A 57671-nucleotide genomic window follows, 5' to 3' on the forward strand; every position below is an offset into this window, starting at 1 on the left:
CGGGTTCTTTCACATGAGGCCGAAATCGTCCGCCCGCTGGCCAAAACCGATTATGGGGCAAACGAATTCGCCGTACGCGACCCTGAGGGCAACTTGTGGTCATTCGGTGACTACACCGGCGAACCGATGCCCAGCTGATCTCCGCCGCGGACGTGGAACCGCGTTGGGTCAGCGGGCGAACCGTGTCCATCCACAGGCGCCCCAAACAAAACATCGGGCGGACTCGATGAGTCCGCCCGATGTTTCTAGAACGTGCGTGTTACTCGGCGCCTTCGCCGCCGCTCTCACCGCCGGCGGATTCGGTGTCACCGCCACCGATGCCCAGCTTCTTGAGGCCTTCGCCCCAGCCGCGGATGCCGTTGTCGGCGCCGTTGCCCTTGCCGCTACCGAACAGGACGATCGGCTCCGGCTTGAAGCTGCCCGAGTACGACCCGCCACCCTTGGAAGTGCCAGCAGGCTGCTCGGCGGCCGCCTGCTTGGTCTTGGTGCTCGATGTGCTCGTCGACGCCTTGGGCTCCTCCGCAGCGGGAGCCGCCGGTGCCTGGACGTTGGCCTGAGGCAGCGACTGGGTGATCGTCTGCGACAGCTGCTTCAGCGGCGTGGTGGTCTGAGGCTCTTCCTCGGTGGCCGTGGTCTCCGGAGCGGCAACCTTGGCTGCCAACGGCGCCGCATCTGCCTCTTCTTCGGCTTCCTCCTTCGCCGTCGGCAGACCGAGGTATTCGGGGATCGCGCTAATCAGATCCAGGCTCCTGAGCGCGTCAGCGCGCGTCCCCGGACTCTTGCTGCTATCGAATGCCGTCTGGTAGGCCGGGATCGCATTCAGGGAGTCAAGCCCCGACAAATCGCCGTCTCGGATCGAGGGAATCGCGCTAACCAGGTCGAGGCTCTCGAGAGCGTCGTCCTTCTCATCTTGCGTAGCTTCGCTGTCGAGCAGTGTCGCGTAGGCCGGAATTGCACTGAAGGCGTCGATGCCGCCCAGCCCGTCTGCCGACAGGTCGCCGGTTGTCAGGAAGTTCTGCCAAGCTTCGGTTCCATTCAGCGCTGCGTAACCAGCCTGAGTCTCATCTACGTTCGGAGTCGTCGGATCATCCTCGATCGTCGTGAACGAGTGCAAATCACCGCCCGACTGAACGAAATCCACCCATGCAGTGACACCATCGACCGACGAAAGCCCGGAGAAGTCACCTCCGAGCAATGCCAGGTAGCCCGGGATACCGTTCAGCAGATCCAACTCACCCAGCGCCGCGAGCTGCGCTTCGGTATCTCCGGTAATCAAGGCCTCGTACTGAGGAATCGCGCTCAGCCAGTCGAGAGCACCGAAGTTGATAGCGGACAGATTCACCTCAGATGAAATCGTCTTCACGAGACTTTCAGACGATTGCATCACCGGCACTGCGACAGAAGCCGCAGCAATGCATGCCGCGCATGCGATGGACGCCGTGGCGGCAGGAATCTTCGCCCACATCGTTGGTTGCCCCTCTCATGCGGCTCCTTGGCCGCAAGTAACGTTGATCACGCCCGGGCGGGGAATACGCCGCGCCGTTGCGGAGACCGTACCTTAGGAAAGCCTGAGACGCACGACGTAAACCCAAGCTCAACGTGGGATTTTTCGAGACGTTCAACCCCACGATGCTGCATATTGACGCAGCGGCGAGAAATTTCTGTGATCGTGCCGCGCTCCACCCTCATCGCCCAGCCCGCCCGCCGACCGAAAATCGCGCGCCAAGCCGCCGTCCCTTGGCGCACCGCGCACGATCGCTGCGACCAACAAAGCCAGAGCTCAGCAAACACGTGAAGCGTCACACCCGATACAGCCCAGCACTCGGCAGCAAACCCGGCGGCCACCTCCACGGCTACGCGCCGCGGATCTGCTGCCGACCCAACACCACGCTGTTCACAGGGGGTGATGTAGCCACCAATTGACCCCAAAGAGCGACGGAACTCACATTCTCTCCGGATCGCGAACAGCGCTCTCGTCAATTAAGTTCAGCGCATAGTTAGCAAACTTCACCACCTGCGCCGACGGCCTCGTGCGCACAACCCGAAGGATCCAGATGCTTCTCCGCCGCACCGCCATCGGCCCCGCTCTGATCGCGGCGCCATTCGCGTTCGCCGCACCCGCGATGGCCAAGCCCACCACGACCGTGGGTTGCTCGAACCCGTGCAAGCCACCGGAGTCCGGCCAGACCACTGCGGTGGCGTCGTCGCCGTCGACCGCTTCGACGGGCGACTCATCGAGCTCGAGCACACCGCAAGCCCCATGGGAGGCGATCACCTCGGCCGGGCCATGGGAAGCCGCGACCGCCAACGCTCCGTGGGAGAAGGTCTTCGGCGGCAGCGACGGCAAGGGCCCGTGGGAGAAAGCGACGTCGATCGGACCCTGGGAGAAGGTCTGGCCAGGCAGCGACTCGAAGGGCGCTTGGGAGAACGCCGTCGACAGCATCACCAAGGCACTTTCACCGTTTGGATGACTCGACCGGATTTGGCGCCCCGTCACAGCCTCAGGCTTTGGCGGGGCGTCGTTCGTTGTGGCCCACAGTGATACGCCGCCAATCCGAGCGGGCTCACGACGTCGAGCACACGCAAGAAGACTCGGCGAAACTAGCAAAAGGCAAGGGCATCCAGATTCGGCGCCCGACAACAGGGTTGCGCTCCACGCTCGGAATTCCCGCACGAATCGCGTATGGCCCGACGTGGTCAATCACAACAACCATCATTTACTGGATAAATACTTCACCTAGCAACTATCCATCGACATCCTTCCTATCGGAAAAACTTCGGACGAATACTGGTGATCAAGCTCACAATCGCCTACAGTTGACGGCACTGATTAGCAAACTTCTCAGGAGCCCGCGCCGGCCACGGCGCATCGACGCCAAGGACGCAAGATGATTCTTCGATCCACCTTCATCGGCGCCGCGTTGATCGCGGCCCCGCTCACATTCGCCGCCCCCGCGATGGCCGACCCGGGCGGCATGAACTTCGACTGCGCGCCCTGCGTTGGCGGTTCGGACCGGCCCATCTGGAATCAGGTTTTCGATCCCAATGCCAATGGCGTTGGCATCTGGGAAAACGCCTTCCAAGATTCGAACGGGCAAGGCCCGTGGGAGCGGGCATTCGATCCCAACAACGATGGCATCGGCGCCTGGGAGAAGGCGTTCCCGCCAGCCGAGGAGTAGGCCGCTGTTGAACGAACGCCCCGCCGGAGTCAGCGCTCGTGCGGGGCGTTCTTCGTTTCCCCCCCGCCATCGACCCCAGTCGGCCGTAACGTGGCTGTATGGCTCGGACCGTTCTCGTCACCGGAGCAACAGGAACCCTCGGCCACCACGTCGTCCCGGAGGCCACCGCGGCCGGGCACCAGGTCCGGGCGTTGAGTCGCCACGAACGCGTCGGCTACACGGGCGTGCATTGGCATCAGGGCGACCTGCACGCCGGCACTGGCCTCGACGCGGCACTCGACGGCACCGACGTCGTCATCCATTGCGCCACGCAACCGACCGGGGGCAAAGATGTTGTCGCTGCGCGCAATCTGATCGCGTCCGCGCGCCGCACTAGCGTCGGGCATCTGATCTACGTGTCGATCGTCGGAATCGACGCCATCCCGCTGCCGTATTACAAGACCAAGCTGCAGGTTGAGCAAACGTTGGCCGAGTCCGGCCTGGGCCATACTGTGTTGCGCGCCACGCAGTTCCACGAATTGATCGAGGCGATCTTTCGGGGGCAACGGTTCTTCCCGGCGCTACTGGCGTTGCGCGGCGTGCGATTCCAACCGATCGACACTCGTGACGTCGCCACGCGACTGGTCGAGTTGATCGACGCCGAACCGTCGGGCCGGGCTCCCGACATCGGCGGTCCGGAGGTGCACGAGCATGCCGAATTGGGCCGCATGTACCTCGCGGCACGGGGTAGCGGCCGCCGCGTGGTCAGTCTCACCATCCCGGGCAAGATCGTCGCGGGTTACAAAACTGGCGCCAATCTGGTCCCGACGAACGCGGCGGGCACAAAAACTTTCCAGGAATATCTGGCTGCGGCCGCATAAAGTTTGGTGATCGGCCGACCTGACCGACGCGACCGAGAGCACAGTTTGGTCAACCGCCTTGCATGTAGAAATGTTCGTCGTAGGCTGACGACTGATGAGCACTTCAGCGTCGCAGAACAGGTCGATGCGAGCTGCTGACACCGACCGGATTCAGGTGGCGCAGCTGCTCACCGATGCCGCCGCTCAGGGCCGGCTCCCCATGACGGAATACGAAGATCGGCTGGCAAAGGCTTACGCGGCGGAAACCTGTGCCGAGCTCGCGCGCCTCAGCTACGACCTGCCCGGCGCCACCATTCAGGGCAACGGTGTCTGTCGTCCCGCACCTTCGACGTTGCTGCTGGCGATCATGAGCGGCTTCGAACGCCGCGGCCGGTGGAATGTGCCGATGAAGCTGACGACGTTCGCGTTGTTCGGCGGCGGCGTGGTCGACCTGCGATATGCCGACTTCACCGCGCCCGACGTGGAGATCCGCACCTATTCGATCTTCGGGGGGCAAACCATCCTCGTCCCCCCGGAAGTCAACGTCGACGTCAACGGCCACGGCGTGATGGGCAGCTTCGACCACAACGTGACCGGAAAGGGGACGCCCGGCGCCCCCAGGGTGCACATTCGGGGCTTCTCGCTGTGGGGCAGCGTCGGGGTGAAGCGCAAGAAGCGCCGCAAACAATACGAAGATTGAGCTCATATGAAATCGGGCGGACTCAGATGAGTCCGCCCGTTGTTGCGTTGTGAGCCCGCCGGACCGGTCGCCAGGATGACAACGACGGACGTCCGCGTCCGGAACGTGGCCGAGCGGTCACCTGCGCCGCTCGTGATCGCATCACTCGTGAGCGCCTCTGCGGGCACCGCGCGGGACGGAAACGGTTGATGCCGGCGGTTAGCGTCGAGGATATGAATACCTTGTTGGCTGACGGATTTTTCACCGGAACGGGGCAAGGAGCCCGTCAAATCGTCGAGTTGGTGGCCGCTTTCGGGTTGACCGCGCTCATCGGATTGGAACGCGAGATCCGAGGTAAGAGCGCTGGGCTACGCACCCAGACCATCGTCGGAACCTCCGCGGCCCTGATTTTGTTGGTCAGCAAGTACGGGTTCGGAGACGTCGTCGCCGCAGGCTCGGTGGTCCTCGACCCATCCCGCGTCGCGGCTCAAATCGTCTCAGGTATCGGCTTTCTCGGTGCAGGCATCATCATCACTCGCCGCGGCGCAGTCGTCGGCCTGACAACCGCAGCAGCAATCTGGGAATCAGCCGCCATTGGCATGGCAGCTGCCTCGGGACTACTGCTCTTGGCGATCGTTGTGACTGTGCTGCACTTCGTCATCGTCGTCGGCATTGCGCCGCTGGCACGTAGAGCCACTGCCCGGATGCCAGGCTCGGTACATATTCATGTCCTCTATGAGGACGGTCGCGGGATCTTGCGAAAACTTCTGGAGGCCTGCGATCAACATGGCTGGCATCTGACTTCATTGGCCACCGACTCATCCGGCTCCACACAGCATCTCGGAACAACTGCGGACGTCGGCGTGACCATGACCTTGTCGGGATCTCGGGTGTTTCACGCAAACCGCGTCTTGGCAGGCATCGACGGAGTCTCCCGGGTCGACCAGCTCCACGACGACACCAACTGACCCCTACGGTGCACCGGTTTCGCGTCCGGTAGGCCTCCGGCCGGTCTGCCTGGATCACCGCGAGTGAACTGGTCGTCGACGGCGGCGAATCGCAATGATCGGATATCAATGCGGCGGAATGACAAAACCATGCTCGATGTTGCACGACCGAGGACGACTACACCGCACGGAGGCGATGCATGAAGATCGGAATCATCGGCGCTGGACATATCGGCGGCACCCTGACGCGTCGGCTGCGAGAACTCGGCCATGAGGTGGCCGTTGCGAATTCCCGCTCCCCAGAGACACTCTCAGACCTCGCACAAGAGACCGGTGCGACTGCGGTGTGGGCCAAAGATGCAGCGGCTGACGCCGATCTCGTCATCGTGAGCATCCCGCAGAAGAACGTCCCTGACCTCGCCGACGGGATCGTCGATGCGCGCAAGCCCGGTGCCCCGGTGATCGAGACCAACAACTACTACCCGCAGCAGCGCGACGGCAAGATCGCCGCGATCGAGGACGGCCTCACCGAGAGCGAGTGGGTCTCCGAACAGATCGGCGCACCGGTGTTCAAAGTCTTCAACGGGATCTTTTGGAAGCATCTGCTGGAAAAGGGAAAGCCCGCTGGGACACCCAACCGCATCGCGCTTCCAGTCGCCGGCGAGCAGGGACCGGGCCGCGAGCTGGTCCACGACATCGTCGATCAACTCGGATTCGAACCCGTCGACGCCGGTCCGATTTCGGAATCGTGGCGTCAGCAGCCCGGAACTCCGGTGTACGGGAAAGACTTCGACGCGGACAACACCCGCAAGGCACTTACCGAAGCATCCCGCGAGCGCACGGCCGAATGGCGGGCGAACGACGCCTGACGGACCCCGGCCGCTACCGTGATTCGCTGATTGTCAAGAGGTTTCACGGAATCTGTGGATAAAGCGCGTCCTGTGGATAACTACGTCACCGGTCGGTGCGTCGCGCTAATATTCGAACATGCTTGCGAATCAGGCGACTTACCCGGAGGTCGTGGCCGCGGCCTTCGCTGCGTACGACGCCGCGTGCAAGCAACTCGTCGGGCTGGACTTCACACAGTTGACACCGGCTGTCTTGCTCGACGTCCAGTCTCGGCGTGAGCACGCGGCCCGCATCACCGCCAACGTCGATCACCGGATCCTGGCCGCGCTGCAGGCCCAGGCAACGCCCAAAGAGATCGGGGCACGCACCTGGGCCGAAGTTCTGATGATCCGCATGCAGATATCCAAGACTGAGGCGAACCAGCGCATTGCTGAGGCCGCGGACCTCGGGCCCCGCTGCGCCATTGACGGGCAACCGCTTGAACCGGTCCTGCCCAACACCGCGCAAGCGCTGGCCGACGGAGCAATCAATCACTGCCACGTGGACGAAATCCGTTCGACAGTAAGCAAAGCAGCGAAGTACGCCAGCGCAGCCAAGTGCGCAGAACTGGAACAGATCTTGGCTCGAGCGGCGCGCAGCGTCACCCCACTCGCATTGCGCGATATCGGCAATCACGCCCTGCGATTATGGAATCAGGACGGCGACGGCCCGGATCTGCCCGCCCACAAACCCGGCATCCACTTCGGGCCCCAAGATGCCGATGGGCTGGTGGAGTTCCATGGCTATCTGGACTCGGAGCTGGCCGGCTACCTGCTTCTGGCCTTGAAGGTGTGGGCAGCGCCGGGTGTCAACAACCCCGAGGACGCCGAGCCCCTCAACGAACCCGACTTGAGCCCGCTCGACGACATCGATGTCCCTGCACCGCAGCCATCCGAGGTGACGCCGCCGGCCGAGCCTGCCGAATCCCCTGTCGATACGCAGCTCTCGCTGGCCGACGTCATGGCGCAAGATGCTGAGCATGACCCCGCGCCCAGCGACGTCCGCGCGCAGTGGGACACCGCGATGGACGCGCCCCCACCCACACCCGAAGAGCACGAGCGCCGGCAAGCCGACGCCGAACAACGCTGGGACGAATTCAACCAGGCCTCGGCCCGCCCCAACATCGCCCCGGAAGAGCGTGCCCAGCGGCGCGATGCCTACGACCGGGCGATCGGGCTCAAGCCGCAGACGCCGGCGTCGCGGGACACCCGCTGCCGATCACTTCGCAACCATGATGCGCTGAAGGTGATCCTGCGTGATCTGCTGATGTCCAAAAAGCTCGGACAGCACAACGGCCTGCCCGTCACCCTCGTCGTGTCCACCACCCTGGCCGAGCTGTCAGCCAAGGCCGGCCTGGCCCGCACGAATGTGGGCACCACGATGTCGATTCCGGACATGATCCGCCTCGGCGCCCACGCCGAGCACTACCTGCTCGTGTACCGAGAACACACGGCTCAACCCCTCTACTTGGGTAGGGCGAAGCGATTGGCAAGCAAAGCACAGCGCTTGGTGATGATCGCCCGCGATAACGGCTGCACCAAGCCGGGGTGTCCCCTGCCCGCATCCGAATGCCAAGGCATGCACGTGGATCGGGACTGGGTCGCCGACGGGCAGACCGACATCACCGGCCTCGGACTCGGATGCGGGCCGGACAATCTGCTGGCCTTCGAAACCGGCTGGAAAACCAGCATCGGCGCCGACGGCCGCGTCCACTGGCAACCGCCACCGCTACTGGACGTCGGGCAAGACACCCTCAATCACGCCCATCACCCGGAAGAGCTGCTCCGGCCCGAGCAGGACGACGACGATTCGTGATGCGAAGCGGAGCCGGCCCGAACGGGGCACCACAGCGGTCGATAGCTGACCGTTGATCCCCCGTGACATCCTGCCTGCCTTTGGCATTGACCATGCGCACCGAGCGAACGGGCGGACTCATTTGAGTCCGCCCGTTCTTGTCAACGATGAAAGCGATGAATCAGCAGCTGGCCGCCTGAGCGCTGACGCTGGTCTTGCCCACCGTGCACGTCTTGGAGGTCGGCCCGGCGTTCTTGTTGACCGCCGAGGTGTTTCCGCTCAGCGCCTTCGGCAGCACACCCGGCAGATCCTTCTCGTCGGGCAACGGGATCCCGGCGGACTGGGCCTGGTCGTAGTAGTACTTGCCGGCGTTGACGTTGAGCTCACCCTTGACGACACCGTTGGCGCCGCCCGCGGGCGCGGCCTTGCCGGTGCTGGTGTCGATTCCACCGTCCGGAGTGCCGAAGTTGATGTGGTACACCTGCCCCAGAGCACTGTCATCGAGGGCCTTGTTGACCGGGGTCTTCTGGTTGAATACCCGGTCGCCGACGGCCTGGGTGGCACGCACGCCGGGCGCCGGGTTGCCCAGATCGGGACGCTTCACGGCGTTCGCGGACGGGTTCGTCGAGTCCGCGGCGGCCTGGGTGGTGTCGGCCAGGGCTGAGCCGGCCGGCCCGGCCGCCAACAGGGCACCGCCCGCCAGGATGCCACCGACGAACGTCCGCGTCCGGACGGTCTTCTCGGACATCTTCCGATGTTTTGCCATGCCCGTTCCCTCTCATGAGTGGCCTTGCGCCACAGATGGTTTCAGACCCTATGCGGCAGCTGTGCCGCTGTCCGCAGCGAAACGTAAGGCAGGGCAGCCCGGGAGGAAAGATCCGATGAGCGATGTTCACCGGCTGTTCGGCAGCCACTCACGAGACCTCACAGCAGGCCCACAGCCGAGTCGCAGAAGTCGGCAGCCCCTACCCCAAGATGACGCGAACGTCAAATTTCTCAAGGTTGGAGATTAAACAGGCTATGTATTGCTACCGTGTCGGGAACCTGTCAGCGAGCTCACACCCGAAGGCGAAGCGTGCCGATGTCACAGCCCACCCCTCCACGTCTCCGTAATGCCAAGGCAGCAGCCGTCACAGCTGCGGTGATGGCCACGTCCGCAGCACTGACAGTGGGGCTGACAACCCCCGTCCCGGACGCCTTCGCCAACCGCTCGCCGAGCAGTGCCGCTCCGTTGCCAGTTGTGCAGCATGACGTGGACTTGGCGGCGCTCGCCGGTTTCTACGGGGTCGGCCCGATGTTCCAGTTGGCGAGCCTCGCGGGCCTCGGCAGCCCGGACGCCGCGCTCGACACCGCGAAGACCGGGCTGGGGCTCCTCCCCAACACCGAAGGAATGATCCAGACCATCAACACCCTGCAGGGACTGCTGGGTCTTGTGGTCGGGCCGAACGGCCTCGTCGACATGCGGGTGCCGGGCGCCGGACCGCAGGGCACGTACGACGCGGTCAATGGGTTGGAGGGGACTTTCGACTTCGCGGTCGATCGACTCGGGATCCCGGACTGGCTTGTTCCGGATAATCCACCTGCGATCCTCAACCAACGCCGCGCATTCATCCTTGCCGAGAGCTTCGGCGGTACCAACACTTCATTGGCCCTGCGCGACATGATCAAAGCCGTTCAATCCGGCGACGATTCGTGGCCCGATGGCGTCACTGCGATCGTTGCCGTGATGGTGCGCAACCCCTCCCGTCCAGGTGGCGGCCTGTTGGCTCTCATGACGCCATTCACTGAGTTGGCCGGCCTCAATCTGTCGACCCCCGACGGTAAGCAAGAAGGCAACGGCGGGAACAGCTACGCCGACGACACCGACGACCCGTCAAAGATCCTCAACTTCTCGATCATCGACATCACGGCCGCGTACGACTTCCTGTCGGACGCGCCGACGTCGTTGAATCCGGTGTCGTGGGCGAACTCCGCCATGACGCTCGTGATGCCGACGTACCTCATCCCGGACAACAACGCCGCGGCGTGGGCAGGCGCGCTCGGCTCGTTGGGTCCACTCGGCCCGGGAATCCTGAACGCGCTCGGCGTCACGCTTGATCCGACGGGAGGGCAAGGGACATCGGCGATTCCGATCGTCGACGACATCTTCGATTTCCTTCACATCCCGCCGATTCCCGGCATTGTCGGCACCAACACCTACGTCACGTACAACTCCGGCAACCTCCCATTGCTCGAGCCGTTCCAGGCCGCGCCCCGGCTGCTGAGTTACCTGCCGGGGTTCAACATCACCACACCGGTCAGCTCGTCGTTCGAGGATGCGCTGACGCAGCTTGTCGCGCTGGGCTATCAGGACGTGAATCTCGAAGAGAACAACGGGATTCCGACGTTCACCCGTGGTTTCGACATGGGCGGGGTGCAGGCGGAGATCTGGAAGAGCCCGATCACCAACGAGCAGAGCCTGCAGGTTCCGCAGGCTCTGTTCAACGCCACCATCAACGGCCTCAAGGCCAATCTCCTCTCGCCCGAGAAGCAAGAACTCGTCCTCGGCGGTGCAGACATCGGTGACGCCGTCTACCACAACGCCGCCAGCCTCGCGGTCGCGCACGCGCTGCGCGATGTCCTCAGTCAGGTGCAGACGGGCCTGAACCCCGTCTTCGACGGCGGCGAGAACATCCTTCGGCCGTTCGCCAAGGCGATGGACGGCGTCACAGGCCAGGTCAACACCGCCGTCGACGACACGCGCGCAGGAATCAAACAACAGAACGTCGACCTGCCCAGCACGGTGAACGCGCTCAGCACAGGCCAGTCGCCGAAGATCAATTCGCTGCCGTCGCTCGACAAGCCGTTGCGCACGCTCAACGTGGTCAGCGACGCCGACGAGAACGACGACAAGACCGCAACCGGCACCAAGAAGCCGACACCACTCAAGGATGCCGCGAAAGCCCTTGGCCTGGACCAGGAGTCCGTCAAGGATAGCGAGCTGTCCAAGGGTTTGAAGAAGGTCACCGAGTCGCTCAAGGCCACGCCGAAGCAGGGCCGTCACGCTGCCGATCCGAGCAACCCCGTCAAGAAGTCGGTTCAGGCCACCATCGACAAGGTGCAGAACACCGTCAAGGATGCCGCCGGCAAGGTCGAGAAGGCGGTCAAGGATGCCGCCCCGAAGTCGTCACCGAAGAAGGACACAACGGCCAAGAAAGACTCGGCACCCAAGAAGGACAAGGACGCCGCGTAGCGTCGTGAGCCTGGGCCTGTCGGGGTGGCGGGCCAACCGCCACAAGGAGCCCGCGAGTGAGCTACGACTTCACCGTGCTGATCCCCGAACTGATCGGCACCCATGAAGAGGCGCTGTCCCTGCACAACGCGATGTGCGAGCAGCCGGACACGTCGGTCCCGGACTCCGTGCAACGGTTCATCGATGAACTGAACGCAAAGTACGGCTACCAAAACGACGACGAATCAGGGTTTCTCAGCGTGGCACCCCTCGACGGTGACGCCAGGGGCGCGGTGGTACCGACTTCGATCTGGTCGATACCCGAGAACCGGGCCGCGATGCTGGAGCTGACCCGCGATCACGGGTTCGGCCTCTACGATCCGCAAGTCGGCCGGCTCTACGACCCGCGGGGTCACATCAGGATCACCACGCAGCTCGGCGACGGACACGACGTGCCGTACCTCAGCCCTGGGCTGCTGGCGGAACTGTTCGACCATCCCCACCCTGAGAATCCGTGGGTCATCATCGAACGCCGTGACCACCACTACATCCAATCCAGATTCACGCCGGGCGAGCTGGTGGAGGTCGAGCATCGCCGCGGCGGCCCCGACCACCACTACGGCGCGGTGACGGCGGATCGTCAACTGGCCCAACGGGTGTTGTGGGGCTGGGCGACCGGGAGCACCGATTGGGAGTCGGCGCTGCAGTGGACGCCGATGGACTTCACCTGAACAAGCGATCATCAACTTCATAGATGGCTTGGATTACAAACGTTCATTGGACTAGATGATGTGGCGCTGGTCGACTGGCTGCATGACCATCACCGACTACTCGACCGACGCTCGCCCCTCCAGCGTGGGTCAGCGAATGGCCGCCGCACTGAACGGCTGGCGGTTGACGTGGATCCTGATCATCGCGGTCGCGATCATCACCGCCATCGCAGCGACTGCCGTCGGCGGGGCGAACGGCGCCAACCTCGGCATCCGCATCACCGCTCGCACGTCGGCCATCTTGTTCCTGCTTGCGTTCACCGCGTCGTCGCTGTACCAGCTATGGCCGACCGCCACCACCAAGTGGATTCGCCGTAACCGGCGCTACCTCGGTGTGGCCTTCGCCGGATCGCACGTCGTGCACGCGGCCTGCATCGTCGCCACAGTCGTTCTCAACACGCAGCGATTCGAGGCGGGCGTCGAACACACGCCGCGCGGTGTCTACGTCCTCGACACCATCGGATATGTCTTCCTCATCGCCTTGACCATCACGTCGTTCGACCGCGTCGCCAAGCGGATGCGATACGCGACGTGGAAGCGACTGCACCTCACCGGAAGCTACATCATCTGGTTCACGTTCTTCATCGCCTACTGGCGCCGCGGAATCACCTACCCGGAGTATTACGGACCGTTCCTGTTGATCGTCGTGGCGGCTCTCATCATCCGGTTCATCGCGAAGGCGCAACGACCAGGAAAGCGCGGGTAGGCCGAGTGCCACGCGCCGCTACGATCGCGGGCGATGACCGGTGCGTGGACGATCCCTGATCGGGTGTGCGAACTGGCGGCCGCCGACGCCGCCACGGTGCTGATCGACGGCCGTTCGGGGTCAGGCAAGTCGGTGCTGGCCGACGAGCTGCTGCGGCGGTTGCCGTCGGCCACGCTGGTGCGCCTCGACGACATCTACCCCGGCTGGGACGGCCTGGTCTGGACCGTCGACCACGTGCGCAGCGAACTGCTGGAGCCGCGCGCCGCCGGCAGGCCGGGACGGTGGCAACGCTGGAACTGGTCGACCAGCGCCCCGGACGGATGGGGCACGGTGGCCCCCGACCAACGGTTGATCGTCGAGGGCGTCGGGGCCCTGACCGCCGCCAACCGGGCACTGGCCGATCTCGGCATCTGGGTGGACGCGCCCGATGACCTCCGCAAGGAGCGGGCCCTGGCCCGCGACGGCGACACCTACCGGCCCCACTGGGATCGGTGGGCGGCCCAGGAAGTCGAGTACATCGCCCGGTACGCGCCGCGGACCGCGGCCGACTACGTCGTCACCGACACCGCGCAGGGCTGGCAGTGGACCGGTAACCCGGCGTAGCGAGCGTTGACCCGTCTGCTCTAGCTTTGAAGCACAACAAACACACGGGAGTGCACAGCGAGTGCGCTGAGAGGACGGCTAACGGCCGTCGACCGTACGAACCTGTCCGGGTAATGCCGGCGTAGGGAGATGATCATGATGCGTTGGCGAGTTGTCGACATCGTGGTGGCCAGCGTGCTCGCGGTGGCCGCAGGTCTGGTTTTCGTGTTCTGGAACATCGCTTCCAACCCGCTGACAGCTCCGCTCACCGCGCTGCTGCCGGGGCTGCAGGCCCTGGCCGGGGGTGGCTGGCTGTTCGCCGGTGTCCTCACCGCGCTGGTGATCCACAAGCCGGGCGCCGCGCTGTATGGCGAGGTGGTCGCGGCCACGGTCTCTGCGCTCGTCGGCAACCAGTGGGGTGTGTTGACCATCGAGTCGGGCCTCGTGCAGGGCCTGGGCGCCGAGCTGGTCTTCGCGATCTTCTTGTACCGGCGGTGGAACCTTCCGGTGGCCGCTCTTGCGGGCGCGGCAGCGGGCCTGGCGCTCGCGATCAACGACCTGATCCTGTGGTACCCGGGGTCGACGACGGCGTTCGCCGCGATCTACACGGTGTCGGCGATCGTCTCCGGCACGGTCATCGCCGGCGTGCTGTCGTGGTACGTGGTCAAGGCACTGGCGAAGACCGGTGCGTTGAGCCGGTTCGATTCGGGGAGAGCGGTTCCCAGCTCCGCACCGCAATGAGCCCGGTGGGCGCCAGGGTCCGAGCGGAAGGCTGGGGCTGGCAACACGCCGGGCAAAGTCGTTGGGCGGTACGCGATCTGGACCTTACGATCGCTCCCGGTGAGCGGGTACTGCTGCTGGGCGCGTCGGGATCGGGGAAATCGACACTGCTGCACGGCATGGCCGGTCTGCTGGGCAGTTCTGACGAGGGCCACGAGTCAGGCCGAATCCTGGTCGACGACGCACGTCCGAGTGAGCAACGCCGACGCATCGGCATGGTGCTGCAGGATCCCGACTCGCAGGTGATCCTGTCCCGCGTCGGCGACGACGTGGCATTCGGCATGGAGAACTTCGCTGTACCCCGCACGCAGATCTGGCCACGCGTGCACGACGCGCTGCGCTCGGTGGGGCTGAATCTTCCTGTCCAGCAAGATACTTCCCAACTGTCGGGTGGACAGAAGCAGCGGCTGGCGCTCGCGGGCGTCCTCGCGATGAATCCGGGTCTGATCCTGCTCGACGAACCCACGGCCAACCTCGACCCGGCCGGCGTGATCGAGGTCCGTGACGCTGTCGCAGCCGCAGCAGAGCTGACGGGCGCCACCGTCGTCGTCGTCGAACATCGCACGGGCGTCTGGCTACCCGTCATCGATCGGGTCGTCGTGTTGGGCGCCGACGGCAGCGTCGTCGCGGACGGACCACCGGAATCCACGGTCCATGCCCAACACGACCACCTTGTGCACGCCGGGATCTGGGTTCCCGACACGCCTGTCCCCCAACTGGTTCGGCACCGGACCGCGACCGAGCCGTTGCTGACGGCCGAGAAGCTGGCCGTGGGGTACCGGTCGGCACCGCCCGTGCGTGAGGCGCTCGACTTCGAAATCGCTTCGGGCCGAGTCACTGCCGTCACCGGGCCCAACGGTTCGGGCAAGTCGACGCTTGCGCTCACGTTGGGTGGCCTGCTGCCACCCCGCGGCGGCACCCTCACCGCGCTGCCGAACTTCGCCCCGTCCGCCAAGAACCGCGAACCGGCCCGGTGGCGATCCAAAGAACTACTCACCCGCATCGCGAGCGTGTTCCAGGATCCCGAACACCAGTTCCTCACGGGCTCGGTGCGCGACGAGATATCCCTCGGCGCACGGGCACTCAAACGCGATACCGCGCTCGGCGAGGACTTGTTGTCCAGGCTGCGGCTGGACCACCTCGCCGACCGCAACCCTTACACGTTGTCCGGTGGCGAGAAGCGGCGTCTGTCGGTAGCGACGGTCCTCATCACGCGGCCACGCGTCATCGTCCTCGACGAGCCGACCTTCGGGCAGGACCGCCGTACATGGGAGGAGCTGCTCCGGCTGCTCGCCGAGATTGCCGATGACGGCACCGCCGTCGTCGCGATCACCCACGACGCCGACTTCGTCGACGCCCTGGCCGACGAGCGGATCGAACTGTGAACCCCGTCGCCAAGCTGATCACGGCAGCCGTCATCGCGCTGGCGCTCGTCTTGAGCGTGGACTGGGTGTCGGCGCTGACGGCGCTGGTGCTGGAGATTCCACTGTTTCTGGCGCTCGGAGTTCGGCTGCGGCCGTTGGTGGTTCGCGGTGGACTGGTCACGGTCGCGGCGGCGTTGACCGCGCTGACCAACCTGCTCTACGGCGAGGTCCGCGGCACCGTGTACTGGCATTTCCTGCTGATCAACGTCAGCGAAGGCTCGGTCCAACTCGCATTGGCGATGTTCCTGCGTGTCCTGGCGATCGCGCTGCCATCGGTGTTGCTCTTCGCCGACGTTCAGGCGACCGAGCTCGCCGACGGGCTGGGACAGGTGCTCCGGCTGCCCGCGCGCTTCGTGGTCGGAGCGCTGGCCGGTATGCGCCTCGTCGGCCTGCTCCACCAGGATTGGCAGTACCTCGGCTACGCGCGCCGTGCCCGCGGAGTCGCCGACCACGGGAGGCTACGCCGGTTTCTCGGCCAGGCCTTCGCACTGTTGGTGTTCGCGATCCGCCGGGGCACCAAGCTTGCGACTGCGATGGAAGCGCGCGGGTTCGGCGCCTACCCGACTCGCACCTGGGCGCGGCCGTCGACGTTCGGCGTGCGGGAATTCCTGCTCATTGCCGCTGGGTTCGCCATCGCAGGCGCTGCCATAGGTGTGTCGGTGGCGTTCGGGGCTTGGCAGTTCATCGGGCGGTAGGGTTTTGGCGTTGCTGTGCGCCGGTCCGCGGCGTGGGCCCCAGCTGCGCGTGGGCAACCTCGACGAAATCGGCGACCAGCGGGTTCGGGTCGCCGTCGCGGCTCGCGACCATGACCCTGCTGGTGGGCATGCCCTCGACCGGCACCGTGGCCAGGTCGGCGCGCAGGGAACTGCGTCGGTCACCGGCAGGAAGGACCGCGATCGCCTGGCCACTCGCGATGAGTTCCAGCCTGTCCTCGAAACTTTCGACCTCCTGCGCAGCCGAATCCGGGTAGAGAGACCGCACCCCGCCGTGCGGGCAGATGAGCGAGTCGTCTCCCATGAAGTCGTCCGGCGACACCGACGACCGCGCGGCCAGGTGATGGTCGATCGGCACCACCAGCATGCGCGGCTCCTCGTATAGCACCGAAACCCGGGCATCCGTGATGGACAGCGGATCCCGGCCGACGAGTACGTCGACCCGCCCCTCGGTGAAGGCCCGTTCTTCGTTGCATTCCAGATGGCGCGTGCCGATGTCGGCCTGCGGGTGGCGGCGGCGCAGTTCGCGGACGGCCGGGGTGATGACGAGATCCTCGACGTAGCCGATCACTAGCTTGCCGGTCGGCGTATAAGCGCGGGCGGTCAGCGCCGCCTGGCGAGCGGCCTGTAGTAGCGCGCGTGCCTGCGGCAGGAACGCCTCCCCGGCCTCGGTGAGCCGGCTCCCCTGCGGTGTACGGTCCAGCAGGCGCACGCCGAGGCGGTGTTCGAGGCGCTGAATCTGACGGCTCAGCGACGGTTGCGCCAGGTGCAGCTCGGCCGCCGCCCGGCCGAAGTTCAGGTGTTCGGCCACGACCGTGAAATACCGCACGAGCCGCAGCTCAAGGTCGACTCCGAGATCGTTCATCAGTGTGTTCAACTCGACTGACCACCGGCGGTATTCCGAATCGGCATGACGAGGTGCAGAACAGGTCTTGGACAGCCAGGCCGGGCTGCCAAAGACTCGGAGGCATGGGCAAATACGATGGCAAGAACGTGGTGATCACCGGCGGAAGCAGCGGGCTCGGGCTGGCGACGGCGCAGCTCCTGACGGACGAGGGCGCGCGCGTCATGATCACCGGACGCACCCCAGAAACACTTCAGGCGGCGGGCCGTCAGCTCGGCGACACGGCGATCACCGTCCGGAGTGACACCAGTTCACTCGATGACATCGACGCGCTCGCCGACCGGGTGAAGGCCGAATTCGCCACGGTCGACGCGCTGTTCGTCAACGCGGGCATCGGCAGTTATGACCCGTTCGACGCCGTGACCGAGCAGACCTACGACGAGGTCTTCGCGATCAACACCAAGGGCCCGTACTTCACGGTCCAGAAGCTCACCCCGCTGTTGGCCGAGGGCAGCGGCGTGGTGCTGACGACGTCGATCGCGAATGTGCTGGCGTACGACGCGGTGAGTGTCTATTCGGCCAGCAAGGCGGCGCTGCGCTCGATGGCCCGCACACTCGCGCGTGAGCTGATGCCCCGCCAGATCAGGGTCAACGCGGTCAGCCCCGGCCCGATCGACGTCGGCAAGCTCGAGAAGGAACTGCCTGCGGAGCGGGCGGCCAAGCTGAAAGCCGAGTTCGCCGCGAGCAATCCGATGAAGCGCTTCGGCCGTGCCGACGAATTCGCCAGGGCCGCAGTGTTCATGGCCTTCGACGCGACGTTCACGACCGGAGCCGAGCTGGCCGTCGACGGCGGCCACTCACAGCTGTGACACGGTCAGGTTCGCAGACCGGCCCCGAGTGCGCGTCGCGCTTGTGCCGGCACACCTCGCCGGCCGCGGCCACCGCCGCCGGATCGAAACCCGGCGGCACCGGGCCACCGGCCACCAACGCCCGCACCAGAGCCTCCTGACGCTGCGCCAACGTTTGCGTCATGCCCACACCTCCCGCGCCATAGGAGTGATCGGCTCGGCCCCCGCAGCCCGCGCGATCGCATCCAACTCGTCGAACAGTTCGCCAGCGGGCGGGAACCGGCCGTCCCGCTCCAGCATGAACGGCGTGTCGACCCGCTCCCGCAGTGCCGCAACGAGGTCCAGCACCTCCGGCGGCGTCGACGCGGTGTGGGTGTCGTGGTAGAAATCGTCCCCCTCGCGACCGCCCGCCACGTGACTGTAGGCCACCCGTTCCACCGGAAGCCGGGCCAACTCCCCGAACGGGTCGCGGCCCCGGTTGCGGGCATTGGCGTACACGTTGGCCACGTCCAAAACCAGCAGCACCCCGGTGCGGTCCACTAACTCGGTGAGGAACTCCGACTCCGTGAGATCGGACTCCGGCCACTCGACGAACGAGGCGATGTTCTCCACCGCGAGCGGCACGGCCAATTCGCTTCGCGTGCGGGCGATGTTGGCCGCCAACACGTCGAGAGCCTCCCGGGTGCGGGGCACCGGCAGCAGGTGCCCCGCCTCGATGCCACCCGCCCGGACGAAGGCGATGTGTTCGCTGACCACCGGCGCCTTCAACGCTGTGGCACAGGCCGCCAACCGCCGGATTCGCCTGGGCTGCACCGGTTCTGTGCCGCCCAATGAGAGCGCGACGCCGTGCGGAATCACCGGCACACCGCGTGCCACCAGCTCCGCCAGCGCCGGGTCGAGCCGGGCCCGACGACGGCGGATCGGAATCGACTCGGCGATCACCTCGCAGAAGCCGGGCCTCAGATCAGCTATCACTCCGGCGATCTCGCGGCGCCAGCCGATGCCGATATCGCCGAGCGCCGGCACGGTACGGCTTGCGGTGCTCATCCGCCGCACCCTCCACACCCGCCGCAGCCACCGCAACCGCCGCCTCCCCCACCACCTCCGTCGCCGCCGCCGCACGACGCACCGCAGCCGCCGCCGTCCGAACCACCCGAGGAATCTCCGGCCAGTTCTACCGCGCTCGAGTAGTCGGAGTCGAACGCCCACAATGCACCAGTGCCGAACAGCGCCACGGACATTGCCACCGCGGCCGGGCCGTAGGTGTCGAACGCCGGCTTCTTCGCCGGTTCGAGGTAGGCCAGCCGCTTCTGCTCAGCCGCCAGCAGCCGGCGTCCCGCCCGCGTCAGCCGATCCACGCCGAGCAGGTGCGGGAGGATGAGCGTTGCGAACAACACCGTCACGGTCAGCAGGACCATCAGTGACGCCGTGTATTCCGGGTGTTCGGACAATTGGGTCACCAGGTACACGATGTAGCCGATACCGAGCAGCATCACCACGATCGACGGCGCCGTCCCCCAGCGCATGCGGGCCCGCTCGGCGTGCGTGCGCACCAGGCCCCGTTCGCTCAGCTGCTGCTCCAGATCCTCAAGGTCGTCCCTGGACGCGGCATACAAGCCCGGCACGGTGTGCTCAGGGTCGCTGCCGACCCGTTCGAGCACGCGCCCGGTGAACCGGTCGCTCTCCAGGCTGCGCACCGCGCGGTCCACGCGCCTGTTCTGGGTGATCCGCCCTTCGGCGCGCAACGCGGCAAGCGCAGTCACCACCGGCGCGATGTCCGACCGCAGGAAAGCCAGTTCGGTAGCGCTGATCGGCTCCATCACCGCAGGTCGCCGAGGTGCTGTGGCGATGCGCCAGACCACGGCGAAGACCACTGTCGCGGCCAATGCGATCAGAATTCCATATCCTTCTTCGGTAATCGCCGTGGCGTACCTATCGATCAGCTTTTCGATCGACATCACATTCACCTCCTGTGTTCGGGTCGAACCATCGTGCCCGGGCGTTTTCCGCTACCGGTCACAACTTTTCAGTCGCACTGCGCGTCTGAACCAGCAAGCGTGCAGTGTCGAAGACAGTGTTCGTTGAGGAGTTGATTGCTTTTGTCTGAGGAAATTTCGCGACGTTGGGCGGTCATCGGACAGCCGAAATGTGGTGATCCGGTCGCTGTGGCGAGCGTGTAGGCTTCCGCGGCGGTTTCTCACAGAACGCCACGACGAGCTGCACGCTCGTCACAGTGTTCTGGAGGGCACCCCTTCGCCTGCGCGGCACGCGAACCGGCTGGTAGACAGCTGGTTTCAGATCCCGCCGGTCACTCCGTCGCTGAGCTTCTTCGCCAACGCATCCACCCGCTCAGCCACGGATTTCACCAGCCCGGCCACGGGCCGCTTGGATCCCCGGGAGCGCTCGGAAGTCCGTGTCTTCGGGGAGAAGTCGAGGCTCGTGCGCACCAGCGGCCGGGCACCCTGCTGCACACCTGCCGTGAAGTCCCGCACGAACGTCTCGGTCTCCTTGCGCGTGGGCACCAAGCGCGCCGGGACGTATTTGTCCGGGTTGGCCAAAGCGTCGTTGTCCGGATAACCGTAATCCACAGCGGCTTTCAGCGCAGGCTCGCTTGCGTCGGCGATCGTGTTGCCCACATCGCCGCCGTAGGTGCGCAGGGGCTGCAGGAGGGGCAGACCCTCGGTCCGGTAGCTGATGTAGGTGGTGCTGTCGACTTTCTTGATGACGACGGTTTCACCGGTGTCGAGGTGAACCGTCGTCTCCTTGCCGTCGGCAATGTCGGTCTGGCAGGCGGCATCGCACTCCGAGTCGGACAGGTCGAGTTCGCCGTCGTCAGTCACGGGCAGGTCGACGCTCGTCTGGTTGAGCCGATTGTCGAAGTAGGTGGCCAGAGAGTTGGCCATCGAAACGGGATTGAGCACGTACGCCGGGGTGTTGCCGTTGATGTCGTACTCATAGCCGACGTCGATCACGTCGACGCCCGGGTCGGTCGGCGTGGGGACGGGGTTGACCCCGATCAGCGCGAAAATCGGGTACCGCGTGCCGAATCCGCCGTTGGGCCGCGCCACATTGTTGTCGAGCAAATAGAGCTGCGGAGACGTCACCACCGGATCGCCGGTCAGCTTGTGATAGCTCAGCAGCGCACTGGCATTGGCGGCGCCCCAGCCCGATGCCAGCACCACGGTGTCGTCGTCACCCTGATTGGCCTGGATGGCGCGGTAGATCCCGGCAGGCCCGGTGAAGAAGTTGGCGACGACCGTCGGATCCTGCTGGAAGCGCCCACCGTAGAAGTCGGCGACACCGTCGCCGCCGGGGTTGGTCGAGCTCGCGCCGATCACCAGTGCGGCCAGCCGCACACCCGCGACGGATTCCGGTTGCGTGGCGGCCACCGCTGCGACCGCGGGCACGGTGGCCAGTGCCACGCCGCCGGCCATCAAGGTTCTGATCTTGCGGGTCCGCGCAGCCCGGTGCCTCGCCATGCCCCACGCCTTCCACCCGCACGATGATGAGCAGAAGGTACCGGACCACGGCCAGGCACGTATGTACACCGTGCGACCGACACCGGCGTTTGTTGCGCACGCAATGACTTCATCTCGAGGCCACATGTGCGTCACATCCACGGCCAAGGTCGCCGCGATTCAGTGGAGTGACGTCGCCGTACGCACCGAGCAGTCAGATCGTCCTCGTCCTCGACGCCGGCTCAAGCTGGCGTTGTGAGCACCGCGCTGACACACCGAGCGTCGGCGAATGCCGCGAACATGTCGTCGCCGGGCAGTTCGAGGCCGTTGGCGGCGTACACCTCGTCCAGCGACTGTGCACGCACATCCCAGCCCCGCGCCGTCAAGAACTCGATGACAGAACTGCGCTCGCCCTCGTAGACGAGCTCGGACAGCTCCGTGTCGAACCCGAACCGGCGGAAGCCTTCGGACACGCGCCGTGACCGGTTGTCGGAGAACGCCGATGCGTCGGCGATGAACTCGGTGGCGAGGTGGCTACCCGGTGCGCTGAGCCGCGTGATGTTGTCGAAGAGCTGGTCTTGAGCCTGCGGCGTGAGATAGATCAGCAACCCTTCGGCGATCCACGCGGTCGGCCGCTCGCAGTTAAACCCGCTCTCCAGCAGCACCTTTGGCCAGTCGTCGCGCAGGTCGACGCCGAGGGCACGGCGCTCGGCCGTCGGCTCGGCACCCATGTCCGCCAGGGTTCGGGTCTTGAATTCGACCACCGCCGGCTGGTCGATCTCGTAGACGACTGTGCCTGCGGGCCAAGCCAAGCGGTAGGCACGGGTGTCCAGTCCGGAGGCCAGGATGACGGCCTGACGCACTCCCGCATCCGCCGCGGTGGTGAAGAGTTTGTCGAAGAAGCGCGTGCGAACCGCCATCGCCTCGGCCGCCTGCCGCACACTGAACTCGGCGTCGCCGTCGGTGTCCGGATCTGCGTCGAGCATGCGCGTCGCGGCATCGGTGCCGACCGCGCGCACAAGCGGCTCGGCGTACGGGTCGTCGATCAGCGGATTCGGCCCCCGCGATGCCACTGCCCGTTGCGCGGCCACCACGGTGGCAGTCGCCCCCACGCTCGATGCCAAATCCCAGCTGTCACGGTCAGTTCTGCTCATCGTGGTGCCCTTCCCTCGTGCCATAGGTGACGGCGCGGTATTCGCCTGCTGCTCGCTCGTAGAGTGCGACGGCCGCCGCGGCAGCGGCGTCGAGATGATCGCGGCCCGGCGGCCGTGCCGGTTCGAAAACCCGGCGCACCGACTCGGCCAGTTGATCGGCCTTGGCTTCCAGGCTCAGGTCGACTTCGGCTGGAAGCAGCGGCTCGACCGCGAAGAAACCGAACGTCATCGCGGTCAGCGGATAGTACGCGTCTGCGGGGCGCAACCCGTCGCGCAGCAGGCCCTGGTCGTGGGCGATCCGCAGATACTCCTGCCACGCAACGAAATTCGCGCTCTGCGCGGACACTTGCGAGCTCTCACCCGCCAGCGCATCGACCGTGTCGACGTCGCGCGTATAGATTGCCCGCAGCACCGGGCGACTCATCGCCTCCAGGAAGATGCGACGCATCAGGCGGTGCGGAACCACCTCGCCCGCGTCGGAGCGCAAAGCCTCGACGACGGCGTCGATCATCCGGGCCGTTTCTCGGGCCGCCACGGCCGCCAGCATCTGCTCGCGACTGCGCCAGTGCAGGTACACCGTTCCCTTGCCGACACCTGCCCGCTTGGCGACCTCGTCGATCCGGATTCTGCGATAGCCCCAGCGCAGCAACAGATCCGCCGCGATATCGAGGATCCGGTCCGCACGCTCTCGTTGCCTGTCGGGCATGGCACCAAGTTTTGACCAAGATTCGGTTTTGGTCAAACGTACCGCCCGGAGCAGGAGCCCGTTCACCTCCCCGAAACAGGAGCACAATCGAAATAGAGCCTGTTTCAACGCGAGGGGAGTGAGACGAATGGTCAGAACACACACGGTGGTTGCGGGAGAAACGCTGTGGGCATTGGCGTTGCGCTATTACGGTGAGGCCGAGCTGTATCGGCTGGTTGCCACCGCGAGCGGCGTCAGTGACCCCAGCGCCATCAATGTGGGGCAACGGCTGATCTTTCCCGACTTCACCAGGTACACGGTCGCAGGCGGCGACACCCTGGCCGGCCTGGCCGAGCGCTTCTACGGCGACGCCGACCTGGACCACCTGATCGCGAAATCCAACGGTATCGCCGACGGCGACGACATCAGCGCCGGCCGGCAGCTGTTCATCCCGGACGTCACGAAATACAAGGTCGCCGCCGGGGATACGCTGTCGGCCTTGGCGTTGCGGTTCTACGGCGACGCCGACCTCTATCCCCTGATCGCCACCGTCAACAACATCGCCAACCCCAACGCGCTCGGTGTCGGACAGATGCTGGTCATCTTCTCCGGCCGCAGCGACGGCTTCGGCCTGCGCATCGTCGACCGCAACGAGAACGATCCGCGGTTGTGGTACTACCGCTTCCAGACCGACGCGATCGGCTGGAACCCGGGCGTCAACGTCCTGCTCCCCGACGACTACCGCACGAGCGGCAAGACCTACCCCGTGCTCTACATGTTCCACGGCGGCAACGACGACTTCCGTTCGTTCGACTTCATGGGCATCCGTGACTGGACCGCGGGCAAGCCGATCATCGTGGTGATGCCCGACGGCGGGCACGCCGGCTGGTACTCCAATCCGGTCAGCTCGTTTGTCGGCCCGCGGAATTGGGAGACGTTCCACATCGCGCAGTTGCTGCCGTGGATCGAGGCGAACTTCCGCACGTACGCCGAATACGACGGCCGCGCGGTCGGCGGGTTCTCGATGGGCGGCTTCGGCGCCCTGAAGTACGCCGCCAAGTACTACGGCCACTTCGCGTCGGTGAGCTCCCACTCGGGTCCGGCCAGCCTGCGCCGCGACTTCGGTCTCGTCGTGCACTGGGCCAACATCACGTCGGCCGTGCTGGACCTGGCGGGCGGCACGGTTTACGGCGCACCGCTGTGGGACCAGGCCAGGGTCACCGCCGACAACCCGGTCGAGCGCATCGACAGCTACCGCAACAAGCGGATCTTCCTCGTCGCAGGCACCAGCCCGGACCCGCTCAACTGGTTCGACAGCGTCAACGAGACCCAAGTCCTCGCGGGGCAGCGGGAATTCCGCGAACGGCTCAGCGTCGCAGGCATTCCCCACGAATGGCACGAGGTGCCCGGCGGCCACGTCTTCCGGCCCGAGATGTTCGCCATCGACCTCGACGGCATCATCAGCCGGCTTCGCCACGCGGCCTAGGAGTTCTTGGCAAGCTCCAGTTTGGATATCTGCGCGCCGCCGACGCTCCAACACGTCACGTGTGGCGGCGTAGTGGCGTGGCACACACTCTCATTCGATTCATGACCGAATGAGGGAGAGACCCACCCGATGACCACGTCGAACGAAAGTGCCCGCAACGGGGACGACGAGCAGCTGGCGGTGCTCGGCTACACCGGTGAGTTCAAGCGCTCGATGGGCCTGTTCGCCAATCTGTCGCTCGGCTTCACATACCTGTCCCCGCTGGTGGGCGTGTACTCGTTGTTCGCGTTCAGCCTCACCCTCGGCGGGCCGCCGTCCATGTGGTGGATCGTGATCGTGGGGCTCGGTCAGATGGCCGTCGCACTGGTGATGGGCGAGGTGGTCTCGCAGTACCCCGTCGCCGGCGGCATCTACCCGTGGACGCGCCGGCTGTGGGGCCGCAAATACGCGTGGCTGGTCTCGTGGATCTATCTGTGCGCGATGATCGTCACGGTCACGTCGGTGGCCGAGTTCGGCTCGGCATTCGTCGGTCCGTTGTTCGGTATCACGGCGTCCGACCTGAGCGGTCTGGCGATCGCGGTCGGCTTGCTGCTGCTGGCCCTGGCGTTCAACTTCAGCGGCACGCGTGCCCTGGCCCGGATCGCCCGCATAGGTTTGGCCGCCGAGCTGGTCGGGGTTATCGCACTGGGGCTCTACCTGCTCTTGTTCGAGCGCAAGCATTCGTTCGCGGTCTTGTTCGACTCGATGGGCGCGGGCGGCGACCAGCCCTACATTCTCGCGTTCATCGCGTCGGCACTGACGGGGCTGTTCCTGTTCTACGGATTCGAGGCCTGCGGTGACGTGGCCGAAGAGGTCGCCGATCCGGGCCGCGGCATCCCCAAGGCCATGATCCTGACCATCGTGATCGGTGGCGTTTCGGCGTTGATGTCGTATGTCGGCTACGTGCTCGCCGCGCCCAACCTGCAGGAGATCGTCAACGGTGAAGTGGCCGACCCGATTCCGTCCATCCTCGACGGCGCACTCGGCCACCTGGGCTCGAAGCTGTTCCTCGTCATCGCCGTGACCGCGTTCATCTCGTGTGTGCTCTCGCTACAGGCCGCCGCCAGCCGGCTGCTCTACTCGTTCGCGCGGGACCGCATGCTTCCCGCCAGTTCCTGGCTGTCGCGCATGTCGGACAACCACGTGCCCACCAACGCGCTGCTGACCGCGTGCATCGTGCCGATCGTGTTGTGCCTGTTCGTCTACTGGAAACCCGACGCGCTTCCCCGCATCACGGCGTTCGCGGTGTGCGGCATCTACATCGCGTTCCAGGCCGTGGTTCTTGCCGCGCTCCGCCAGCGCCTCAAGGGCTGGCGGCCCGGCGGGGTCTGGACCCTGGGCCGCTTCGGCATGGCGGTCAACATCATCGCGCTGCTCTACGGCGTCACCGCGATGATCCTGATGGTCATTCCGGTGCCTGGTTCCGAAGGGTTCGTCAACCGCTGGATCGTGGCCATCGGGCTGGTGGTCGTGATCGGTTCCGGCGCGATGTATCTGGTGCTCGGCAAGCCCGACCGGCACAGCGTCGACATTCCCGAGGACGACGCCATCGAGGTCGCCGATCGCCTGCGGGCCCTGCGCAGCACGGGTACCGTTCCCGAAACCTCCCTCGAACACTGACCGGCATCAGGAGAAAACCCATGCGTCCCAAAGCTGTTCCCAGCCTCGTGATGGTAGTCGCGGCCTGCGGCGTCGCTGTCGCCACGTCGGCCGTCGCGGCCGCAGAGCCCGGCACCGTCACGGTGATCGAACACGCCACCACCGACACCGTCGTCGACCTCGGCGCCACGGGCGACAGTGTCGGTGATCTGCTCACCTTCTCGAACGAGGTCTTCGACGCCGCCGACGGTCAGCCCATGGGCAAGTCCACCGGAGTGTGCACCCGCACAGTCGTCGGCGCCGAGTGGGACTGCGGGTGGACCCTGAGCCTGGCCGACGGCCAGATCACCGTCCAGGGACCGTTTTTCGACGGCACCGACTCGGTCCTCGCCATCACCGGCGGAACCGGACGCTACGTCGCGGCCCGCGGCGAAATGGGTCTGGCCCACATCACGCCCGACGGCAGCAAGTACCAGTTCAGCTACCGCCTGGTCTAAGCGGGCTCGGTCTTACCGGGCGTTTCAAGCCCGTCCACCAAAAGCGACATGCCATGGTGGGCGGGCATTTCGATGGCGAAGCTGTGCAGATCATCGACGGTGGCGAGCGTCTTGCCGGTGAACATGTCCGACACCGACGCACCGGGCGGCAGCGCTTTCGAGCGCACGGTACCCGCGATCTCCTCGTTGGCGAAGTTGAGCACCGTGAGCTGGTGATCACCGTTGGCCAGCTCGTGGACCAGCACGAGCATGCCGCGATGTGACACCTCGGGGATGTCGACCTGGCGGCTGGTGGCGATCTCGTAGTGCTTGCGCACCCGCAGAATGGCCTGAAGCTGCCGCAGGAAACTCGTCTCGTCGGCAAGCTGCTCCGGGATCGACCCGTAAAGACTTCTACCCCTAGGCATTCCGGCAATCGACCTGGTGGCCGTCGGGTTGTGACCCATCAGGTCGTGCGCGGCGCGATGGATCCAGCGCGTATCGCCGCCGTGCAGCAGCTCCTCGACGTCGGCCGGCGGAAGCGTCAGCATGCCGCACATGTCCCACCCGGACAACGCGAACACGCCCGGCTGCAGCGCGTTGAACATCGCCAGCAGCAGGTGCGCCCGGCGGATGCGATCGATGTCATCGATCTCGTCCAGATCGCGGATACCCAGCGTGGCGGCGATGACCGTCGCGGTGGTGCACGCGATTCCGTTCGTGGTGAAAACCAGGTTGTACGGGGCGTTCTCACCGGTGAGCTTCTCGGTGAGGTCGCCGCGGATGATGTCGCCCAGCGCCTCACCCGTGACCTCCTCACCCCGGAAGGTGTAGACGTCGTCGCGGTGCCCTGTCGACCAGTGCACGAGTTCGTAGGTGAGCTCGTCATGGTTCTGCAACGCGTGCACCAGCGAGGCCGGCTCGACACCCAGTTCGAGGGTCGTGCGCAACGTCAGCCGCAGGAACTCGGTGTCGGCGGTGGCCAGCGCATGCTGATAGGCGGGCCGGTTGATGAAGTCGTACGACAGATCCGCACCGGCCTCCCCGATCTCGCGGATGTCGTCGATGGTCAGGTTCAACTCCTGGAACGTGAACCCACCGACCTTGCGGACCATGCTCGCGATGAGGTGGTTGGCGGCCTCCGACAGCGGGTGCCCCTCCGACCAGGCCGTACTGTCCTCGGCCGCGGTCTTCTCGGCGCCCAGAAAGCCGTTGGCGTCCAGGCGAAGTCCGCCGGTGCCCAGATCGGCCAGCGAATGCAGCGCATCGCCGATCACCAGCCGCATGCCCGCGAACGACGGATCCAGCCAGTTGATCGAGGGCTGCCCGTCCTTGAAGTAGTGCAGATACACCCAGCGGCGCTCGACGCCGTCGATGCCGACCACGGGGCGGGTGACGCTCCAGTTGGTCTCCTTGACGCCCTCGGCGTAGAAGATCACGCGCTGCAACCGTCCGATGATGTACCCGGCCTTGTCGAGCCAGTCCTCAGTGGCGGTGTCGATGTTGACCGAATCCTGCCCGGCCGGCACGTCGGGCAGGTGGTCCCAGTCCAGCGGGTCGACCTCGACCATGTGATAGATGCCGGGATAGTCGGCGTACTTCATCTCGGCTAGCCGGAAATCCGCACCCTTGCCCGTGTGACCGGGCACGATGTCGTCAATTATGGTGCCGCCGTACCAGTTCGCCGTACCGCACATCTGCCGGAACTCGTCCTCGGTGCCGAACGCCGGGTCGATCTGAGTGCTGATGCGGTCGAAGTGCCCGTCGACGCTGGGTGTCAGCTGCCAGCCCGAGATGCCGCCCGCACGTTTGACGGGCCCGGTGTGGATGGCGTCGACGCCGATCTCGGCGAACGCCTTCCACATCTCCTCATCGGCCATGGCCTTGAGAAACGACTCCCCCGGCCGCGTGATCAGCGAAAGTGGATACGCCGTGAACCACACCGCGGCGGTGTCTACCGCACCCCGTGGGCTGGGGGTTGCATACGGGTTCTGCCACATCGAGCCCTGCCCGGAGAACTGCTGGCTGATCTCGTTGGCGTCGGCCAGCATCGACTGGCTCAGCAGCCACGACACGTAGGCCGGGTTGTCACCCGTCGCGGGACCGTCCTGGGCCACCGACCGGCGGATGAACGGCGACTTGACCCTGGGACGAAACCGCAACGCCCGAGGCCGCGCCGGGTGCAGGTGTTCGTCGAAGGTGATTTCGGTCGGCTCGTTCGGCTGATCGTCGGGTTCCGGCTCTGCCACCTGAGACATACATCCCCTCTCCGGACTTGGACGGGTCGCAGTCCCCAGCCTAGGCATCCGCTCGCGAATTCGACGAAAATGCCGCTGAGAGCGCGGTGGGGCGACACTTTCGTCGAAGTCGACGCGAAGGTCGGCGCGCTCGACCCGATTAGGGTTGGCGAGTGAGCTCTGAATCCCTGAAGTGGACCTGCGTCCTGTTCGACCTCGACGGCACCATCGCCAACTCGGCCAAGGGCATCACCGAATCCTTTGCAGCAACCCTGAACGAGCTGGGCCTGCCCGTCCCGCCGCCCGACGAACTGCGCACCTGGGTCGGACCACCGCCGGCGGAGTCCTTCCGGGTTCGGCTCGGTTTCGACGACGCCGCGGCCGAGCATGCCCGCCAGCTCTACCGCAAGCACTACCAACGCATCGGCAACGCCGACATCCGGACCTTCGACGCGATTCCTCCCGTCCTCGAAGCCCTTGCCACAGCAGGCATTCCGATGGCAGTGGCGACGTCGAAACCCGAGCACACGGCGGTCGACGTGCTCGAACGGCTCGGGCTTGCGCGCTATTTCGTCACGGTCTCCGGCGCGTCGAGAGACGAGAGCATCAGCGACAAGGCGTCGATCGTCGGTGAAGCGCTGCGGCGCCTGCACGCCGGCGGCGTCGACACCAGCAATCCGGTGATGGTCGGCGACCGCCTGCACGACGTCGTCGGGGCTGCCCGACACCACGTCCCGACCATCCTGGTCGACTGGGGATACGGCGAGCCTGACGAGCACACGCAAGCGCTCGTCACGGTCGACTCCGCGCAGGCGCTGAAGGCTGCTGTGCTCGGGTGAGGCGCGGGCGCCAACCTCGTGACAGCAGCGCGGTACGAGCCTCCTCGATGATGTCGTCGCCGTAATCCTCTTTGATGACGTGGATGACATGCCAACCGAGCCGCTGCAGCACGCGGTTCACCTGAACGTCGAGTGTGTACTGGCGACGGCTCGTGAGGTGCTGCTCGCCGTCATACTCCGCACCAACCTTGAACTCTTTCCAGACCATGTCGACGCGCCTCACGTAGCGATCGACTTCGTCGTAGACGACGAATTGCGTGGTGGGACGAGGTAATCCGGCATCGACGAACAAGAGCCGAAGCCAGGTCTCCCTCGGCGACTCGGCCCCGCCGTCGACGAGCGGCAGAACTTTCGCCAACTTGCGCAGCCCTCTCAGACCAGGGTGCCGTTTTGCGATCAACTTGACGTCCTCGATCGAGTACGGGCTCGCATTCATCAACGCGTCCATGCGTTCGACGGCCTCACCCCGCGGGAGACGACGGGCGAGGTCGAACGCGGTGCGTGCGGGGGTGGTGACTGGAATGCTCGCCACCATCGAGACCTCATCTTCGGCGAGGGTGTCATACCGGATGACCAGGCCGCGCTGTCTCCGGCCCGCGGCGACCACCTCCACCGGGATGTCGTCGTCGACCCATTTCGCGCCGTGGAGCGCCGATGCGGCCAAACCCGCAACGACGCCACCCGAGGTCAACGACGCGCCCAGGATCCGCTCGTGCAGCGATACCTCGTGCTGCCGCGGTATATACACCCCGCGACAGATCGGCCGATACCGGTGCCGTAGCTGTCCTTTGGTCAGGTGGCCTGCGGCAACGGCGTCACTGCCCACGAACGGAACTCGCACATGTACTTGGACGCACGCGGTCGCGAATCGGCTCCATCGCTCTCGAATTCGACGAGAACGTCGCTGCAGGCGCCTGCGCGCAACACTTTCGTCGAACTCGACGCAACCACCCGCGAACATAATGGCGCCATGGGCAACTGGACCAGATGCATCGGTGTCACGGTCGGCGCTGCGCTGGCGTGGTGTGAATGGAAAACGTGGCGGGCATCCCGCGAAGCACTGCCGGCGGACGGCATCGACCCACGTCAGGTGCGGGACGGCGAAGCCGTTCTCGTGCTCGGCTGTCCACGGCCGAGGCTTTACCGGTGGCGCGTGCGCATTGCGCTGCGCTCTACCGAGCCCTCACGAGCACGCTTCGTATTCTCCGGCGGAGCCGTGCGCTCCGAGCTGTCGGAAGCCCAGATGATGGCCGATTACGCGGAGTCGCTCGGCGTCCCCGCCGCCAACATCATTCTCGAAGACCAGTCGCGGACGACGGTGGAGAACATCACCAACTCGATACCGCTGCTGGCCGACGCCCCGGCGATCAAGATCGCGTCGAACACCTTTCACGCCCGTCGCGCCAGGCGCATCCTGCACGACGAGTCGCCTGAATTAGCAGCCCGATTGGTGCGGACCCGCGACTACATCCCCGGCGAGTGGGGCCTGTTGCACTTGGTGATGCTCGTCCACGAAGCCTTGCGGGCTCTGGTGCGGCGGAAACTCTAGCTCGAACCGTTCAGGGCCTCCAGCCCCGGGACATCAACACGTCGCGCGCCTGCTCGACGATGTCGGCACCACAGTCTTTTTTGATGACGTGGATGACGTGCCAGTCAAGCCTCTGCAGCACGCGGTTGACCCCGACGTCGAGGGCGTACTGGGTGCCGCGACGGCGTCACTGCCGACGAACGGAATGCGCATACTCATTTGACGCGCGCAGCCTCGGATCGGCTCCGTGCTTAGCTCCAATTCGACAAAACCGTCGCCCCACGCCACCAATCGCGACGATTACGTCGAATTGGGCGCGCCACAAGACGGGCGCGCGTCAAGACCGCGCAACCTAGCGCCGCCGCGACCTCAGATAATCCCCCACGACCGCGGCACCGAGCCCGTCAAGATCCGGCACCACGACACGACCGGCGACGTGCCGCGCGACCTGGTCGACGAACCGCGCCAGCTGCGGATCGCTGCCGAGCCGGAAGATCGTGATCTGGGCGCCGAGCCGGGCCACCTCGTCGAACCCGCGCACGGTGTGAGCGAGGGTCCGCGGGTGTGGCGGGTAGTCGAAGAAGACCTCGGCGCCGTCGTCGAAGCCCTCCAGGTGCGCGGTGGGCTCGCCGTCGGTGACAATCAGGACGACCGGCTGGGCGTTGGGATGGCGCCGCAGGTGCCGCGACGCCAAAGCCAAAGCGTGATGCAGGTTGGTGCCCTGCTCGTAGACACCCTCCAGCCCGGCCAACTCGGCGGCGGTCACCGTCCTGGCGTAGCGCCCGAACGCGATGATCTGCAAGGCATCTGACCGGAAGCGCGTCGAGATCAGATGGTTGAGCGCGAGCGCGGTGCGCTTCATCGGCAACCAGCGGTTCTCCATCACCATCGAGAACGACGTGTCGACCAGCAGAGCCACGCAGGCCTGCGTGCGGGTTTCGGTCTCGGAGATCTCGACGTCTTCGACCGCGAATCGGATGGGCCGCTCCGCGACACCGGTGCCCGCCTGCCGCAGCACGGCATTCGTGACGGTGCGGGTGACGTTCCACGGCTCGGTGTCGCCGAACTGCCACGGCCGCGTCGCGCCGGTCAGCTCGCCGGCCGCCCCGGCCCGTCGCGTGTCCCGCTCACCGTGACGGCCCGAAAGCTGCTGCGCCACATCGCGCAACGCGGTCTGGCCGAGCTGGCGCATGGCCTTGGGCGAAAGCCGCCACTGGCCATCGGAACCGCGGTCCAGGAAGCCTTGGTTGACCAGGGCCCGCTCGAGTTCGGCCAGTGTGCGGGCATCGATCGCGGCGTCGTCACCGAGCTGACGGGCCAACGCTTCGAGATCGACATCGTCCATCGTCGCCCCGGAATAGCTCTGCGACAGCGCATCGGCGAGCTGCTCCAACTCGGCGATGTCGGCCATCGCCTGCGCACCCTCGCCCATCCCGAGCGGCTCGTCACCGGAGAACCGCTGTGAGCCGGTCCAGTCCTCACCGGGCCGGGCGGCCTGCAGGTGCGAATCGAGCCGGTTGAGCGCGTTCATCAGCGACGGCGAGCCGAACGCCTGCTGTGCCAGGGCATCGAGCTCGGCGCGCTGCTCGGGCGAGAGGCTGTTGCGGAAGCGCTGTGCCGCGGCCGCCCGCTGGGCCAGCGAGTCGAGCAGCTCCTCGATGTCGCGCGGGTTCTCCGGGAAGAACTCGCCGTGCTTGTTCATGAAGTCCTGGAAATCCTGCTCGGTGTCCTCGCCACGGGCGTGCTTGTCGAGCAGATCGTTGAGGTCATCGAGCATGTCGTTGACGCGCTGACGGTCCTCGTCGGTCGCGTTCTCCAGCGCCTGCTTCATGCCGGCGAAGCGCTGGTCGAGCATCTCGCGGCCCAGCAGATCCTTGATCTGCTCGTACTTCTCGCGCGCCTCGGGTGAGCGCCAGGAGTAGTCCGAGAGCTCCTGCACGGCCTTCGCCGGTGACGGCGAGAGGGATTCGAGCTGCAGCTCGCCGAACCGCGCGTCGTCGTCCAGGGCCCGCGCGAGCTCCTTGCGCTCGGCAAGCACGGCCTCGTCGAGCAGCTTCTTGATCTCGGCCAGGGTGCCGTCGAGGTTGTTGCGCTGCAGCAGTTCCCGGCGGCGGCGGTTGGCCTCGGCGGCCAGCCGGTCGGTGCCGCGCATGCCCTTGGTGCCGCGGCGCATCAGCTCCTGCAGGGCCCGGCGCGGCGAGCTGCCCTCCATGACGTTCTGACCGATCTGCTCGAGTGCGTCACGCAGGTCGATCGGCGGTGCCAGCGGATCGGGACCGCCCGTGTATCGCGAATACCGCGAGGTGTGCCCGTGGGCGTTAGCCATAGACGGTCTCACCCTCCCCCGTCACCTTGTCGATGCGCTTCGCCAGATACAGCGCTTCGAGCGCCAATTCGACCGCTGCGGCCCGTTCACCGACCGACTGGGCCCCCAGCCTGGCAGCCACCGCATCGATCGCGGGCAGGTCTGGCAGGGCCGCGAGCACGTCCTTGGCCGACACCCGCTCACCCGTGGTCACCGGGGAACCTTCCTCGACGGCGGCCACCACGGGCCCGACGTCGATTCCGCCGAGCAACCGCTGCGCGGTGTCGGCAGTGGCACGACGCAAGAGATGCTCGAGCACAGCCTGCTCGCGCCCCTCCTCGCCGGTCTCGAACTCCAACTTGCCGCGCAGCACGTCGATCACGGTCGCAAGATCCACCACACGTGCGACCGGATCGTCCTCGCCGAGGATCGCCGCGCGGTGCCGCGCAGAGGCCGCGACGGTCTCGGCCGCCGCGATCGCGAACCGCGCGGACACCCCGGACCGCTGGTCGATCGAGCTCGACTCACGCAGATTGCGTGCGAACCGGGCCAGCACCGCGAGCAGATAGTCGGGCACCTCGGCGGCCAGGTGCGCCTCCTGACGGATCACGCCGATCTCGGATTCGATCTCCAGCGGGTAGTGCGTGCGGATCTCGGCACCGAAGCGGTCCTTGAGCGGCGTGATGATGCGGCCGCGGTTGGTGTAGTCCTCGGGGTTGGCGCTCGCGACCACGAGCACGTCGAGCGGCAGTCGCAGCGTGTAGCCGCGCACCTGGATGTCGCGCTCCTCCATGACGTTGAGCATCGAGACCTGGATGCGTTCGGCGAGATCGGGCAGCTCGTTGACGGCCACGATGCCGCGGTGCGCGCGCGGGATGAGGCCGTAGGCAATGGTCTCCGGGTCGCCGAGGCTGCGTCCCTCGGCCACCTTGATCGGGTCGATGTCACCGACCAGGTCGGCCACGCTGGTGTCCGGGGTGGCCAGCTTCTCGGTGTAACGCTCGCTGCGGTGGCGCCACTCGATCGGCAGGTCGTCGCCCGAATCGGCCGCGCGCCGGATCGATTCCGGCGTGATGGGGCTGTACGGGTGCTCACCGAGCTCGGCACCCGCGATCACCGGGGTCCACTCGTCGAGCAGCCCGGTCAACGCGCGCAGCAGGCGGGTCTTGCCCTGACCGCGCTCGCCGAGCAGCACCACGTCGTGGCCCGCGATCAGCGCGCGCTCCAGTTGCGGAATGACGGTGTCCTCGAAGCCCAGGATTCCGGGCCAGACATCGCGCCGGTCCGCAAGGGCCGCCAGCAGATTCTCCCGGATTTCGGCTTTCACGCCCCGTTCACGGTGCCCCGAAGCGCGCAGCTCACCGACCGTGCGAGGCAGATCCTTGGGTTGACTCACCACTCCACGCTACGACTGCGTCCGCCGCTCGGCATGGCCACCGTGCTGACTCATGGTCACCATAGGGCGACAAAGTCGTAGCGACTGCCATTCGACCGGTAGTCTGCGGGCCATGCCGTTGGCTAGCGGTCAGGTCTTCGCGGGGTTCACCATCGTCAGGTTGGTGGGCACTGGCGGCATGGGCGAGGTCTACCTGGCGGCCCATCCGCGGCTGCCGCGCGAGGACGCGCTCAAGGTGCTCCCGCAGACCGTTAGTGCAGATAACGAGTTCCGTCAGCGGTTCATCCGCGAGGCCGACATGGCGGCCACCCTGTGGCACCCGCACATCGTCGGCGTGCACGACCGCGGCGAGTTCGAAGGCCGGTTGTGGATCTCGATGGATTACGTCGACGGCCACGACGCGGCCCGCCTGCTGCACGACCAGTACCCGTCGGGCATGCCCGCCGAGGATGTGATCGAGATCATAGCTGCGGTGGCCGACGCGCTGGACTACGCGCATCAGCGCCAGCTGCTGCACCGCGACGTCAAACCCGCCAACATCCTCCTCACCAGCAAACAAGGCTCCAAGCGCCGCATCATGCTGACCGACTTCGGCATCGCGCGCCGCGCCGACGAGGTCAACGGGCTGACATCGACCAACATCACGGTGGGCTCGATGTCATACACCGCGCCGGAGCAGCTCATGGGCCAGAAGCTCGACGGCCGCGCCGACCAGTACTCGTTGGCCGCGACGGCCTACCGGCTCTTCACGGGCTCGCCGCCGTACGCGCACAGCAACCCGGCCGTGGTGATCAGCCATCACCTGAGCTCGCCGGTGCCCAAGCTTGCCGCCACCAAACCTGAACTCGCAGCGTTTGATTCAGTGATGGCGCGCGGGCTGGCCAAGGATCCCAAGGACCGCTACGACACGTGCCACGACTTCGCGACGGCATTGGCGGAGGCCGCCGCAGGCGCGACCGCACCGACAACGCGGATGCCTGCGCTGGCACCGACCCCGACACCCGCGCCGCAGCAGGCGATGCCCGTCGCTCCCCCGCCACGACCGCCCGTGCCCATGTCGCCGTCCAACCCGACAGCCCACCCACGTCCCAACCCGCCGTCGGAGCCGCCGGTGTTCACGTCGTCGTGGACCGTCTCCGAGCCTGCTCGCAAACCCTCGAGCGGAACCGGCGGGATTCCCACCGCGGGCGGGTCCGGGAGCGGGATGGCGCCGCCACCGCCCACGGGCTTCGGCCCGCCGCCGCTGCCGTACGTCACGACACCGCGCAAGAAGGCGGGCAAGCGCAAGGGCATTCTGATCGCGTCCGCGATCTGCGCGGTGGTGCTGCTCGTCGGCGGGATCACCGTGGCGATGACCTCGGGCGACGACGGGCCCACGCCGGGCCCCGAGACAAGTACCAACACCGCGGCGCCCTCGTCGTCGGAGACGACGGCGTCGACGCCGCCGCAGCCGCCCGGGCACTCGTACACGATCGCCGACTACATCCGCGACAACAAGATCAACGAGACCACGGTCCACCGGGGCGATCCGGGTGCGCCCGTGTTCACGATGCCGACCCCGCCGGGGTGGGCCGACGCCGGCCCCCGCACACCGCAGTGGGCGTACTCCGCGATCGTGAACGACACCATCACGCCGACGGATCCGCCGTCGGTGATCTCGTTGATCTCGAAGCTCGTGGGCAATGTCGACACCAAGAAGCTGCTCGAGTTCGCGCCCAACGAGCTGCAGAACCTCGCGGACTACGAGCCCGTGGGCGGCATCGACCGCGGGAACCTCAGCGGGTTCAACTCGGTGACGCTGGGCGGTTCGTACCTCAAGGACGGCAGGCGCCGCGCGATCATGCAGACCACGGTCGTGATGGATTCACCGGGCGGGATGTTCGTGCTGCAGGTCAACTCGGACTCGCTGTACCGCGACATGCAGGCGCTCGTCGACATCAACAAGGCGATCTCGGAGCAGGGCACCATCACGGTGCCCTGACCTGCCGGCTCAGCCGACCCGCAGCGGCAGCGTGACCTCACGAGTCTTCGCGGGCAGCTTCGTGGTGTCGACCTCGAGGAACTCACCGGAGTCCTGTCGACCGTTGGCCAGCACCTTCGGCTTGAGCTTGAGCGGCACCGAATCCCCTTCGATACCGGCCAGGCCGAAGTCGCTGTCGTTGGCGATGACGAGAGTTTTCCCGCCGTCAGGCGTCGCAAGGCCTTCGATCTTGTCGTGGCCGAAGAATTCGCCCGCTCTGTTGAGTTCGGTCACCAGGGCGCCGAGATCCAGCTTCAGGGATTTGGTGGCCACGGTGACCCCCGCTGCCTTGAGGCGATCGACGGCCGCGGCATCGGTGGTGACGCCGACCAGCGTCTCGATGGGCTGGCCGTCGATCTGCAGCCCGCCGGCGTCTGCGCGGTAGGTGCCGACGGTGGCCTTGGGGCCGACGTCGGTCGCGGTGGCGATGTCGACGAGGTAGATCTTCTTGTTCGCCCCCGGCTGCAGTTCGCCGTCGCGTTCGTCGACGAGGAACGTGGTCGGACCGAGCGCGGTGATCTCGGAAACCGCGACCTTGGATTCCTGCGGATCGGACAGCGGGTAGAGGTACTCGCGTACGTCCTTGGTTGCGAGGTCGACGGTCACGATCCGGCTCAGCGGAACCGATTTCGCCGAGCCCGACAACCCAGGCATCTTGAGCGCCGACTGCATGATGCCGACGAGGGTCTTGCCGTCGGGCGTGATGGTCAGCCCTTCCATGCCCTGATTGGCGCTGCGCAACGACAACTCGCGCGGCAGCGTGCCGTCGAACGGTGAAAGCCGTTCCAGCTCTTTGCCTTGCGCGTCGAAGTGCACCAGGAAGGGTCCGTACTCGTCGGACACCCAGAAAGTTCCGTCGGGCAGTGCCACCAGGCCTTCGGTGTCCAGGCCGTGATCCGATGTGGGCAAGGGCTTTCCGTTGATGTCGACGAGTGTCTCGCCGGTGTCGGCCTGGGGATCGACCAGGCCGACGAGCGGGGCGCCGTCACGTCCCGAGAGCCGAATGGCCCGGCCGGGCACGGCGACTCCGTCGCGCAGCGTGAATGCCGTGATGTGCGGCTGGAATTCGGGCACCGGCAGCACCTTCTCGCCGTCGGTACGGCCGTCGACGTTGGGGCCGCGGTCGGTCAGGCCGTAGAACTGGTCGGTGGTACCGGGCACGGCCGCGATAGCCGAGCCGTTGCCGCTGCTCTGCACCTCGACACCGCCGATCGTGGCCAACGGCGGGGTGTCGACGGCGAACGCCCGCACCGCATCGGAGACCGTGACGCGAAGCGCATCTGCGCCGGTGTAACCGTCGTCCGGGGTGTACACGACGGTCCCGCCCGCGCCGTAGCTCAGCGTGCCGTGTTCGGGACGGGCGTAGCCGACGGGCGTGGTGCCCCCGGTGGCCGCGAGCAGCTCGCCGGGCGTGAAGACCAGCGGAGTGCCGACTGCAGTGCCGAACGTCTTGCCCTGCTGACCGCCCGCGGCCGCCCCTTCGGCACCCGTCGAGCAGGCGGCCATCGGGCTGACCAGTAACAACGTTGCAACGGCTGTCAGTTTCACGCGGCGCATGGGTGACAGATAACAGCTCCCGGCGTCCGCGAGATGAACGGACGGTGACGGCGGTCACGGTTTTGGGCGCGAAACAAAGTACCCAGTACCCTTGGTACCGTGAATTCGCTCGATTGGCGCGGCCGACCCGCTGAAGTGCACTTCGGACCCGCAGCCTGGCAGTCCGTGACGCTCGGTGTGGTGACCGCGATCGTCCTGCGGCCGGTGCTCGCCGTGCTGACACTGCTGGGGCTCGCGATCAACCGCGTCGCTCCCGCCCTGCTGCAGCGCGCCCACCTCGACGTCATCGACCGGCCGCTGCGGGTCATCCGTCCGTTGCCCGGCACCACGGTGACCCCCGTGGCGCTGCCGAATTGTCCGGCGGAGTGGGTCGTGGCTGCCGATGCCCGCGACTCCGATCTGGTGATCGTGTACCTGCACGGGTCGGCCCTGGTGACGCTCGGGCTCAACTCGCACCGCCGGTTCGTCTCCAAACTGTCGGCGACCACGGGGGCCCGCGTGCTCAACGTCGGCTACCGGTTGGCGCCACAGGCCGGCATCGAAGAGGCCGTTTCCGACGGCCTGGACGCCTACCGGCACGTGCTGTCCCTCGGCGTCGCCCCCGAACGCATTGTGCTGGCGGGCGATTCGGCAGGCGGCCTGATGGCCGCGGATACCGCGTTGGCCGCGCGCGACGCCGGGCTTCCGGTGCCCGCGGGCCAGGTGCTGCTGTCGCCGCTGACCTCGTCCGACATGGACCTCAAATACCGTGCGTTGCAAGAACATCGCGACGTGATGTTCCCGTTCATGACCGTCAAGTTCATCTACGATGTGTTCGCCACCGTCAACGGCACCCGCCCGACCCCGGTCATGCCGCCGGAGGCCGATCTGCACGGCCTCGGACCGTTCCTGCTGCAGGTCGGCAACAACGAGATGCTGCGCAACGACGCTTACGCGCTGGCCGACCGGCTCACTGCCGACGGCGTTCCGGTGTGGGTTCAGGTGTGGGACAAGGCCATGCACATGTTCCAGCTGAGCTTCGACGTCAATCCCGATGCGCGCCGTGCGGTCGAGGAGATCACGTCGTTCATCGACTACATAACCGCCACGGTCGAGGACGAGGCGAGCGCTTAGGTCGCCACGGTTGGTCACACCAGTCACAGCTTCCGAGGATGGTGTCGTTGTGCCCGGCTGTTAGCGACAAAGTCGCAGAAACCGCCACACCCGTATCTCCAAGCCCATCAACCCTATTGGCAACAGACACTCCAGACGCACTGGCGCACCCACGTAACTCCAGCCTCAGAAATCTAACTGCGCGTTGACTCATCAAATATGTCCGTTTCGCTGATTCGTTGCCTCATTTGAAAATGCCCGGGTGAGCCCGGCGTGTCGGTGGGGTGTGGGGTTAGGGATTGGGTTAGCGCCGAGGGATGGGGTTGACGTTGACGGAGCGCAGGGCGGTGACCAGGGCGATCGCGGTGCGGTATGTGCAGGCCGGTCGGGTTGAGAAGTCTCGGATTCTTGATGAGTTGTGTGCGACGACGGGGTGGCATCGTGATCATGCCCGCCGGGCGTTGCGCGGGGCCCTGCGTCCGCGTGCGGTGCGGGCTCGCCGGTCGCGGCCACCCACGTATGGGCCGGATGTTCTTGAGGCACTGGTGTTTTGCTGGGAAGTGTTGGGGATGGCGGCGGGTAAGCGGGTGGCGCCGATGTTGGGCGAGTTGGTGGTGGTGCTGCGCCGCTGCGGAGAACTGGTCATCGACGACGCGACGGCGGGGATGCTGGTGGGGATGTCGGCGGCCACCATCGATCGTCGATTGGCCGCCGAGCGCAAGAAACACCAGCTCAAGGGCCGTTCTGGCACCAAGCCGGGCACCCTGCTGAAAAGTCAGATCTCGGTGCGCGTGGGCGGCCTGGGATGATGCGGTGCCGGGGTTCGTCGAGATCGACCTGGTCAGCAATGACGGCGGTAATCCCGCCGGGGTGCATGGCTGGACATTGACGGTCACCGATATCGCCACCGGGTGGACCGAGAATCGCACCGTGTTGGGCAAAGGCGAAAAGCGGGTGATGGCGGCGCTCAATGAGATCGCGGCGGTGATGCCGTTTCCGATCCGCGGGGTCGATTCGGACAACGGCTCGGAATTCATCAACTTCCACCTGTTGGAGTGGTGCCGTAAGCGTCACATCACGTTCACTCGGTCGCGGGTGGGCCACAAGAACGATGGCTGTCACGTGGAGCAGAAGAACTGGTCAGCGGTGCGCAAAATGGTGGGTTATCACCGCTACGACACCGCCGCAGAACTGGTGCTGCTCAACAAGATCTGGGTGCTGCAGTCCTCGCTGGCCAACTACTTCTACCCGCAACAGAAACTCGAGTCCAAGGTCCGCAGGGGGTCGAAGGTGACCAAGAAATACGACGAGGCCACCACCCCGTACCGGCGTGCCCAGCGGGATGCGACAGTCACCGCCGAGGAAGTCAAACACCTCGCCGAGATCTACGCCGAGCTCAACCCCGCCGCCCTGCAACGCCACATTCAGGCCCTGTGCGGCGAGTTACTCACCCTGACCACCAGCAAAGCCGGTCCGCGGCTGATCGCCCGCCTCGGCCGGACACCGACAGGTGAGGCAACGAATATTTCCACCCCCAGCGCCTAAAACCCGGACACCCTCATCTGAGGCAACGAACCCAGCCGGGCACTTTCCAAATGAGGCAACGAATCCCCCCGCGGACATATTGACATGAGGCAATAGGACTGCCCGCTTTAGCGCGACAAAGTCGCGGACAGCCAGGCACGGGACACATGAGCAACAGCACGACTTCCGAGGCTGGTCGGGCTGGTGGGATGTTTCGTGTGCGCCGCATGCGGTTCGAGTGGCCCACGAGGCGCGTTCCGCGACTTTGTCGCTAACAGCCGGGCAGACCGACACCCCGACCCCCGCGGTGACAGCTGTGACGGATGTGTCGAATGCTCAGGCGTGCGGCGAAGGCAGCACCTGGAACCCGGTGAGGATGGTCTCCGCGTCGCGCTTGTAGGTCAGGTTGTCCGGCGCGGTGGTCTGGATGGTCAGACCCGCGCAGTAGGTACGCAGCTCCGTCTGATACGCCACGAACAACGCGGTGGCCGGGTGTGGACGCAGACCGTTCATCTCCGGCACCTGATAGCGCACGGTCTGCGCCGGCAGCCCGCACAGCTCATGGTCGGTGATGTCCATGGCGGACTCGGGCACGCCGAGACCCACGATCGACTTGCGTTGCGCAGCGAATACCGCGTCGGCTTCCATCGCGTCGGGCACGCTTTCCAACGCGGCCACCGCGGTGGGCGCGAAGTCGAAGGTGGACAGATCCCGGTTGACCATGGTGTACCGGAGCAGGTCGGTGTCCTTGCCCGTCACGCGGTTCCAGCCCGGCGGGGTCGGGATCTTGAGCGTCGGCTCGTCGTCGTCGACCCGTTCGATCTCCACGAGCGGCACGTCGACCGGGTGGCACTTCAGCTCACCGGACTTGGCCGCCGCCAACAACTCCGGCCCGGCCGTCGCGGTCGCGTCGTCGGCGTAGCGCGTGCACGCCGAGGTGAGCAGCACCGCCGAGGCCAGCAGCACTGCGGCGCACTTCGACGCGGTCCTCATGATCGCCGATTCTAGTGTGCGAAATGTCGTGCGCCCGTGAGGTACAGGCTGATCCCGGCGGCTTCGGCGGCCGCGGTGACCTCGGCGTCGCGCATCGAGCCGCCCGGGTGCACGATCGCCTTGACGCCCGCCGCGGTGAGCGTCTCCAACCCGTCGGGGAACGGGAAGAACGCATCGGAGGCCGCCACCGCGCCCACCACGCGGTCACCTGCCCGCTGCACCGCGAGCCCCGCGGCGTCGACCCGGTTCACCTGGCCCATGCCCACACCGACCGTCGCGCCGTCCTTGGCCACCACGATCGCGTTGGACTTCACGGCCCGGCAGGCGCGCCACGCGAAAGCCAGATCGGCCAGGGTCTGCTCGTCGGCGGGCGATCCGGTGGCCAGCGTCCAGTTGTTCGGATCGTCACCCGCGGCGTCGAGCGCATCACGCTGCTGTAGCAGCAGTCCACCGCTGATCTGGCGCATCTCGACGCCGCCGACCAACGGCTCCGACGCGACGAGGATGCGGATGTTCTTCTTGCGCGCAAGCACTTCCACGGCGCCCGGCTCGTACGCCGGCGCGATGATCACCTCGGTGAAGATGTCGGCCACGGTCTCGGCCATCTCGACACTGACCTCGGTGTTGGACGCGATCACACCGCCGAAGGCGCTCAGCGGATCACACTCGTGCGCCTTGCGGTGGGCATCGGCCACCGACACCGACGAGACCGCGATGCCGCACGGATTGGCGTGCTTGATGATCGCCACGCAGATCTCTTCGTGGTCGAACGCGGCGCGCCAGGCGGCGTCGGCATCGGTGTAGTTGTTGTACGACATCTCTTTTCCGTGCAGCTGCTCAGCCTGCGCCAGGCCCGGCCACGCGGAGTCGTCGCGGTACACCGCGGCCTGCTGATGCGGGTTCTCGCCGTAGCGCAAGACCGCGTTGCGGTGCCAGGTGCCCGCGAACCAGGCAGGCAGCGGCTGCTCGGGCTGTTCAGGGGCCAAGGTCGACCCCATCCAGCCGGCCACTGCGACGTCGTACTCAGCGGTGTGGCGGAATGCCAACGACGCCAGCTTCTTTCGCTCGTCGAGCGTGAAACCACCGGCCCGCACGGCCGCGAGCACGCCGTCGTAGCCCAACGGGTCGACCACCACGGCGACGCTGGGATGGTTCTTGGCCGCAGCACGTACCATCGACGGGCCGCCGATGTCGATCTGTTCGACGCATTCGTCCACCGAGGCACCGGATTCCACGGTCTCGGAGAACGGGTAGAGGTTCACCACCACGAGCTCGAACGCCTCGACGCCGAGCTCGGTGAGCGCCGCCACGTGCTCGGGCTTGCGGGTGTCGGCCAGCAGCCCGGCGTGCACGCGTGGGTGCAGCGTCTTGACCCGGCCGTCGAGCACCTCAGGGAAACCCGTGACATCTTCGACCGGTGTCACCGGAACACCGCTGGCGGCAATGGTTTTGGCGGTTGACCCGGTGGAGACGATGGCGACGCCCGCCTCGTGCAGGCCGCGGGCCAGATCAGCGAGGCCGGTCTTGTCATACACACTGATCAACGCCCGCCGGATCTGCTTCTTGTCGCTCATCCTATGGTCGCCTTTCGTCCGGTCCAGGTCACGCCGCGGGTTGCCAGCGCGGCCAGCACGTCCACCAGCAGCCGTCGTTCGACGACTTTGATGCGCTCGTGCAAAGTCTCTTCGGTGTCCTCGTCGCGGATCTCGACAGGCTGTTGCGCGAGGATCGGCCCGGTGTCCATCCCGGCATCGACCAGATGCACCGTGCATCCCGTCACGCGGACGCCGTAGGCCATCGCGTCGGGCACGGCATGCGCGCCCGGAAACGCGGGCAGCAGTGCCGGGTGGGTGTTGACGACGCGGCCCGGGAAGCGGGAAAGGAACTCCGGTCCAAGGATCTTCATGAAGCCCGCCGACACCACCAGATCCGGCTCGTGTTCGGCGGTGGCCTCGGTGATCGCCGTGTCCCACGCTGCCCGGTCGGGGTGGTCCCCGAGCCGGGTGGTGTAGGTGGGCACTCCGGCCGCCGCTGCGATGTCGAGCGCCGCGCACGTACGGTCGGTGCCGACGGCCACGACCCGGGCCGGGTAATCGTCGACGGCCGCGGCCAATAGCGACGCGAGCAACGATCCGGTACCCGAAGCCAGCACTACCAGCCGTGCCGGTGCACTCGGGGGTACACGTAGCGGTTGCTGCACGCGCAGCAGCCTAGTCGGCACCTACTGGCCGCCGTCACGCGGCTTGTCGCCCGTCACGTCCTGGTCGACGATGAAATGCTCCTCGGGGTCGTCGTCGAGATCGAGCGGCCGACCGACGGGCGAACTGTCGGGTTCCGGTTCGTCGGCGTGCCAGGACACGATCGGCTCGCCGGTCACATACTCCGGCTCGTCCTCGACCACCTCGTCGAACTCGACGTCGAGCGGTTCCTCGCCGGGTTGTTCGTCCGCGAAGACCTCCGCTGCCGGTGCCTCGTCGTCGGGCTCGTCGGCCTCGTCGGGCTGAGGTTCTGGTTCGGGTTCGGGTTCGGGCGCCGGGCGAACCCGCGCTGGACGCCGCGCGATGCCGCCCGACATCGCGACCGTCAGCCCACCGATGCCGGCGAACCACAGGAACACCCCCGGCCCGAACGTCGCCTGGTCCACCCCGACGTCGCCGAAGTTGCCGAGCCTGCCGCCACCGGCGTAGCCGAGCACCGCCATCGTGACCGCAGCGACCGCAGCGGCGACGGCCAGTTTGGCCAGTGCGGACAGCGCCGGCAGCGGATGCCGCGCACACTGCTGCCCGACGGCCACCCCGGCTGCGGCGCCGATGATCAGCAACGCGACCCACACCGGGCCCAGCGGCGGCGACGGCACGGCCGCCAGCACCGGCACGGCCGGGATGTCGCCACCGAACACCGTGAACGAACTGAACGTGGCCAACCCCACATGCGCGCTGGAGCCGACGGCGATGGCCGAGGTTCCGACGATCACGTTCGGGATGTAGAGGATCGAGAGCAGGGTGAGGCTGAGCTGGCCGAACAGCGTGTCGGTGATGGCGTACAGGTCGTGCATCGTGCCCCAATGCACCACCAGCGACACGGCCGTCGCGGCACCGGAGAGCCCGAACAACGCCAGCACACCCGCCGTGGCCGCACGGAACGCGTCGGGCAGCCAGTTCGGCAACGGTGACGCCGCCAAGGTCCGGCGGCCCACCCGCGACGCCACGCCCACCGCAGCGCCGATCGCGTGCACGGCCAGCACCCCGCCGAATGCGCGCAGCGCGCTGGGTGTCTGCAATTCGGTGATCACCGAGGCGGCGTCGTGGATGACCGCGAGCATGATCGCCGCGATCAGCAGCGGTCCGCCCAGCGCGGACGCCACGATCCAGCGCGTGACGAACCATGACGAGTTGGCCGCCGTCGCTGCCGCGGTCGTACGGGCCGTGCCCCACACCATCAGCAGCACCGGCAGCAGGGGCATCACCCCGAGTTCACGGCCACCGATCGAAACCGGCACCTGATGGACCCCGAGCCACATGCTCGCGATCGCACCGAACGCGCCCGTCATGTCGCTGTTGGCGATCAGCAGCTGCAACAACGTCACCGCGGCGATGATCACCAACGCCACAACAGACGGTCCGAAGGCCACCCGGAGTAGCTCACGCGCCTGGCGCGGGCCGACTGGTCTGGGGGTACCTCCCGCTTGCGGGGGATTCGCCACTAGCTCAGCCGCTCCTCATACCTTTCCGCGCGTGCGCAGGCTGCGCACGCGCGGATCAGCTTACGACTGTGAGGGGCCAGATTGCTGTGAAGACGACTGCTGCGAGGGCTGCTGTGTCGGCACCACAGTGGTCTGATCGTTGGCGTTCGAACTCGACGGCTGCTGCGATTGCTGCTGCGGCTGGCCGAAGGCCGGGAAACCGGTGGGAGGCGTCGGCGGGCCCGACTGCTGACCGCCCTGCGAGCCGCTGTGCTGGCCGCCCTGCGGACCGCCCTGGGAGCTGACGGGGAAACCGCCGGTGTTCGAGCCACCCGGGTAATTGCCATACTGCGACGGGTAACCGGGACGCTGCTGCGGCGACGGCGCCTGCTGGTAGGGCTGACCGCCGTGCTGCGGCTGGCTCTGCTGGCCGTAGTACTGCGACGGTCCGCCGTACTGGCCGTACTGCGGCGCCTGCGGTTCGAACACGGGCTTCGGTGCGGGCGGTGTCAGCACACCGGCGTCGAACAACAGCGCGGCGATCGCGGCACCGGCCTGCAGCAGGATCAGCACGAGCACGAGCCAGTAGGCCCACGACACCAGGTCGAACGCACCGACCACGCCGCTGATGGCGAGCAGCAGCGCGAAAGTGGCGACGGCCGCGACGACCGCGGTGAACTTCTTCTGCTTGGGCAGCAGGCCCACGCCGGCCAGCAGACCGGCCAGCAGGGCGGCCTGGACGTCGGTGCCCGCGCCGCTGCCGACCACCGCGAAACCGTCGGTGTCCTTGATCAGGCCGGCGTAGCTGAGCAGGTAAGCCAGCACGCCGAGCACGGCGACACCCGCAAGCAGATACGTCGGCAGCTTGTTCTCACCGGCGGCCGTGGCGGCGGGCTTGTTGGTCTGCTGGGGTTGGCCGTACTGCGGGGCGGGCGGGTATCCGGGACTATTCGGCGGGTAGGTCATGACCTCTCCTGTGCTGATCGAGCGTCGCGTCGTGTGTCACGCAGGCATGAATACGGACCACCTGAGCGATTCGAGGTTCCACGCTAGCGCACCCACATGTGTGCCAGGCACACACGCTGTGTGTCAGGCAGGTCTCAAGCTGATACCAGTACGGGTTCGTCGGCCGAATTCTGTTCGGACGCCTCGATTTCGCGGACCAGCGGCAGCACCTTGGCGCCGAAGTACTCGATTTCCTCCTGGAAGTGCAGGAACCCTCCGAGGATCAGATCCGCACCGCGTTTGCGGTACGCCGCAATGCGTTCCGCGATCTGCTCGGGCGTGCCGATGAGCTGCGTACGGAAACCGTCGTTGTACTGCACCAAATCCTCGAAGCTGGAATCGGCCCACATACCCTTCTTGTCACCCGTGGAGTTGCCCGCCTGCTGCACCGCGCTGCGGAAGCCCTCGACGGCCGGCTTGTTGGCCTTGGCGATGATCTCGCGAAGCGTTTCCTTCGCCTCTTTCTCTGTGTCCCTCGCGATGATGAAGCCGTTGAGGCCGAACTTCACCTCACGATCGGCGTCACGGGCATGGTCACGCACCTCGACCACCTGTTCGGTGAGGCCGTCGAAATCCTTGCCGTTGGAGAAGTACCAGTCCGCGTAGTAACCGCCGTTGCGCCGGGCCGCCGTCGAGTTGCCGCCCTGGAACAATTCCGGGTTGGGGCGCTCGGGCGTGTTGAGCGGCTTGGGCTTGAGCGTGAAGTCGTGGATCCGGTAGAAGTCACCGCGGAAGTCCACGTCGTCCTCGGTCCAGATCTTGCGCAGCACCTGAAGGAATTCGGCGCTGCGCCGGTACCGCTCGTCGTGTTCGAGCCAGGGCTCGCCCAGATGCGTGAACTCGTCCTTGAACCAGCCGCTCACGACGTTGACCGCGAACCGGCCGTTGCTGAGGTGATCGGCCGTCGCGCCCAGCTTGGCCAGCACCGCCGGCTGCCACAGGCCAGGGTGCACCGCGGCGATGACCTTGAGCCTCTCGGTGGCCAGCAACAAGGCGAGGCTGAAGCTCGTCGACTCGTGCTGGTATTCGGCGCCGTAGCTGGCCTCGTAGCGGACCTGGCTGAGCGCGTATTCGAAGCCGTTGTTCTCGGCGGTCTGCGCGAGCTTCTTGTTGTAGTCGTAGTTCCAGTCGGTGCGCTGCTCGATGTCGCTGGTGACCAGGCCGCCGCTGACGTTGGGCACCCAGTAGGCGAATTTGACGTGGTCGGCGATGCGTTCGGTCGTCATGCCAGCGATCCCAGCAAAGCCGTCGCGGCGGGTCACGGGTAACACTCGCGCTGAACTTTTGTGCGCGCGGCTCTGCTCGCGCCCGTGAAACGAGACCCCCAGTCTTGCTACCGAGACTGAAACACGTTCTAATTCTGGTCATGGATTACGGGCTCGTTCTCTTCACCAGTGACCGCGGCATCGCCCCGGCCAAAGCCGCCAAGCTCGCCGACGACCATGGCTTCACCACCTTCTACGTGCCCGAACACACGCACATCCCGGTCAAGCGCGAAGCCGCCCACCCCACCACGGGTGACGAATCCCTGCCCGACGACCGCTACATGCGCACGCTGGATCCGTGGGTGTCGCTGGGCACCGCGTGCGCGGTGACATCGCGCGTGCGGTTGTCGACAGCCGTCGCGCTGCCCGTCGAACATGACCCGATCACGCTGGCCAAATCCATCGCGACGCTCGATCACCTGTCCGGCGGCCGGGTCAGCCTCGGTGTCGGATTCGGTTGGAACACCGACGAACTCGCCGACCACAACGTTCCGCCGGCCAGGCGCCGCACGATGCTGCGCGAATACCTCGAAGCCATGCGGGCACTGTGGACCGAGGAAGAAGCCTCCTACGAGGGCGAATTCGTGAACTTCGGGCCGTCGTGGGCGTGGCCCAAGCCCGTGCAGCCACACATCCCCGTGCTCGTGGGCGCGGCGGGCACCGAGAAGAACTTCAAGTGGATCGCGAAGTCGGCCGACGGCTGGATCACCACGCCGCGCGACTTCGACATCGACGAGCCCGTGAAGCTGCTGCAGGACACCTGGGCGGCCGCGGGGCGTGCAGGCGCACCGCAGATCGTGGCGCTGGACTTCAAGCCCGACCCCGAGAAGCTCGCGCACTGGCGCGAACTGGGCGTCACCGAGGTGCTGTTCGGCCTGCCCGACCGCGCGGAGGACGAGGTCGCCGGTTACGTGGAGCGCTTGGCGGGCAAGCTCGCCGCCCTGGTCTGACTGCGCTGAGTCAACTCCCGATGTTCTGAAGGATGTCGCGCGTGATGGCCAGCACGTCGTCCTTGTGGCTCTTGTTGTCCTGAATCTGGACCTCGACGAGCACGTTGCCCTTGGCCGTCACCGAGCGGTCGAGGAACAGCGTGCCTTCGCGGAGCCTGCTGCTCGCGACGGTGATGCCGTCATCGGTCTGCTCGGGAGAGCCCAGGTGCCAGGTGACCTGAATCTTGGTGAAGGTCAGGTCTTTTCCGGCGCAGCCCTCGATGAGCCGGAGATAATCCGTCAACGCCTTCTGCGCCTCCTGCGCGGTATCGAAAGCGGCGACGGTCTGATCGACCGCCGGGGTGGCCGCCGAATTGCTCTTGTTGGGGCCGGTGCGGGTCTGGAAGATCGACGCGTAGCCGTTGTCCGCGTAGACCGAATCCATGCCCGTGTAGAGCGCTCCGACGCATTCTTCGGGCGTGGCGGCCTCGTCGTTGGTGTCCGGCTTCATCCACGACGAGATCGTCACCATGTTCGGCACGCCGACGATCTTCGACACCTCGTCGGGGCTGACGAGCAGTGGCTCCAGGTCGTCGCCGTCCACGAACGCGGCACTGCCCGCAGGCATCACCGCTTTGCCTTCGACCGTACCCGGATTGACGGCCCACACCACCAGCGCGGCGATGACCACCACGACCACCACTGCCGCCGAGGCCAGCAGCACGACCCGACTCGATTTCTGCGGCGGTCGCGGCGTCAGATCGAAACCCGGGGTCATGAGGCCAGACTAAAGTCCGGACCGCGGGAATGTCCGGCAACTAGGCCAGCGTTGCGCGGTTGCCCTGCTCCCCCGAGCTCACCGCGATGGCCGCGCCGAGCGGATCGCCGTCGGACATCAACGCGACCAATGCCTCGTCGGTGGTCGTGGCCAGGAACCGGCTGCCGTCGGAGTCCAAGCGGCCGATGATGATTCCCGTGCGCACCGGCCAGTCGTAGCGCACGGTGTAGGTCTCGACGACGGCTGTGCCGTCGGCATGTTCGGTGACCGGCACCTTCGGCAAGGCCGCCACGTCATCGAGCAGCGCGGCGCTGTTGTCGGCCGCCCAGTCGGCGGGTGTGGTCGAGTAGATCCCGACCGAGTACTTGCTCGCGATGCCGCCGTTGGCGCCGACCAGCGCAAATTGGCCTGGCCTGTCGCGCATTTCGTTAACCGCTTCGGCGATGCCGTGCAACGAGTAGTTGTTGCCCGGGCCGCCGAAGAACGGCAGGCCGCCGGTCAGCGTCAGGCCGCGCTCGTCGTCGGGCGCGAGGCCGGTCCCGTCACAGATGTTGAACACGGGAAACGGGAAGCAGCTGTACAGATCGAACGCCGCGACGTCGGCAAGTCCGATGCCCGCGACGCGCAGCGCCTCGTCGACCGCCATCACCGAGGCCCGGCTGGCCCCGATGTCGGCCCGCTCCAGCAGCTTCTGCTCCTTCATGTCGGCGTGCCCACGCAGGTAGACCCATTTCTCCTCGGGCACGCCGAGCCGCCGGGCAGCCGCCACCGACATCAGCACCGCGGCCGCCCCCTGGTTGACCTGGTCTCGGGCCACCATCATGCGTGGGTACGGATCGCAGATCATGCGGTTGCTCGCGGTGACCGTGGCCAGCTCGGACACCGAACGCTCCACGGGGGCCGACGAATACGGGTTCTTGGCAGCGACTTTCGAGAACGGCGCGAACAACTCGGCCATCTTCGCCCGGTAATCGGCGACCGAAAGCCCGAGCCGGGCCCGGCGGGCGTTCTCCAAGAGCCCGTATTGCACCGGGGCTCCGATCAAGCCATGGCGGATCGTGTACTCGTCGAAGATGCCGTCGTACCCGTATCCGCGGTCCTCCAACTGACCGTCGACGGTCTCGGAGTGGTCAGGTGCGTCGGCCCTGTCGGCGAAGTGGCGCAGGCTCGACGTGTTCTCCGAACCCATCACCATGACGACCTCGGCGGTGCCCGCCGCGATGGCTCCGGCGAACTCGGTGACCAGGTGCTGCGGGCTCTGTCCGCCGATCACCTCGAGCACGGCGCGCGCCGGGTCGGCACCGATCCGGCGCGCCACCGAGCGCGGATAGTTGTTCGACTTGCCCAACGGCGCCGGGGTGCGTCCGGAGATCTCGAACTGCCGCACACCGGCGATCGTGTCGATGCTCTGCGCGACCGACGCGACGTCGGCACCGGTGTCCTTGAGTGCCGCGCGGGCCGCCTCGGTCGCGAGTGCCACGGCCGACATCCCCACGTAGCCCGGCACGTCGATCCGTTCGGTGAACTGCCCGACGCCGACGATGACGGGAGTGCGCGCATCGACCATGAACAACCTCCTGACACGTGTTAATTCGCCAGGCTAATGGATGTTGTGAGCGTGCTCGACGTGACCCCTCACCTGTTTTGACATTATTCCAAAAATCTGACGTACATCATTTTTGACGTACATCAGGCCAGGCGTAGACTTTTTCCATGAGTTGGCCACTCCGTCCGATGTCCCTGGTCGTGGGCGGAATCGTGCCCCCCGCCAATGTCGTCGGCCGGGTCCGAGAGGAACAGGAGATCCTCGCGAGCCTGCCCGATGGCGGTGCGGCGTTGGTCGGCGACCGGCGCCACGGCAAGACGTCACTGGCGCGCCTGGTCGCCCACACCGCTCGCAGGCAGGGCCTGACGGTGGTTTCGGTCAGCGCCGAACGCCAGACCTACGCCGAGTTCGTCACAGCGCTGGCCGGTGAGCTCGGCCGCATCGACAACGCGCTGCGCAAAGAGGTCGAACGGTGGAAGGTCGCGTTCGTCACGGGACCGATCCGCTTCGAACGCACGCATGCAGAGGCCGCGCTCGACGACCTCTTGCAGCGTGCCGTGGCCCGCGCCGACCACGGGCCGCTGGTGCTGTTCATCGACGAGGTCACCGTGCTCGCACGCAACCTGGAGCGCGAGAAGCCCGGTGGCGGCGACGCATTCCTGCATCTGCTACGACGCTTCCGGCAGGACAACACCGGCAGGCTCGCCACGGTGCTCTCGGGATCGATTGGCTTTCACCATGTTTCCGAAGACGCGCTGAGCTCGGTGAACGACATCCGCAAAGTCACCGTCGGGCCCATCCGCCACGACCACGCCACCTATCTGGCCGAGTGCCTGCTGCTCGGCGCACAGGTTGCGACCACCGACCGGCACCTGGTCGCCGAAGCCATCGCGGCCGCGGCGGAGAACGTGCCGTACTACATCCAGCATCTCGTGGCGGCCTCCGCCCAGGCCGGCCCCGTTCATCCCGAGCAGATACCGGCCCTGTTACGCGCTGCCATCATCGATCCGCACGACCCGTGGGATCTGCGCCACTACCGCGACCGGCTGCGCAACTACTACGGCGACGACGCCGCAGCCATCGCCAACCTGCTCGACATCTATGCGCACGCCCCGAGCCCGTTGAGCGTTGACGCCGCGGCACACCTCCTGCAATCCGAAGGATCGCCGATCCGCGACCGCGACCAACTGGTGTCGTTCATCGAACGCCTCGAACAAGACCACTATCTGCGCCGGGTCGGTGACGACGACTGCTTCGCCTCGGGTTTGGTGCAGGCCGCATGGCTCGCGATGAGGCGATGACGGCATGAGCATTCCGCTGTTCACCCCGGGTGCGGTCGATCCGGCCGACCTCGACGCGCACACCGTGGGGCGGGCAGCGTTCCTGGCGCGGCTGACCGACCGGATCATCGGTGCGGCGCGCGACGGCTCACGCCCGCACACTCTGCTGATCGGCCCGCACGGCAGCGGCAAGACGCACACGCTGCACGTCGTGGTGCACCGTGCACTGTCCCACCGGGATACGTCGAAAGCCATTCTGCCGCTGCTACTCCCGGAAGACAGTCTCGCGATCGGCAGCTACGGCGATCTGCTCGTCGAGCTCATCCGGTCGCGATTGCCCGAGGCTCGGGAACTGCGCGACGATGTCGTCGGGTTGGAACGCGAGATCCTGGACGTGGCCGACGGCCGAATGATCCTGGTGGCGATCGAGAACCTGGACCGGGTGTTCGAGGCCATCGGTGAGGCCGGTCAGGGCAGCCTGCGTGCGTGGGTCGAAACATCCACCGCAGTCATGCTTTTCGCGACCGCGCCAGCCCTCTTCCCGGGAGTCGCGTCGCGCACGCACCCCTGGTACGGATCGTTCATCGTCGAGGAGCTCCCCGCCCTGACCCTCGACGACGGGGCCCAGATCATCGCGCCGACCGGCGATCTCGCCGACTACCTCCGCTCCCCCGAAGGACGCGACCGGCTCGCCACCATCGAACAGTTGGTCTGCGGCTCGCCGCGCCTGTGGCAGATCGTCGCCGACGTCGCCGACGTAGCGGCACTGCAGGCGTTGGAGCCGGTGACTGCCGCACTGTTAGACCGGCTGGCACCGTCCTACCAGCAGCGGCTCTGGCAGTTGCCGGTCGGTGAACAACGCCTGGTGGTCGAGCTGGCACGCGGCGACGGCGCGCGCACGGTATCCGATCTCGCTGCCGCCGTGGGAGTTTCCAATCAGACCGCGTCGGCCGCACTGGGCCGGCTCGCTGCCGCGCGGTGGGTGGTCGCCACCAAAGCCGAAACCGGTGACCGTCGTGCCACGTGGTACGACCTGAGCGATCCACTGCTGCGCCGCGTGGTGCAGTATCGCGACGGACGCCCTTGACAGGGCTGTCACTTAGTGACACTTTGGACTTGTCACTAAGTGACAGGTCGGGAGGTGAGGGCAATCAGCGAGAAGCAGGAGCAGGCGCGGCTGGCCGTGTCCCGCATTGCCTGCGCCCTGTTCTGGGAACGGGGCGTCGCCGGAACCAGCGGTGATGACATCGCCGAGGCAGCCGGACTCTCCACCCGCACGATCTGGCGTTACTTCCGCAGCAAGGAAAGTTGCGTCGAACCCTTGCTGGCCAAGTCGGCAGACCGGTTCCTGGCGAGCGCGCGACGCTGGCCACACGACCTCTCGTTGTCCGAACACCTTGCGGCGGACAGCATTGCGTTTCCGCTGTCACCGCAGGACATCGAGGACGAACTCAGCGCGGTGCGACTCGCCACCATGACCGCGGACGAACCCGCCCTGCGCAGTGCCTACCTGATGGTCCACGACCAGATGGAGCTCGGCCTCATCCCGGTCATCGCCGACCGTTTGGGTCTACCCGAAGACGACCTCACTGTCCGGCTGTGCGCGGCCGCGGTCACGGGAGCCTTCCGGGTGGTCGACGAAGACGTCAGCAAGGCAATCGTCATCGACGGCAAGAAGGTCAGCCAGGAGGAGGCGCTGGCGCTCATGGACCGGGCGATCCGGGAAGCCACCAACGGCCGACTGGGTGGTCCCGTCAAACCCTGAAAATCCCATATCCCTCACGAGCCGGCGCCTGCCGGCCCGGCGAACAAGCTTGTCCGAGAAAGGTTTCCCATGGCGCTACCCGAACTCATCAGTGTCGAAGACTTCTTCAGCCCGCCCGTGCGCGCCGGTGCGACGATCTCCCCGGACGGCACCAAGATCGCCTACCTCGCACCATGGAAGAACCGGCTCAACGTCTGGGTGCAGGACGTCGACGACGACGCGACCGCGCGGTGTGTGACGGCCGACGACACGCGCAGTGTGTACATCTACCGCTGGACGCACGATTCCCGATGGCTGCTCTACATGCAGGACAACGGCGGTGACGAGAACTGGCATGTCTACCGCGTGGACCTGAACGCCCCGGGGGATCCGGCCGTCGACCTCACGCCGTTTCCCGGTATCCGGGCAGATTTCACGCTGCTCAAAGGCCGTCCCGGCAAGGCCATGGTCCAGTTCAACAAGCGCAATCCCGAGTTGTTCGACGCATACGAACTCGACATCGCGAGCGGTGAACTCACGCTGCTCGCCGAGAATCCGGGCAATGTCGTCAACTGGATGTGCAGCCAGAACGGCGAGTTGTTCACATCGGTTCTGACGTCTGACGGCGATGTCGAACTGTCCCAATGGGATTCGGCAAAGCAGGCCTTGCGATCGATCAAGACCTACGACGGCAGCGATTATCCGCTGGGCATCTATCCCGTCACCATCACGCCCGACGGCGCCGGCATCTGGCTCGGCTCGAACCAGGGCAGCGACCGAATCAGGCTCGCGCGCCTGGATGTCGCGACCGGCGAGGAGACCGAGGTGGACAGCCACCCGACGTTCGACCTTGCCGCCCAGATGGTGTTGCCGCCGCCGCTGATCCTCGACCAGCAGACCGGCGACCTGATCGGCGCGCGCTACTACGGCGAACGCCAGATCATTCATCCGCTGGACGCGAATTTCGCTGCGGTGCTGGATAACCTGACCAAGCTGTCCGACGGCGATCTGGCGGGCACCTCGTCCGACCACAGCGGGCAACGGTGGGTCGTCAACTTCACCCACGACCGCACCCCCGGCGCGACCTACTTCTACGACCACTCGACTGGCGATCACCGGCTGCTGTTCCTGCCCTACCCGCACCTGGAGGCCGACGCGCTCGCCCCGATGACGCCCGTGACCATCACCTCACGTGACGGGCTCGACCTCCACTCGTACCTGACGCTGCCGATCGGCGTCGAGCCGGTCGATCTGCCGTTGGTGCTGCTGGTCCATGGCGGCCCGTGGGCGCGCGACTGCTGGGGTTTTCAGCCCGACGTGCAGCTGCTGGCCAATCGCGGATATGCGGTGCTGCAGGTCAACTTCCGCGGTTCGACCGGCTACGGCAAGGCCTTCACCAAAGCAGCGATCGGGGAATTCGCCGGCAAGATGCACGACGACCTGATCGACGCCGTCGACTGGGCCGTCAAGCAGGGCTACGCCGATCGCGACAGGGTCGCGATCTTCGGCGGCTCGTACGGCGGCTACGCGGCGCTGGTCGGGGTGACGTTCACGCCGGACGTGTTCGCCGCGGCCATCGACTACGTCGGGATCTCCAGCCTCGCCAACTTCATGCGCACGCTGCCCAACGTGGCCCGGCCGTTCCTCGCCACCAACTGGCACATGTACGTGGGCGATCCGAGTGACCCGGCCCAGGAGGCCGACATGCTGGCCCGCTCCCCCATCACGAAGGTCGACCAGATCCGTACCCCGCTGCTGGTCATCCAGGGCGCCAACGATTCTCGCGTGGTTCAGGCCGAGTCCGACAATCTCGTCGAGGCGCTACGCAACCGCGGCGTCGAGGTCGAGTACCTGGTCAAGGCAGACGAGGGCCACGGATTCCTCAACCCCGACAACCAGATCGACATGTACCACGCGGTCGAGCGGTTCCTCGCCGAGCACCTGGGCGGGCGCGCCTAACTGCCGAGCAGACGCTAAGGCCCCCGACACGCCGGGCGTGCGGGGGCCTACGCGTCTGCTCGCGGGAGAAAATCAGCCCTCGAGGATCTCGCGCGCCAGCTTCGCGGTCTCGGACGGCGTCTTGCCGACCTTCACGCCCGCGGCCTCGAGGGCCTCCTTCTTCGCGGCGGCGGTGCCCGACGAGCCCGACACGATGGCGCCCGCGTGGCCCATGGTCTTGCCCTCCGGAGCGGTGAAGCCCGCGACGTAGCCGACGACCGGCTTGGTGACGTTGGCCTTGATGTAGTCGGCGGCCCGCTCTTCGGCGTCGCCACCGATCTCACCGATCATCACGATGACCTTGGTCTCGGGATCCTTCTCGAACGCCTCGATGGCGTCGATGTGGGTGGTGCCGATGACCGGGTCGCCGCCGATGCCGATGGCGGTCGAGAAGCCGAAATCGCGCAGCTCGTACATCATCTGGTAGGTCAGCGTGCCCGACTTCGACACCAGGCCGATCGGGCCCTTGCCGGTGATGTTGTTGGGCGTGATGCCGACCAGCGACTCGCCGGGCGTGATGATGCCCGGGCAGTTGGGGCCGATGATGCGGGTCTTCTGACCCTTTTCGACGTTGTAGGCCCACGCATAAGCGGTGTCCTGCACCGGGATTCCCTCGGTGATGACCACCAGCAGCGGGATCTCGGCGTCGATGGCCTCGATGATGGCGTCCTTCGAGAAGGCCGGCGGCACGAAGGCGATCGACACGTCGGCGCCGGTCTCCTTCATGGCCTCGGCCACCGATGCGAACACCGGCAGCTCGATGTCGTTTCCGTCCTTGTCTTTGTGAGACACCTTGGTGCCGGCCTTGCGTGCGTTGACGCCGCCGACGACCTGCGTGCCCGCCTTGAGCAT

49 protein-coding genes, 2 pseudogenes and 1 riboswitch (2 of these 52 cut by a window edge) are annotated in these 57671 nt (G+C 66.3%); of the genes and pseudogenes, 29 read left to right on the forward strand and 22 right to left on the reverse strand.

Going from position 1 to position 57671, the window contains the following annotated elements:
- Positions 1-138, forward strand: partial view of a VOC family protein gene (locus G6N67_RS04150; RefSeq protein ID WP_036434048.1) — the end only. Its footprint begins 264 nt before the window's first position; 138 of the gene's 402 nt are visible here — the last part of the coding sequence; its start codon lies beyond the left edge, outside the window; the stop codon is at positions 136-138.
- Positions 139-259: 121 nt separating this feature from the next.
- Here G6N67_RS04150 and G6N67_RS04155 read toward each other — a convergent pair whose 3' ends face one another.
- Positions 260-1465, reverse strand: a complete 1206-nt coding sequence (locus G6N67_RS04155; protein ID WP_131524730.1) for a hypothetical protein — start codon at positions 1463-1465, stop codon at positions 260-262.
- A gap of 589 nt (positions 1466-2054) precedes the next feature.
- Between G6N67_RS04155 and G6N67_RS04160 the strand changes: the two genes are divergently transcribed.
- The 7 genes and pseudogenes from G6N67_RS04160 (at position 2055) to G6N67_RS04190 (ending at position 8347) form a co-directional block, all read left to right on the forward strand.
- Positions 2055-2471, forward strand: a complete 417-nt coding sequence (locus G6N67_RS04160) for a hypothetical protein (protein ID WP_131524728.1) — start codon at positions 2055-2057, stop codon at positions 2469-2471.
- A gap of 417 nt (positions 2472-2888) precedes the next feature.
- Positions 2889-3179 carry a hypothetical protein gene (locus tag G6N67_RS04165; RefSeq protein ID WP_036434044.1) on the forward strand — a complete coding sequence of 97 codons (291 nt, stop codon included), beginning with the start codon at positions 2889-2891 and terminating at the stop codon, positions 3177-3179.
- Positions 3180-3277: 98 nt separating this feature from the next.
- Positions 3278-4039 carry an SDR family oxidoreductase gene (locus G6N67_RS04170; protein ID WP_036434043.1) on the forward strand — a complete coding sequence of 254 codons (762 nt, stop codon included), beginning with the start codon at positions 3278-3280 and terminating at the stop codon, positions 4037-4039.
- A 94-nt stretch (positions 4040-4133) separates the two neighbouring features.
- Positions 4134-4718 carry a DUF1707 SHOCT-like domain-containing protein gene (locus G6N67_RS04175; protein WP_036434042.1) on the forward strand — a complete coding sequence of 195 codons (585 nt, stop codon included), beginning with the start codon at positions 4134-4136 and terminating at the stop codon, positions 4716-4718.
- A gap of 212 nt (positions 4719-4930) precedes the next feature.
- On the forward strand, positions 4931-5665 hold the full coding sequence (locus tag G6N67_RS04180) for an MgtC/SapB family protein (protein ID WP_036434041.1): 735 nt from the start codon (positions 4931-4933) through the stop codon (positions 5663-5665).
- A gap of 176 nt (positions 5666-5841) precedes the next feature.
- Positions 5842-6513: pseudogene (locus tag G6N67_RS04185) on the forward strand (NADPH-dependent F420 reductase); the annotation flags it as partial.
- Between the two features lie 118 nt (positions 6514-6631).
- Positions 6632-8347: an HNH endonuclease signature motif containing protein gene (locus tag G6N67_RS04190; RefSeq protein WP_051578829.1), complete on the forward strand. Its 1716-nt coding sequence runs from the start codon at positions 6632-6634 to the stop codon at positions 8345-8347.
- A gap of 160 nt (positions 8348-8507) precedes the next feature.
- Here G6N67_RS04190 and G6N67_RS04195 read toward each other — a convergent pair whose 3' ends face one another.
- A complete protein-coding gene (locus tag G6N67_RS04195; protein ID WP_131524726.1) occupies positions 8508-9092 on the reverse strand; it encodes a hypothetical protein in 585 nt (194 codons plus the stop codon).
- A 378-nt stretch (positions 9093-9470) separates the two neighbouring features.
- On the opposite strand from G6N67_RS04195, the gene G6N67_RS04200 reads away from it, so the two are divergent.
- The 7 genes from G6N67_RS04200 (at position 9471) to G6N67_RS04230 (ending at position 16494) form a co-directional block, all read left to right on the forward strand.
- A complete protein-coding gene (locus tag G6N67_RS04200) occupies positions 9471-11558 on the forward strand; it encodes a PE-PPE domain-containing protein (protein WP_131524724.1) in 2088 nt (695 codons plus the stop codon).
- 56 nt (positions 11559-11614) lie between these two features.
- Positions 11615-12268, forward strand: a complete 654-nt coding sequence (locus G6N67_RS04205) for a hypothetical protein (RefSeq protein WP_036434034.1) — start codon at positions 11615-11617, stop codon at positions 12266-12268.
- Positions 12269-12350: 82 nt separating this feature from the next.
- Entirely contained in the window at positions 12351-13013 is a 663-nt protein-coding gene (locus tag G6N67_RS04210; protein ID WP_081812575.1) for a hypothetical protein, read from the forward strand.
- Positions 13014-13046: 33 nt separating this feature from the next.
- Positions 13047-13616, forward strand: a complete 570-nt coding sequence (locus G6N67_RS04215) for a nucleoside/nucleotide kinase family protein (RefSeq protein ID WP_051578827.1) — start codon at positions 13047-13049, stop codon at positions 13614-13616.
- A 35-nt stretch (positions 13617-13651) separates the two neighbouring features.
- Positions 13652-13761: riboswitch (TPP riboswitch) on the forward strand.
- Positions 13752-14336: an ECF transporter S component gene (locus G6N67_RS04220; RefSeq protein ID WP_063835160.1), complete on the forward strand. Its 585-nt coding sequence runs from the start codon at positions 13752-13754 to the stop codon at positions 14334-14336. Its footprint overlaps the riboswitch before it by 10 nt.
- A complete protein-coding gene (locus G6N67_RS04225) occupies positions 14333-15760 on the forward strand; it encodes an ABC transporter ATP-binding protein (protein WP_036434029.1) in 1428 nt (475 codons plus the stop codon). Before G6N67_RS04220 ends, G6N67_RS04225 begins: the two co-directional genes overlap by 4 nt.
- Positions 15757-16494 carry an energy-coupling factor transporter transmembrane component T family protein gene (locus tag G6N67_RS04230; RefSeq protein WP_036434027.1) on the forward strand — a complete coding sequence of 246 codons (738 nt, stop codon included), beginning with the start codon at positions 15757-15759 and terminating at the stop codon, positions 16492-16494. Before G6N67_RS04225 ends, G6N67_RS04230 begins: the two co-directional genes overlap by 4 nt.
- Here the strand turns inward: G6N67_RS04230 and G6N67_RS04235 are convergent.
- Positions 16481-17380: a LysR family transcriptional regulator gene (locus G6N67_RS04235; RefSeq protein WP_407663370.1), complete on the reverse strand. Its 900-nt coding sequence runs from the start codon at positions 17378-17380 to the stop codon at positions 16481-16483. The genes G6N67_RS04230 and G6N67_RS04235 overlap by 14 nt on opposite strands.
- Before the next feature lie 101 nt (positions 17381-17481).
- On the opposite strand from G6N67_RS04235, the gene G6N67_RS04240 reads away from it, so the two are divergent.
- On the forward strand, positions 17482-18225 hold the full coding sequence (locus G6N67_RS04240; RefSeq protein ID WP_036434024.1) for an SDR family oxidoreductase: 744 nt from the start codon (positions 17482-17484) through the stop codon (positions 18223-18225).
- 159 nt (positions 18226-18384) lie between these two features.
- Here the strand turns inward: G6N67_RS04240 and G6N67_RS04245 are convergent, their stop codons facing one another.
- The 5 genes from G6N67_RS04245 to G6N67_RS04265 all read right to left on the reverse strand — a co-directional run bounded on the left by G6N67_RS04245 (position 18385) and on the right by G6N67_RS04265 (position 23522).
- Entirely contained in the window at positions 18385-19251 is an 867-nt protein-coding gene (locus tag G6N67_RS04245; protein WP_036434021.1) for an MbnB/TglH/ChrH family RiPP precursor modification enzyme, read from the reverse strand.
- On the reverse strand, positions 19248-20162 hold the full coding sequence (locus G6N67_RS04250) for a TIGR04222 domain-containing membrane protein (RefSeq protein WP_073907492.1): 915 nt from the start codon (positions 20160-20162) through the stop codon (positions 19248-19250). Before G6N67_RS04250 ends, G6N67_RS04245 begins: the two co-directional genes overlap by 4 nt.
- A gap of 336 nt (positions 20163-20498) precedes the next feature.
- Positions 20499-21683, reverse strand: a complete 1185-nt coding sequence (locus G6N67_RS04255; RefSeq protein WP_051578825.1) for a PE-PPE domain-containing protein — start codon at positions 21681-21683, stop codon at positions 20499-20501.
- Between the two features lie 221 nt (positions 21684-21904).
- Positions 21905-22816: a class I SAM-dependent methyltransferase gene (locus G6N67_RS04260; protein WP_036434019.1), complete on the reverse strand. Its 912-nt coding sequence runs from the start codon at positions 22814-22816 to the stop codon at positions 21905-21907.
- Entirely contained in the window at positions 22803-23522 is a 720-nt protein-coding gene (locus G6N67_RS04265) for a TetR/AcrR family transcriptional regulator (RefSeq protein ID WP_036434017.1), read from the reverse strand. Before G6N67_RS04265 ends, G6N67_RS04260 begins: the two co-directional genes overlap by 14 nt.
- Before the next feature lie 127 nt (positions 23523-23649).
- Between G6N67_RS04265 and G6N67_RS04270 the strand changes: the two genes are divergently transcribed.
- The 3 genes from G6N67_RS04270 to G6N67_RS04280 all read left to right on the forward strand — a co-directional run bounded on the left by G6N67_RS04270 (position 23650) and on the right by G6N67_RS04280 (position 27122).
- On the forward strand, positions 23650-24987 hold the full coding sequence (locus tag G6N67_RS04270; RefSeq protein WP_036434015.1) for an alpha/beta hydrolase-fold protein: 1338 nt from the start codon (positions 23650-23652) through the stop codon (positions 24985-24987).
- A 129-nt stretch (positions 24988-25116) separates the two neighbouring features.
- Positions 25117-26646, forward strand: coding sequence for an APC family permease (locus G6N67_RS04275; RefSeq protein WP_081812572.1), 1530 nt, complete (start codon positions 25117-25119; stop codon positions 26644-26646).
- Positions 26647-26666: 20 nt separating this feature from the next.
- On the forward strand, positions 26667-27122 hold the full coding sequence (locus G6N67_RS04280; protein ID WP_036434014.1) for an allene oxide cyclase family protein: 456 nt from the start codon (positions 26667-26669) through the stop codon (positions 27120-27122).
- Here the strand turns inward: G6N67_RS04280 and treS are convergent.
- Positions 27119-29359, reverse strand: a complete 2241-nt coding sequence (treS, locus tag G6N67_RS04285) for a maltose alpha-D-glucosyltransferase (protein ID WP_036434012.1) — start codon at positions 29357-29359, stop codon at positions 27119-27121. The two genes, G6N67_RS04280 and treS, sit on opposite strands and share 4 nt — an antisense overlap.
- Before the next feature lie 152 nt (positions 29360-29511).
- On the opposite strand from treS, the gene G6N67_RS04290 reads away from it, so the two are divergent.
- Positions 29512-30177, forward strand: a complete 666-nt coding sequence (locus tag G6N67_RS04290) for an HAD hydrolase-like protein (RefSeq protein WP_036434010.1) — start codon at positions 29512-29514, stop codon at positions 30175-30177.
- Here the strand turns inward: G6N67_RS04290 and G6N67_RS04295 are convergent.
- Complete coding sequence (locus G6N67_RS04295) at positions 30131-31018, reverse strand: type IV toxin-antitoxin system AbiEi family antitoxin (RefSeq protein ID WP_051578824.1); 888 nt, start codon at positions 31016-31018, stop codon at positions 30131-30133. The two genes, G6N67_RS04290 and G6N67_RS04295, sit on opposite strands and share 47 nt — an antisense overlap.
- A gap of 129 nt (positions 31019-31147) precedes the next feature.
- Here G6N67_RS04295 and G6N67_RS04300 point away from each other — a divergent pair, with 129 nt between their 5' ends.
- A complete protein-coding gene (locus tag G6N67_RS04300; protein ID WP_036435861.1) occupies positions 31148-31726 on the forward strand; it encodes a YdcF family protein in 579 nt (192 codons plus the stop codon).
- Between the two features lie 331 nt (positions 31727-32057).
- On the opposite strand, the gene G6N67_RS04305 is transcribed toward G6N67_RS04300, so the two are convergent.
- Entirely contained in the window at positions 32058-34031 is a 1974-nt protein-coding gene (locus tag G6N67_RS04305) for a vWA domain-containing protein (protein ID WP_036434008.1), read from the reverse strand.
- Positions 34024-35406, reverse strand: a complete 1383-nt coding sequence (locus G6N67_RS04310; RefSeq protein ID WP_036435859.1) for a sigma 54-interacting transcriptional regulator — start codon at positions 35404-35406, stop codon at positions 34024-34026. The genes G6N67_RS04305 and G6N67_RS04310 overlap by 8 nt, the downstream gene beginning before the upstream one ends.
- Before the next feature lie 112 nt (positions 35407-35518).
- Here G6N67_RS04310 and G6N67_RS04315 point away from each other — a divergent pair, with 112 nt between their 5' ends.
- A complete protein-coding gene (locus G6N67_RS04315; RefSeq protein ID WP_073907472.1) occupies positions 35519-37387 on the forward strand; it encodes an LpqN/LpqT family lipoprotein in 1869 nt (622 codons plus the stop codon).
- A gap of 9 nt (positions 37388-37396) precedes the next feature.
- Here G6N67_RS04315 and G6N67_RS04320 read toward each other — a convergent pair whose 3' ends face one another.
- On the reverse strand, positions 37397-38983 hold the full coding sequence (locus tag G6N67_RS04320) for an esterase-like activity of phytase family protein (protein ID WP_081812569.1): 1587 nt from the start codon (positions 38981-38983) through the stop codon (positions 37397-37399).
- 99 nt (positions 38984-39082) lie between these two features.
- On the opposite strand from G6N67_RS04320, the gene G6N67_RS04325 reads away from it, so the two are divergent.
- Together G6N67_RS04325 and G6N67_RS04330 are read left to right on the forward strand one after the other, a co-directional pair.
- Positions 39083-40096, forward strand: a complete 1014-nt coding sequence (locus G6N67_RS04325) for an alpha/beta hydrolase (protein ID WP_036434006.1) — start codon at positions 39083-39085, stop codon at positions 40094-40096.
- Between the two features lie 296 nt (positions 40097-40392).
- A pseudogene (locus G6N67_RS04330) lies at positions 40393-41620 on the forward strand (integrase catalytic domain-containing protein).
- A 315-nt stretch (positions 41621-41935) separates the two neighbouring features.
- Here G6N67_RS04330 and G6N67_RS04335 read toward each other — a convergent pair.
- The 6 genes from G6N67_RS04335 to sfnG form a co-directional block, all read right to left on the reverse strand.
- Entirely contained in the window at positions 41936-42592 is a 657-nt protein-coding gene (locus G6N67_RS04335; protein ID WP_036434002.1) for an LpqN/LpqT family lipoprotein, read from the reverse strand.
- Positions 42593-42603: 11 nt separating this feature from the next.
- Positions 42604-44166: a bifunctional phosphoribosylaminoimidazolecarboxamide formyltransferase/IMP cyclohydrolase gene (gene purH / locus G6N67_RS04340; protein ID WP_036434000.1), complete on the reverse strand. Its 1563-nt coding sequence runs from the start codon at positions 44164-44166 to the stop codon at positions 42604-42606.
- Positions 44163-44792: a phosphoribosylglycinamide formyltransferase gene (gene purN / locus G6N67_RS04345; RefSeq protein WP_036433998.1), complete on the reverse strand. Its 630-nt coding sequence runs from the start codon at positions 44790-44792 to the stop codon at positions 44163-44165. Before purN ends, purH begins: the two co-directional genes overlap by 4 nt.
- A gap of 21 nt (positions 44793-44813) precedes the next feature.
- Positions 44814-46295, reverse strand: coding sequence for a cell division protein PerM (locus G6N67_RS04350; protein WP_036433996.1), 1482 nt, complete (start codon positions 46293-46295; stop codon positions 44814-44816).
- Positions 46296-46355: 60 nt separating this feature from the next.
- Positions 46356-47240 carry a DUF5336 domain-containing protein gene (locus G6N67_RS04355; protein WP_073907460.1) on the reverse strand — a complete coding sequence of 295 codons (885 nt, stop codon included), beginning with the start codon at positions 47238-47240 and terminating at the stop codon, positions 46356-46358.
- 134 nt (positions 47241-47374) lie between these two features.
- Positions 47375-48505 (reverse strand): dimethylsulfone monooxygenase SfnG, encoded by a 1131-nt coding sequence (sfnG, locus tag G6N67_RS04360; RefSeq protein WP_036433992.1) that lies wholly within the window; start codon positions 48503-48505, stop codon positions 47375-47377.
- 140 nt (positions 48506-48645) lie between these two features.
- Here sfnG and G6N67_RS04365 point away from each other — a divergent pair, with 140 nt between their 5' ends.
- The gene (locus tag G6N67_RS04365; RefSeq protein WP_036433990.1) at positions 48646-49494 is read left to right on the forward strand and encodes an LLM class F420-dependent oxidoreductase; all 849 of its coding nucleotides are present in this window, start codon (positions 48646-48648) and stop codon (positions 49492-49494) included.
- A gap of 10 nt (positions 49495-49504) precedes the next feature.
- On the opposite strand, the gene G6N67_RS04370 is transcribed toward G6N67_RS04365, so the two are convergent.
- Positions 49505-50251: a sensor domain-containing protein gene (locus G6N67_RS04370; RefSeq protein WP_036433988.1), complete on the reverse strand. Its 747-nt coding sequence runs from the start codon at positions 50249-50251 to the stop codon at positions 49505-49507.
- 40 nt (positions 50252-50291) lie between these two features.
- Complete coding sequence (locus G6N67_RS04375; RefSeq protein ID WP_036433986.1) at positions 50292-51818, reverse strand: acetyl-CoA acetyltransferase; 1527 nt, start codon at positions 51816-51818, stop codon at positions 50292-50294.
- Positions 51819-51985: 167 nt separating this feature from the next.
- Between G6N67_RS04375 and G6N67_RS04380 the strand changes: the two genes are divergently transcribed.
- The 4 genes from G6N67_RS04380 to G6N67_RS04395 all read left to right on the forward strand — a co-directional run bounded on the left by G6N67_RS04380 (position 51986) and on the right by G6N67_RS04395 (position 56780).
- A complete protein-coding gene (locus G6N67_RS04380; protein ID WP_036433984.1) occupies positions 51986-53098 on the forward strand; it encodes an ATP-binding protein in 1113 nt (370 codons plus the stop codon).
- Positions 53099-53102: 4 nt separating this feature from the next.
- Positions 53103-54164, forward strand: a complete 1062-nt coding sequence (locus tag G6N67_RS04385; RefSeq protein ID WP_036433982.1) for an ATP-binding protein — start codon at positions 53103-53105, stop codon at positions 54162-54164.
- Between the two features lie 63 nt (positions 54165-54227).
- A complete protein-coding gene (locus G6N67_RS04390; RefSeq protein ID WP_179976844.1) occupies positions 54228-54842 on the forward strand; it encodes a TetR/AcrR family transcriptional regulator in 615 nt (204 codons plus the stop codon).
- Between the two features lie 69 nt (positions 54843-54911).
- On the forward strand, positions 54912-56780 hold the full coding sequence (locus G6N67_RS04395; protein WP_036433980.1) for a S9 family peptidase: 1869 nt from the start codon (positions 54912-54914) through the stop codon (positions 56778-56780).
- A 72-nt stretch (positions 56781-56852) separates the two neighbouring features.
- Here the strand turns inward: G6N67_RS04395 and sucD are convergent, their stop codons facing one another.
- Positions 56853-57671: the 3' portion of a succinate--CoA ligase subunit alpha gene (sucD, locus tag G6N67_RS04400; RefSeq protein ID WP_036433979.1), read on the reverse strand. It continues 81 nt past the right edge of the window; the window shows 819 of its 900 coding nt (coding positions 82-900); the start codon falls outside the window, past its right edge; it ends in the stop codon at positions 56853-56855.

It is taken from the genome of Mycolicibacterium mageritense (genome assembly GCF_010727475.1).
GTDB classification, from domain to species: domain Bacteria; phylum Actinomycetota; class Actinomycetes; order Mycobacteriales; family Mycobacteriaceae; genus Mycobacterium; species Mycobacterium mageritense.

What these genes read in the sequence shown, in the direction of transcription:
- sfnG (WP_036433992.1), bottom strand. Translation starts at nt 48,505, where the DNA reads ATGACGACCGAACGCATCGCCGACCACGTCAAATTCGCCTACTGGGTG.
- G6N67_RS04280 (WP_036434014.1), top strand. Translation starts at nt 26,667, where the DNA reads ATGCGTCCCAAAGCTGTTCCCAGCCTCGTGATGGTAGTCGCGGCCTGC.
- G6N67_RS04165 (WP_036434044.1), top strand. Translation starts at nt 2,889, where the DNA reads ATGATTCTTCGATCCACCTTCATCGGCGCCGCGTTGATCGCGGCCCCG.
- G6N67_RS04395 (WP_036433980.1), top strand. Translation starts at nt 54,912, where the DNA reads ATGGCGCTACCCGAACTCATCAGTGTCGAAGACTTCTTCAGCCCGCCC.
- G6N67_RS04320 (WP_081812569.1), bottom strand. Translation starts at nt 38,983, where the DNA reads ATGCGCCGCGTGAAACTGACAGCCGTTGCAACGTTGTTACTGGTCAGC.
- G6N67_RS04355 (WP_073907460.1), bottom strand. Translation starts at nt 47,240, where the DNA reads ATGACCTACCCGCCGAATAGTCCCGGATACCCGCCCGCCCCGCAGTAC.
- G6N67_RS04335 (WP_036434002.1), bottom strand. Translation starts at nt 42,592, where the DNA reads ATGAGGACCGCGTCGAAGTGCGCCGCAGTGCTGCTGGCCTCGGCGGTG.
- G6N67_RS04260 (WP_036434019.1), bottom strand. Translation starts at nt 22,816, where the DNA reads ATGAGCAGAACTGACCGTGACAGCTGGGATTTGGCATCGAGCGTGGGG.
- G6N67_RS04210 (WP_081812575.1), top strand. Translation starts at nt 12,351, where the DNA reads ATGACCATCACCGACTACTCGACCGACGCTCGCCCCTCCAGCGTGGGT.
- G6N67_RS04240 (WP_036434024.1), top strand. Translation starts at nt 17,482, where the DNA reads ATGGGCAAATACGATGGCAAGAACGTGGTGATCACCGGCGGAAGCAGC.
- G6N67_RS04265 (WP_036434017.1), bottom strand. Translation starts at nt 23,522, where the DNA reads ATGCCCGACAGGCAACGAGAGCGTGCGGACCGGATCCTCGATATCGCG.
- G6N67_RS04200 (WP_131524724.1), top strand. Translation starts at nt 9,471, where the DNA reads ATGGCCACGTCCGCAGCACTGACAGTGGGGCTGACAACCCCCGTCCCG.
- G6N67_RS04315 (WP_073907472.1), top strand. Translation starts at nt 35,519, where the DNA reads ATGCCGTTGGCTAGCGGTCAGGTCTTCGCGGGGTTCACCATCGTCAGG.
- G6N67_RS04180 (WP_036434041.1), top strand. Translation starts at nt 4,931, where the DNA reads ATGAATACCTTGTTGGCTGACGGATTTTTCACCGGAACGGGGCAAGGA.
- G6N67_RS04375 (WP_036433986.1), bottom strand. Translation starts at nt 51,818, where the DNA reads ATGGTCGATGCGCGCACTCCCGTCATCGTCGGCGTCGGGCAGTTCACC.
- G6N67_RS04175 (WP_036434042.1), top strand. Translation starts at nt 4,134, where the DNA reads ATGAGCACTTCAGCGTCGCAGAACAGGTCGATGCGAGCTGCTGACACC.
- G6N67_RS04275 (WP_081812572.1), top strand. Translation starts at nt 25,117, where the DNA reads ATGACCACGTCGAACGAAAGTGCCCGCAACGGGGACGACGAGCAGCTG.
- G6N67_RS04380 (WP_036433984.1), top strand. Translation starts at nt 51,986, where the DNA reads ATGTCCCTGGTCGTGGGCGGAATCGTGCCCCCCGCCAATGTCGTCGGC.
- G6N67_RS04245 (WP_036434021.1), bottom strand. Translation starts at nt 19,251, where the DNA reads ATGAGCACCGCAAGCCGTACCGTGCCGGCGCTCGGCGATATCGGCATC.
- G6N67_RS04250 (WP_073907492.1), bottom strand. Translation starts at nt 20,162, where the DNA reads ATGTCGATCGAAAAGCTGATCGATAGGTACGCCACGGCGATTACCGAA.
- G6N67_RS04155 (WP_131524730.1), bottom strand. Translation starts at nt 1,465, where the DNA reads ATGTGGGCGAAGATTCCTGCCGCCACGGCGTCCATCGCATGCGCGGCA.
- G6N67_RS04300 (WP_036435861.1), top strand. Translation starts at nt 31,148, where the DNA reads ATGGGCAACTGGACCAGATGCATCGGTGTCACGGTCGGCGCTGCGCTG.
- G6N67_RS04215 (WP_051578827.1), top strand. Translation starts at nt 13,047, where the DNA reads ATGACCGGTGCGTGGACGATCCCTGATCGGGTGTGCGAACTGGCGGCC.
- G6N67_RS04365 (WP_036433990.1), top strand. Translation starts at nt 48,646, where the DNA reads ATGGATTACGGGCTCGTTCTCTTCACCAGTGACCGCGGCATCGCCCCG.
- G6N67_RS04220 (WP_063835160.1), top strand. Translation starts at nt 13,752, where the DNA reads ATGATGCGTTGGCGAGTTGTCGACATCGTGGTGGCCAGCGTGCTCGCG.
- G6N67_RS04190 (WP_051578829.1), top strand. Translation starts at nt 6,632, where the DNA reads ATGCTTGCGAATCAGGCGACTTACCCGGAGGTCGTGGCCGCGGCCTTC.
- G6N67_RS04225 (WP_036434029.1), top strand. Translation starts at nt 14,333, where the DNA reads ATGAGCCCGGTGGGCGCCAGGGTCCGAGCGGAAGGCTGGGGCTGGCAA.
- G6N67_RS04195 (WP_131524726.1), bottom strand. Translation starts at nt 9,092, where the DNA reads ATGGCAAAACATCGGAAGATGTCCGAGAAGACCGTCCGGACGCGGACG.
- G6N67_RS04255 (WP_051578825.1), bottom strand. Translation starts at nt 21,683, where the DNA reads ATGGCGAGGCACCGGGCTGCGCGGACCCGCAAGATCAGAACCTTGATG.
- G6N67_RS04170 (WP_036434043.1), top strand. Translation starts at nt 3,278, where the DNA reads ATGGCTCGGACCGTTCTCGTCACCGGAGCAACAGGAACCCTCGGCCAC.
- G6N67_RS04370 (WP_036433988.1), bottom strand. Translation starts at nt 50,251, where the DNA reads ATGACCCCGGGTTTCGATCTGACGCCGCGACCGCCGCAGAAATCGAGT.
- G6N67_RS04305 (WP_036434008.1), bottom strand. Translation starts at nt 34,031, where the DNA reads ATGGCTAACGCCCACGGGCACACCTCGCGGTATTCGCGATACACGGGC.
- G6N67_RS04385 (WP_036433982.1), top strand. Translation starts at nt 53,103, where the DNA reads ATGAGCATTCCGCTGTTCACCCCGGGTGCGGTCGATCCGGCCGACCTC.
- purH (WP_036434000.1), bottom strand. Translation starts at nt 44,166, where the DNA reads ATGAGCGACAAGAAGCAGATCCGGCGGGCGTTGATCAGTGTGTATGAC.
- G6N67_RS04270 (WP_036434015.1), top strand. Translation starts at nt 23,650, where the DNA reads ATGGTCAGAACACACACGGTGGTTGCGGGAGAAACGCTGTGGGCATTG.
- treS (WP_036434012.1), bottom strand. Translation starts at nt 29,359, where the DNA reads ATGTCTCAGGTGGCAGAGCCGGAACCCGACGATCAGCCGAACGAGCCG.
- G6N67_RS04160 (WP_131524728.1), top strand. Translation starts at nt 2,055, where the DNA reads ATGCTTCTCCGCCGCACCGCCATCGGCCCCGCTCTGATCGCGGCGCCA.